The sequence below is a fragment of the Ramlibacter sp. genome, from assembly GCF_050250995.1.
Lineage (GTDB): Bacteria > Pseudomonadota > Gammaproteobacteria > Burkholderiales > Burkholderiaceae_C > Ramlibacter.
The window spans coordinates 1-57,285 of the sequence record NZ_JBFWNP010000029.1 but is presented as its reverse complement, the minus strand read 5'-3'; the positions used below and the strand labels follow the sequence as shown (position 1 = coordinate 57,285).

At 68.2% G+C, this 57,285-nt stretch carries 48 protein-coding genes (1 of these 48 only partly in view); 20 read left to right on the top strand and 28 right to left on the bottom strand.

The window, feature by feature from the left end; translation table 11 throughout:
* The 6 genes in view from AB7E83_RS17980 to AB7E83_RS17955 are tightly spaced (at most 16 nt apart) and all read right to left on the bottom strand, a layout consistent with a single transcriptional unit that may run on beyond the window.
* Positions 1–501, bottom strand: partial view of a class III extradiol dioxygenase subunit beta gene (locus AB7E83_RS17980; RefSeq protein ID WP_428571881.1) — the 5' portion only. Its footprint begins 354 nt before the window's first position; 501 of the gene's 855 nt are visible here — the first part of the coding sequence; the start codon lies at positions 499–501; the stop codon falls past the left edge of the window.
* Positions 501–875, bottom strand: coding sequence for a protocatechuate 4,5-dioxygenase subunit alpha (gene ligA / locus AB7E83_RS17975; protein ID WP_428571879.1), 375 nt, complete (start codon positions 873–875; stop codon positions 501–503). Before ligA ends, AB7E83_RS17980 begins: the two co-directional genes overlap by 1 nt.
* 5 nt (positions 876–880) lie before the next feature.
* Positions 881–1,804 carry an amidohydrolase family protein gene (locus tag AB7E83_RS17970; protein ID WP_428571877.1) on the bottom strand — a complete coding sequence of 308 codons (924 nt, stop codon included), beginning with the start codon at positions 1,802–1,804 and terminating at the stop codon, positions 881–883.
* Between the two features lie 2 nt (positions 1,805–1,806).
* Positions 1,807–2,490 carry a 4-carboxy-4-hydroxy-2-oxoadipate aldolase/oxaloacetate decarboxylase gene (ligK, locus tag AB7E83_RS17965; protein WP_428571875.1) on the bottom strand — a complete coding sequence of 228 codons (684 nt, stop codon included), beginning with the start codon at positions 2,488–2,490 and terminating at the stop codon, positions 1,807–1,809.
* Between the two features lie 4 nt (positions 2,491–2,494).
* The gene (locus AB7E83_RS17960) at positions 2,495–3,529 is read right to left on the bottom strand and encodes an amidohydrolase family protein (protein WP_428571873.1); all 1,035 of its coding nucleotides are present in this window, start codon (positions 3,527–3,529) and stop codon (positions 2,495–2,497) included.
* Between the two features lie 16 nt (positions 3,530–3,545).
* On the bottom strand, positions 3,546–4,235 hold the full coding sequence (locus tag AB7E83_RS17955; RefSeq protein WP_428571871.1) for an extracellular solute-binding protein: 690 nt from the start codon (positions 4,233–4,235) through the stop codon (positions 3,546–3,548).
* 99 nt (positions 4,236–4,334) lie between these two features.
* Between AB7E83_RS17955 and AB7E83_RS17950 the strand changes: the two genes are divergently transcribed.
* Positions 4,335–5,249: a LysR substrate-binding domain-containing protein gene (locus AB7E83_RS17950; RefSeq protein ID WP_428571869.1), complete on the top strand. Its 915-nt coding sequence runs from the start codon at positions 4,335–4,337 to the stop codon at positions 5,247–5,249.
* A 107-nt stretch (positions 5,250–5,356) separates the two neighbouring features.
* On the opposite strand, the gene AB7E83_RS17945 is transcribed toward AB7E83_RS17950, so the two are convergent.
* From AB7E83_RS17945 to AB7E83_RS17915, 7 genes are all read right to left on the bottom strand, one after another.
* Positions 5,357–5,551 carry a YgaP family membrane protein gene (locus tag AB7E83_RS17945; protein WP_428571867.1) on the bottom strand — a complete coding sequence of 65 codons (195 nt, stop codon included), beginning with the start codon at positions 5,549–5,551 and terminating at the stop codon, positions 5,357–5,359.
* 112 nt (positions 5,552–5,663) lie between these two features.
* Entirely contained in the window at positions 5,664–6,554 is an 891-nt protein-coding gene (locus AB7E83_RS17940; RefSeq protein ID WP_428571901.1) for a DUF1932 domain-containing protein, read from the bottom strand.
* 17 nt (positions 6,555–6,571) lie between these two features.
* Positions 6,572–7,276 carry an ABC transporter ATP-binding protein gene (locus tag AB7E83_RS17935; RefSeq protein ID WP_428571865.1) on the bottom strand — a complete coding sequence of 235 codons (705 nt, stop codon included), beginning with the start codon at positions 7,274–7,276 and terminating at the stop codon, positions 6,572–6,574.
* On the bottom strand, positions 7,269–8,039 hold the full coding sequence (locus AB7E83_RS17930; RefSeq protein ID WP_428571863.1) for an ABC transporter ATP-binding protein: 771 nt from the start codon (positions 8,037–8,039) through the stop codon (positions 7,269–7,271). Before AB7E83_RS17930 ends, AB7E83_RS17935 begins: the two co-directional genes overlap by 8 nt.
* Positions 8,036–9,004 (bottom strand): branched-chain amino acid ABC transporter permease, encoded by a 969-nt coding sequence (locus AB7E83_RS17925; protein ID WP_428571861.1) that lies wholly within the window; start codon positions 9,002–9,004, stop codon positions 8,036–8,038. Before AB7E83_RS17925 ends, AB7E83_RS17930 begins: the two co-directional genes overlap by 4 nt.
* Positions 9,001–9,876 carry a branched-chain amino acid ABC transporter permease gene (locus AB7E83_RS17920; protein WP_428571859.1) on the bottom strand — a complete coding sequence of 292 codons (876 nt, stop codon included), beginning with the start codon at positions 9,874–9,876 and terminating at the stop codon, positions 9,001–9,003. The genes AB7E83_RS17925 and AB7E83_RS17920 overlap by 4 nt, the downstream gene beginning before the upstream one ends.
* 47 nt (positions 9,877–9,923) lie before the next feature.
* Positions 9,924–11,093 (bottom strand): ABC transporter substrate-binding protein, encoded by a 1,170-nt coding sequence (locus AB7E83_RS17915; protein ID WP_428571857.1) that lies wholly within the window; start codon positions 11,091–11,093, stop codon positions 9,924–9,926.
* 172 nt (positions 11,094–11,265) lie between these two features.
* On the opposite strand from AB7E83_RS17915, the gene AB7E83_RS17910 reads away from it, so the two are divergent.
* On the top strand, positions 11,266–12,576 hold the full coding sequence (locus tag AB7E83_RS17910; RefSeq protein ID WP_428571855.1) for a hypothetical protein: 1,311 nt from the start codon (positions 11,266–11,268) through the stop codon (positions 12,574–12,576).
* Here AB7E83_RS17910 and AB7E83_RS17905 read toward each other — a convergent pair.
* Together AB7E83_RS17905 and AB7E83_RS17900 are read right to left on the bottom strand one after the other, a co-directional pair.
* Complete coding sequence (locus tag AB7E83_RS17905) at positions 12,515–15,187, bottom strand: glycosyltransferase (RefSeq protein WP_428571853.1); 2,673 nt, start codon at positions 15,185–15,187, stop codon at positions 12,515–12,517. The two genes, AB7E83_RS17910 and AB7E83_RS17905, sit on opposite strands and share 62 nt — an antisense overlap.
* The gene (locus tag AB7E83_RS17900) at positions 15,184–16,587 is read right to left on the bottom strand and encodes an HlyD family efflux transporter periplasmic adaptor subunit (protein WP_428571851.1); all 1,404 of its coding nucleotides are present in this window, start codon (positions 16,585–16,587) and stop codon (positions 15,184–15,186) included. Before AB7E83_RS17900 ends, AB7E83_RS17905 begins: the two co-directional genes overlap by 4 nt.
* Positions 16,588–16,777: 190 nt before the next feature.
* Here AB7E83_RS17900 and AB7E83_RS17895 point away from each other — a divergent pair, with 190 nt between their 5' ends.
* Both AB7E83_RS17895 and AB7E83_RS17890 read left to right on the top strand, forming a co-directional pair.
* The gene (locus AB7E83_RS17895; protein WP_428571849.1) at positions 16,778–18,322 is read left to right on the top strand and encodes a UDP-glucose dehydrogenase family protein; all 1,545 of its coding nucleotides are present in this window, start codon (positions 16,778–16,780) and stop codon (positions 18,320–18,322) included.
* An 84-nt stretch (positions 18,323–18,406) separates the two neighbouring features.
* Positions 18,407–21,070: a hypothetical protein gene (locus AB7E83_RS17890; protein ID WP_428571847.1), complete on the top strand. Its 2,664-nt coding sequence runs from the start codon at positions 18,407–18,409 to the stop codon at positions 21,068–21,070.
* Here the strand turns inward: AB7E83_RS17890 and AB7E83_RS17885 are convergent.
* Positions 21,021–22,415, bottom strand: a complete 1,395-nt coding sequence (locus AB7E83_RS17885) for a Fic family protein (RefSeq protein WP_428571845.1) — start codon at positions 22,413–22,415, stop codon at positions 21,021–21,023. The two genes, AB7E83_RS17890 and AB7E83_RS17885, sit on opposite strands and share 50 nt — an antisense overlap.
* 119 nt (positions 22,416–22,534) lie before the next feature.
* The gene (locus tag AB7E83_RS17880) at positions 22,535–22,699 is read right to left on the bottom strand and encodes a hypothetical protein (RefSeq protein ID WP_428571843.1); all 165 of its coding nucleotides are present in this window, start codon (positions 22,697–22,699) and stop codon (positions 22,535–22,537) included.
* A gap of 244 nt (positions 22,700–22,943) precedes the next feature.
* Here AB7E83_RS17880 and AB7E83_RS17875 point away from each other — a divergent pair, with 244 nt between their 5' ends.
* Positions 22,944–25,241 (top strand): hypothetical protein, encoded by a 2,298-nt coding sequence (locus AB7E83_RS17875; RefSeq protein ID WP_428571841.1) that lies wholly within the window; start codon positions 22,944–22,946, stop codon positions 25,239–25,241.
* 7 nt (positions 25,242–25,248) lie between these two features.
* Here the strand turns inward: AB7E83_RS17875 and AB7E83_RS17870 are convergent, their stop codons facing one another.
* The 4 genes from AB7E83_RS17870 to AB7E83_RS17855 all read right to left on the bottom strand — a co-directional run bounded on the left by AB7E83_RS17870 (position 25,249) and on the right by AB7E83_RS17855 (position 31,584).
* Positions 25,249–26,910, bottom strand: a complete 1,662-nt coding sequence (locus AB7E83_RS17870) for a SpoVR family protein (protein WP_428571839.1) — start codon at positions 26,908–26,910, stop codon at positions 25,249–25,251.
* Positions 26,807–28,084 (bottom strand): YeaH/YhbH family protein, encoded by a 1,278-nt coding sequence (locus tag AB7E83_RS17865; RefSeq protein ID WP_428571899.1) that lies wholly within the window; start codon positions 28,082–28,084, stop codon positions 26,807–26,809. Before AB7E83_RS17865 ends, AB7E83_RS17870 begins: the two co-directional genes overlap by 104 nt.
* Before the next feature lie 122 nt (positions 28,085–28,206).
* The gene (locus AB7E83_RS17860) at positions 28,207–30,129 is read right to left on the bottom strand and encodes a PrkA family serine protein kinase (RefSeq protein WP_428571837.1); all 1,923 of its coding nucleotides are present in this window, start codon (positions 30,127–30,129) and stop codon (positions 28,207–28,209) included.
* Between the two features lie 213 nt (positions 30,130–30,342).
* Entirely contained in the window at positions 30,343–31,584 is a 1,242-nt protein-coding gene (locus tag AB7E83_RS17855; RefSeq protein ID WP_428571836.1) for a sensor histidine kinase, read from the bottom strand.
* 136 nt (positions 31,585–31,720) lie between these two features.
* On the opposite strand from AB7E83_RS17855, the gene AB7E83_RS17850 reads away from it, so the two are divergent.
* A complete protein-coding gene (locus tag AB7E83_RS17850; RefSeq protein WP_428571834.1) occupies positions 31,721–32,914 on the top strand; it encodes an ATP-binding protein in 1,194 nt (397 codons plus the stop codon).
* Between the two features lie 3 nt (positions 32,915–32,917).
* Here the strand turns inward: AB7E83_RS17850 and AB7E83_RS17845 are convergent, their stop codons facing one another.
* The 6 genes from AB7E83_RS17845 to AB7E83_RS17820 form a co-directional block, all read right to left on the bottom strand.
* On the bottom strand, positions 32,918–33,928 hold the full coding sequence (locus tag AB7E83_RS17845) for an SIS domain-containing protein (protein ID WP_428571832.1): 1,011 nt from the start codon (positions 33,926–33,928) through the stop codon (positions 32,918–32,920).
* The gene (gene nagA / locus AB7E83_RS17840; RefSeq protein WP_428571830.1) at positions 33,925–35,043 is read right to left on the bottom strand and encodes an N-acetylglucosamine-6-phosphate deacetylase; all 1,119 of its coding nucleotides are present in this window, start codon (positions 35,041–35,043) and stop codon (positions 33,925–33,927) included. Before nagA ends, AB7E83_RS17845 begins: the two co-directional genes overlap by 4 nt.
* Positions 35,040–35,963, bottom strand: a complete 924-nt coding sequence (locus AB7E83_RS17835) for a BadF/BadG/BcrA/BcrD ATPase family protein (protein ID WP_428571828.1) — start codon at positions 35,961–35,963, stop codon at positions 35,040–35,042. Before AB7E83_RS17835 ends, nagA begins: the two co-directional genes overlap by 4 nt.
* Before the next feature lie 171 nt (positions 35,964–36,134).
* On the bottom strand, positions 36,135–36,590 hold the full coding sequence (locus AB7E83_RS17830; protein ID WP_428571826.1) for a hypothetical protein: 456 nt from the start codon (positions 36,588–36,590) through the stop codon (positions 36,135–36,137).
* Between the two features lie 318 nt (positions 36,591–36,908).
* The gene (locus AB7E83_RS17825) at positions 36,909–38,714 is read right to left on the bottom strand and encodes an AMP-binding protein (protein WP_428571824.1); all 1,806 of its coding nucleotides are present in this window, start codon (positions 38,712–38,714) and stop codon (positions 36,909–36,911) included.
* Positions 38,715–38,742: 28 nt separating this feature from the next.
* Entirely contained in the window at positions 38,743–39,606 is an 864-nt protein-coding gene (locus AB7E83_RS17820; protein WP_428571822.1) for an amidohydrolase family protein, read from the bottom strand.
* 105 nt (positions 39,607–39,711) lie between these two features.
* Here AB7E83_RS17820 and AB7E83_RS17815 point away from each other — a divergent pair, with 105 nt between their 5' ends.
* The 10 genes from AB7E83_RS17815 to AB7E83_RS17770 all read left to right on the top strand — a co-directional run bounded on the left by AB7E83_RS17815 (position 39,712) and on the right by AB7E83_RS17770 (position 50,250).
* The gene (locus AB7E83_RS17815) at positions 39,712–40,485 is read left to right on the top strand and encodes a crotonase/enoyl-CoA hydratase family protein (RefSeq protein ID WP_428571820.1); all 774 of its coding nucleotides are present in this window, start codon (positions 39,712–39,714) and stop codon (positions 40,483–40,485) included.
* Positions 40,482–42,305 (top strand): feruloyl-CoA synthase, encoded by a 1,824-nt coding sequence (locus AB7E83_RS17810; protein WP_428571818.1) that lies wholly within the window; start codon positions 40,482–40,484, stop codon positions 42,303–42,305. Before AB7E83_RS17815 ends, AB7E83_RS17810 begins: the two co-directional genes overlap by 4 nt.
* A gap of 41 nt (positions 42,306–42,346) precedes the next feature.
* Positions 42,347–43,483, top strand: a complete 1,137-nt coding sequence (locus AB7E83_RS17805; protein WP_428571816.1) for an ABC transporter substrate-binding protein — start codon at positions 42,347–42,349, stop codon at positions 43,481–43,483.
* Positions 43,484–43,593: 110 nt separating this feature from the next.
* A complete protein-coding gene (locus AB7E83_RS17800; protein WP_428571814.1) occupies positions 43,594–44,631 on the top strand; it encodes a branched-chain amino acid ABC transporter permease in 1,038 nt (345 codons plus the stop codon).
* 2 nt (positions 44,632–44,633) lie between these two features.
* A complete protein-coding gene (locus AB7E83_RS17795; protein WP_428571812.1) occupies positions 44,634–46,403 on the top strand; it encodes an ABC transporter permease subunit in 1,770 nt (589 codons plus the stop codon).
* Positions 46,404–46,405: 2 nt separating this feature from the next.
* On the top strand, positions 46,406–47,164 hold the full coding sequence (locus AB7E83_RS17790) for an ABC transporter ATP-binding protein (RefSeq protein WP_428571810.1): 759 nt from the start codon (positions 46,406–46,408) through the stop codon (positions 47,162–47,164).
* Positions 47,161–48,894 carry a tannase/feruloyl esterase family alpha/beta hydrolase gene (locus AB7E83_RS17785; RefSeq protein WP_428571808.1) on the top strand — a complete coding sequence of 578 codons (1,734 nt, stop codon included), beginning with the start codon at positions 47,161–47,163 and terminating at the stop codon, positions 48,892–48,894. Before AB7E83_RS17790 ends, AB7E83_RS17785 begins: the two co-directional genes overlap by 4 nt.
* Positions 48,891–49,403, top strand: coding sequence for a MarR family winged helix-turn-helix transcriptional regulator (locus tag AB7E83_RS17780; protein WP_428571806.1), 513 nt, complete (start codon positions 48,891–48,893; stop codon positions 49,401–49,403). The genes AB7E83_RS17785 and AB7E83_RS17780 overlap by 4 nt, the downstream gene beginning before the upstream one ends.
* A gap of 111 nt (positions 49,404–49,514) precedes the next feature.
* Positions 49,515–49,838 carry a winged helix-turn-helix transcriptional regulator gene (locus AB7E83_RS17775; protein ID WP_428571804.1) on the top strand — a complete coding sequence of 108 codons (324 nt, stop codon included), beginning with the start codon at positions 49,515–49,517 and terminating at the stop codon, positions 49,836–49,838.
* A 61-nt stretch (positions 49,839–49,899) separates the two neighbouring features.
* Positions 49,900–50,250 carry an FKBP-type peptidyl-prolyl cis-trans isomerase gene (locus AB7E83_RS17770; RefSeq protein ID WP_428571802.1) on the top strand — a complete coding sequence of 117 codons (351 nt, stop codon included), beginning with the start codon at positions 49,900–49,902 and terminating at the stop codon, positions 50,248–50,250.
* A gap of 13 nt (positions 50,251–50,263) precedes the next feature.
* Here AB7E83_RS17770 and AB7E83_RS17765 read toward each other — a convergent pair whose 3' ends face one another.
* Positions 50,264–50,668, bottom strand: coding sequence for a RidA family protein (locus AB7E83_RS17765; protein ID WP_428571801.1), 405 nt, complete (start codon positions 50,666–50,668; stop codon positions 50,264–50,266).
* A 101-nt stretch (positions 50,669–50,769) separates the two neighbouring features.
* Here AB7E83_RS17765 and grpE point away from each other — a divergent pair, with 101 nt between their 5' ends.
* The 4 genes from grpE to AB7E83_RS17745 all read left to right on the top strand — a co-directional run.
* Entirely contained in the window at positions 50,770–51,324 is a 555-nt protein-coding gene (gene grpE / locus AB7E83_RS17760; RefSeq protein ID WP_428571800.1) for a nucleotide exchange factor GrpE, read from the top strand.
* 95 nt (positions 51,325–51,419) lie between these two features.
* Positions 51,420–53,384 (top strand): molecular chaperone DnaK, encoded by a 1,965-nt coding sequence (gene dnaK / locus AB7E83_RS17755; RefSeq protein ID WP_428571798.1) that lies wholly within the window; start codon positions 51,420–51,422, stop codon positions 53,382–53,384.
* Between the two features lie 46 nt (positions 53,385–53,430).
* Complete coding sequence (dnaJ, locus tag AB7E83_RS17750) at positions 53,431–54,579, top strand: molecular chaperone DnaJ (protein ID WP_428571796.1); 1,149 nt, start codon at positions 53,431–53,433, stop codon at positions 54,577–54,579.
* A 171-nt stretch (positions 54,580–54,750) separates the two neighbouring features.
* The coding region (locus tag AB7E83_RS17745; RefSeq protein ID WP_428571795.1) for a filamentous hemagglutinin N-terminal domain-containing protein at positions 54,751–57,285 on the top strand (2,535 nt) is incomplete at its 3' end.

Below are 57,285 nucleotides of genomic sequence, written 5' to 3'. Positions count from 1 at the left end.
GCCCAGCTTGAAGCAGCGCATGCCGCTGGGCACCGGGTACTGCACCACGTTGACGGCGAAGGGGATCACCTTGAACGGCCAGACTTTCGTGTCGCCGCACATCAGCGACAGCGGCACCGTGAGGCCGTGGTCCACGTCCATGCGGTTGACGATCGTGAGGTCGAAATCCTGCTGGATGACCGAATGCGCGACGTGCGACGCGAGGTCGGGCGCGCCCTGCACGTCCGGGACCGGGCGCGGTCCCCAGCCCTCGTCGGCGACCTTGTACTCCGCCGCCGTGCCGATGGCGAAGGTCGGGATCATCTCCAGGCTGAACGCCGTCGCATGGTCGTTGAAGACGAGGATCACGACGTCGGGCGTGTTGTCCTTCATCCAGCGGCGCGAGAACTCGTAGCCCGAGAAGACCTTCTGCCAGTACGGCTCCTCGCTCTTCTTCAGGTCCATCGCCGCGCCGATGGCGGGTACGTGGGAGGTGAAGACGGATGCGGTGATTCTTGCCATTACTTTCTCCCCCACTTGGGATCCCTGCCGCCGCCGATCATCATGTCGCGATACGCCTCTTCGCTCATGCCCGTCATCGAGCCCGCCATCTGCTGGAAGCTCTTGCCGTCGGTCGCGCCGATCTTCGCGAGGAAGTAGATGTTGCCGCCGAGCGCGATGCAGCGGTTCAGGTCGCGCGCCAGCACCGCCTGCTTCTGGTCCTCGGTCATCGGCCATTCGTCGAGGTAGGCGCGTTCGTCCTTCTTGAAACGCTCGCGGTTGTCGGCCTTCATGAGCGACATGCAGAACTGGTTGAGCGCGTAGCCCCGGCGGCTTTGCTCCGCGTCGAAGATGGTCGTGCCGGGCACGTCCTTGTAGGGTTTGTCGAGCGGCATCTCGTTCAGCTCCAGTAGAGGCGCGTCGGGTTGTCGACCAGCAGCTTGCGCTGCAACTCGGGGGTCGTCGCGATGTGCGGGATGTAGTCGACCAGCAATCCGTCGTCGGGCATGTGGCCCTTCAGGTTCGGGTGCGGCCAGTCGGTGCCCCACAGCACGCGGTCGGGAAAGGTCTCGACGACCTTGCGCGCGAAGGGCACGACGTCGCGGTAGGCGTTGCGCTCGCCATCCAGCGCGGGCGGTCCCGACACCGACAGGCGCTCGGGGCAGCTCACCTTGCTCCACACGTTCGGATGCTCGCGCATGTATTTCAGGAACAGGCTGAACTCCGGCCCGTCGATCGGCTTCGTCACGTCCGGCCGCCCCATATGATCGACGACGACGGTGGTGGGCAGCGCGGTGAAGAAGTCCCACAGCTCGGGCAGGTCGACCGCCTCGAAATAGATCACGACGTGCCAGCCGAGCGGCGCGATGCGCGAAGCGATCTCCAGCAGTTCGTCCTTCGGCGTGAAGTCGACGAGCCGCTTGACGAAGTTGAATCGCACGCCGCGCACGCCGGCCGCGTTCATGTCCTGAAGCGCCTGGTCGGTGATGCTGCGCTTGACCGTCACGACGCCGCGCGCCTTGCCGTTCGACGACTTCAGCGCATCGAGCAGCGCGCGGTTGTCCGCGCCGTGGCAGGTGGCCTGCACGATCACGTTTTTGTCGAAGCCGAGATGGTCGCGCAGCGCGAAGAGCTGTTCCTTGCTCGCGTCGCAAGGGGTGTACTTGCGCTCGGGCGCGTACGGGAACTCCGCGCCGGGGCCGAACACGTGGCAGTGCGCGTCGACGCTTCCCGGCGGCAGCTTGAATTGCGGCTTGCTCGGGCCGGCATACCAGTCGAGCCAGCCCGCGGTCTTGTCGAACCCGCCTGAAGTCGGTTTGCTCATGATCAGTCGATGTAGCGCAGGCCGGCTTTTTCCAGCGGCTCGCGCATCTTGTACATGTCCAGGCCCAGCACGCCCGAGGCCAGCTTCGCGCGCTTCTCGCCCTCGTTCGCCTCGCGCGCCTTCGCGGCGGCCAGCGTTTTGGGCGCCAGCGCGGCGGGCACGCAGACCACGCCATCGTCGTCGGCCACGATCACGTCGCCAGGATGCACCAGCGCATCGGCGCAGACCACGGGAATGTTCACCGAGCCGAGCGTCGCCTTCACCGTGCCCTTGGAACTGATCGCCTTGCTCCACACCGGGAACGGCATCTCGGTCAGCGTCTTCACGTCGCGCACGCCCGCGTCGATCACGAGCGCGCGCGCGCCGCGCGCCTTGAACGAGCTCGCGAGCAGGTCGCCGAAGAAACCATCGGTGTTGGGCGACGTGACGGCCGCGACCACGATGTCGCCGGGCTGGATCTGTTCGGCCGCGACGTGCAGCATCCAGTTGTCGCCGGGGTGCAGCAGCACGGTCACCGCCGTGCCCGAGACCTGCTGGCCGGCGAAGATCGGCCGCATGTAGGTGTTCATGAGGCCGACGCGGCCCATGGCTTCATGCACCGTGGCCGAGCCGAGCGAGGCCAATGCGTCGGCCGTGTCGCGGTCGGCGCGCACGATGTTGCGATAGACGACTCCGAGTTCGTACATGGCTTCAGCGTCCCTGGTTCTTTAGTAACGTGTCGAGGCGGGGGAACACGCGGCGGGTGTTGTCCTCGAAGATCGCTTGCCGATCCTCCGCCGACAACTGCGCGCAGGCGTCGATGTAGCGCTTCGTGTCGTCGTAGAAATTGCCCGTGCGCGGATCGATGCCGCGCACCGCGCCGATCATCTCGCTCGCGAAGAGCACGTTCTTCACCGGGATCACTTCGTTGAGCAGGTTGATGCCCGGCTGGTGGTACACGCAGGTGTCGAAGTAGATGTTGTTCAGCAGATGGTCTTCGAGCAGCGGCTTCTTCATCTCCTGCGCCAGCCCGCGGAAGCGCCCCCAGTGGTAGGGCACCGCGCCGCCGCCGTGCGGGATCAGGAAACGAAGCGTGGGAAAGTCCTTGAACAGGTCGCCCTGCAGGCATTGCATGAACGCGGTGGTATCCGCATTCAGGTAGTGCGCGCCCGTCGTGTGGAAGCAGGCATTGCACGAGGTCGAGACGTGGATCATCGCGGGGATGTCGTACTCCACCATCTTCTCGTAGATCGGGTACCACCACTTGTCCGTGAGCGGAGGCTCCTTCCAGTGGCCGCCCGAGGGGTCCGGATTGAGGTTGATGCCGACGCAGCCGTATTCCTCGACGCACTTCACCAGCTCGGGAATGCAGGTCTTCGGGTCCACGCCCGGCGACTGCGGCAGCATCGCGACCGGCACGAACTGCGGGGGGAACAGTTTCGACACGCGGAAGCAGAGCTCGTTGCAGATCGCGGCCCAGGTGCTCGACACCTCGAAGTCGCCGATGTGGTGCGCCATGAAGCTCGCGCGCGGCGAAAAGAGCGTGAGGTCGTTGCCGCGCTCGTTCATCAGGCGCAGCTGGTTGTCGACGATCGACTGGCGGATCTCGTCGTCGGAGATCTTCAGCTCGCTCGCCTTCGGCTTCGCGGCCGGGTCCTTGATGCCGGCGATCTGGCGGTTGCGCCACTCCTCCAGCGGCTTCGGCGCCGTCGTGTAGTGGCCGTGGCAATCGATGACGAGGCTCATGTCTTCTTCACTTTCTTCAAGCGGGTTCCATCCCCTGCCGGCGCTTGGCGTCGTCGGCTTCGGGCGAGGCCATGAACGCCAGCAGGCGCCCGACGGCGTCGGCCTGGCCGGACGCGGCGCACACCGCGCCGCAGAAAATCGTGGTGATCTGGATGTCGGGCGGCAGCGGCCCGGCGATGTCGATGCCGTCCAGATGGATCAGCTCGCTCAGCTGCTGGAAGCCGAGCGCGACCTCGCCCCGGGCGACGAGCGAGCCGACCGGCACGCCGGGCGGGGCCTGCACGATCTTCGGCTTCAGTTGCTCTGCGATGCCCCAACGCTCGAACAGCTTCATGAGCGCGACGCCGCTCGGGCCGGTGGAGTAGCCGAGCGTGGGTGCGGCAAGCACGGCGCGCTTCACGGCTTCCGCGTTCGAGAGATCGACCTTCTCCGCGCCCGATTTCACCGCGGCGTACACGCCCGAGCGCACGAGGTCGACGCGGCTGCCCGCGACGACGGGGCCAGCCGCCGCCAGCTTCTCGATCGCATCGGTGGCGAGGAACACGACGTCGAACGCTTCGCCCGACTGCACGCGCCTCGCCGCATCGACGCCGCCGACGGCCTCGACCTCGACCTTCTGCCCCGTACGTGCCTCATACGCCGCGACAAGCTCGGCGAGCAAGGCGCGCGTCGCCATGGAAGAGATACCCCGGATCGTCGCGTTCATGGCGGGATTGTGGTGAGGGCGCGCGAAAAGCAAAAGCGCGCGATGTGACTAGCAGCTATATCGGTTCGGCATAATTCAACGCGCGCTATTCGCACAACCATGGACCTCAAGCAGCTCGAATACTTCGTGCGCGTCGCCGAGCTCGGCAGTTTCACCCGCGCGTCGATCGAGCTCGACGTGGCCCAGCCCGCGTTGTCTCGGCAGGTGCGCCTGCTCGAAGTCGAACTGCGCCAGAACCTGCTCGTGCGCAACGGGCGGGGGGCCGTGCCGACGGAGGCCGGCAAGATCCTGCTCGATCACGGGCGCGGCATCCTGCACCAGGTCCAGCGTGCGAGGGAAGACCTCGGGCGGCTGCGCGGCGGCGTCTCAGGTCGCGTGAACGTCGGCCTGCCGACGAGCGTCGCCCGCGTGCTCGCGGTGCCGCTCATCCGCGCGTTCCGCGAAGAGATGCCCGATGCGCGCCTGGCGATCAGCGAGGGGATGTCGGGCAGCCTGCAGGAGGCGCTGGCGAGCGGCCGCATGGACATCGTGGTGCTCTACAACGCGCAGCCGTCGCGCGAGCTCGACATCACGCCGCTCCTCGAGGAAGACCTGCTGCTGGTGCGCGCGCGTCCGCCGGGCCTCCACGAGGACCCGCCGCCGGGTCCGGTGAGCCTGGCCGACATCGCGAAGATGCCGCTCGTGATTCCGGCGCGGCCCAATGCGATCCGCATGTACTTCGAGTCGGCGCTGGCCGATGCGGGGCTGCGGCCCGACGTGGCGCTGGAGATCGAAGGCGTGACGGCGATCCTCGACCTCGTGCACGACGGCGCGGGCGCGGCGATCCTGTCGCGCAATGCGCTGCTGAATTCGCCGCGGCCCTCGGCCTATACCGCGCAGCAGATCGGCAAGCCGGCGCTGCGGATTCCGCTGTCGCTTGCCACCAGCCTGCAGCGCCCCGCCACCCCGGTGCAGAAGGCCACGCTCGATCTGATTCGCAAGATCGTGCCGACGGTGGTGGCTCGGCTTTCGTAGGCGCCACGCTCCACGGCGCAGCGCTCAGCCGGCCGCCGCCACAGCGACCGGACCCTGCAGCCCACCCGAGGCGCGGACCTCGTAGCGGTGCGGCAGCGGATGGGCGCTCACGGTTTCTTGGTCGAGCAGGTGTTGATGCCCAGCAGCGTGTAGGGCGGGCACCAGCCCATGGCCGCGGTGGCGAGCGGAATGACGCCGAGCCAGCCCCACCAGCCCACGGTGCCGGTGGCTGCCAGACCGACGAGCACGATGCCGACGGTGGCGCGGATGATGCGGTCGATGCCGCCGACGTTGGTTTTCATGGTAGAGCTCCTGTTGAAGAATCGACTCTATTGCAGCGCCGCGCGCGCCGCAATTGCGCTTCGTCAACTCCCGCCGTGATTCCGGCCCTCGATGCCGCCCAGGAGGTGCCCTTCAGCCGCGCTTGCCGCGCTCGTCGAGCAGGCGATCCGCATAAGCCTGCCACTTCGCGCCCTTCTCCAGACCCGCGAACACACCCGCCTTCGCGCGATCCGCCACCCACTGCTGCTTGTCCGCGATGGCGCTCGCCATGAACGGATCGAACCCGGCCTCCTTCACCGTGTTCGCGGCCTCGCGCATTTCCTCCGCGCGCCGCTGCCCATGCTGCACCACGCGGCTGAAGAAGTAGGCGCCCTGCTGCTGCCAGTCGATGCTGGGGAAGGTCTCCTGCAGCGTCGGAATCACGTGGTCCTCGACACCGTAGGCGCGCGCCGTCGTGTAGCTCTCGATCACCAGCGCCTCCAGCCCCTTGATCATCACGCTGCGGCACATCTTGATGGCGCTCGCCACGCCGAGCTTCTCGCTCACGGCCTTCGCATCCATCTCCCACGAATTCAGCAGCGCCGCGAGCGCTTCGGCGCGATCGCCGCCCAGCAGCATCGGAACCCGGATGCCGTAGGGCGGCACCGACGTCATCACGCCGGCTTCGACGTAGTGCGCTCCGCCCGCCTCCACGGCTTGCGCGGCCTGCTGCTTCGTGCCCGGCGAGGCCGAATTGAGGTCGAGGAATACCGTGCCTTTTCGCAGGAAGGGCGCCGCCTCTTGCGCCACAGCGAGCGTGTTCGAGGCGGTGACGGCCGAGATGACGAGATCGCTCGCTTCGCACAGCGACTTCATCGAATCGTGCGCCGTGACTCCGCTCGCGTGCGCATGCGAACGCTCGGCGTCGCCGCGCGCGAACTTGACGTCCCACGCGCCCATCGCGCCCACCCTCGGCTTCAGCCCCGCGGAAAAAATGCGTCCCACCTCGCCGTAGCCGACGAGCCCGATGGATTCGATCTTCAATGCCATGGAGTTCTCTTTCAACGCGCAACGCCGAGCAGGCGGTCCAGCAGTTCGGGCGCGGCCAGCAGTTCGTCCGCGCCGCTTGCATGCACGATGGTGCCGCGATCCAGCACCACCGCGCTGTCGGAAATCCGGAGAATGGCTTGCGGATGCTGCTCCACGATGATGGCGGCGAGCCCTTCCTCGCGCGTGATGCGCGCGATGGCCGCGAGCAGTTCGGCCACGATGATCGGCGCCAGTCCTTCCAGGGGCTCGTCGAGCAGCAGCAGGCGCGGATTCACGACGAGCGCACGGGCCACCGCGAGCATCTGCTGCTCGCCGCCGGACAGTTGCGTGCCCAGGTTCGTCTTGCGCTCCGCAAGCCGCGGGAACATCGCGTACACAGCCTCCGGCGTCCACTTGCCGGGCCGTTGCACCGCCGTGAGGTTCTCGTGGACGGTCAGCGACTTGAAGATGTTGCGCTCCTGCGGCACCCAGCCGATGCCGGCGGCGGCGCGCTCGTGCGACGGCAGCTTGTGCAACGCGCGGCCGGCGAGCGAGATGCGGCCCGCGTGCTGCCGCGTGGCCCCCGCGAGCGTGTCGATCAGCGTGGTCTTGCCCGTGCCGTTGCGGCCGAGCAGCGCCAGCGTCCGGCCTTCTTCCAGCGTGAACGAGACGTCGTGCAGCACGACCGCCTCGCCGTAGCCCGCGCTGAGGTCTTCCACGCGCAGCAGTTCAGCCATGGCTCGCCTCGTGTCCCAGGTACACCGCCCTCACCCGCTCGTCCGCCGCGATCTCGGCCGGCGTCCCTTCGGTGAGCACGCCGCCGTTCACCAGCACCGTCATGCGGTCGGCGAAGCTGAAGACGAGGTCCATGTCGTGCTCGATCAGCAGCACCGACACCTCGGCGGGCAGCGCCGCGACGGTCTGCAGCAACTCCTCGCGCTCGCCCGCGGGCACGCCGGCCACGGGCTCGTCGAGCAGCAGCACGCGCGGCTCGCACGCGAGGGCGATGGCGATCTCGAGCAGGCGGCGCTTGCCGTACGCAAGGTGCTCGGTACGCTGGTCGCGGACCTCGGCGAGATGGAACTGCTCGAGCAGCCGCGTGGCCCGCTCGACCACGCCGGGGTGCGCGCCCAGCGGCTTCCAGAAGCTCGCGCCCTGCCCGCGCTGCTGCGACACCACGAGCGCCAGCGTCTCCAGCGGCGTCATGGACGCGAACAACTGGCTGATCTGGAAGGTGCGCACCATGCCGCGCCGCACGCGTTCGTGCGGCGCGAGGCGGCCGATCTCGCGGCCCTCGAGTTCGATGCGCCCGGCGGTCGGCTCCAGCACGCCCGTGAGCAGGTTCACCAGCGTCGTCTTGCCCGCGCCGTTGGGGCCGATGAGCGCGTGCCGGGCGCCGCGGCGCAGGCTCATCGTGACGTTGTCCGTGGCCGTGATGCCGCCGAACTTCTTCACGAGGCCGTGCGTGGAGAGGACGACTTCGTCGCTCGATGCGCTCATGCGCTGCCTCCGCGCCCGAACCACGTCCACGGCCGCAGCAGCCGTTCGCGCCCGACGAGCACCAGCACGACGAGGAACAGCCCGATCCAGAACGTCCAGTACTGCGGCGTCACCTGCGAAATCAGATCCTGCAGCAGCTTGAAGACGATCGCGCCCGCGATTCCGCCATACAGCCAGCCCGCCCCGCCGATGACGAGCACCAGCATCACGTCGGCCGAGCGGTGGAACTCGAACACGTCGATGGAGGCGAAGCCCGAGGTCTGCGTGAACAGCGCCCCGGCCGCGCCCGCCATCGCCGCGGCCACGGTGTAGACGGCGACGAGCCGCGCATGGACCGGCACGCCGACGGCCATGGCGCGCAAGCGGTTGTCGCGGATCGCCATGAGCGTCGCGCCGAAGGGCGAATGCACGATCCGGCGCGCGACGAGGAAGAGGATCAGCAGGACGACGAGCGAGTAGCACGACGCCACGCGGCCGGTGAGCTCGAACGCCCACTGGCCCAGCACCGGCGAGAACACCAGCCCCTGGATGCCGTCGACGCCGCCCGTGAGCCAGTCGAGCTTGTTGGCGAGTTCCAGCAGCAGCAGGGCCAGCCCCAGCGTCACCATGAGCCGTGTGAGGTCGGAGCCGCGCAGCACGGTGAAGCTCGCGGCGAGGCCGAGCACGGCGGACGCGGCCATGGCAACGAGCAGGCCCAGATGCGGATCGGGCATGACGTGCTTGCAGAAGAGCGCGGCCGTGTACGCCCCCAGCCCGAAGAAGGCCGCATGCCCGAGCGACACGATGCCCGCGTAGCCGAGCACGAGGTCGAGCGAGAGCGCGAACAGCGCGACGATCGCGATCTCGTTGACGATCAGCGCATGCGTCGGGAAGAGAAACGGCGAGGCCAGCGCGAGCAGCCACGCGACCGGCTCCCACGGCCGCATGCGGCGCGAGCGCATCAGCGAAGATTCGAAGGCGCTCATGCCTTGCCGCCTTGCCGCACGAACAGCCCGTTCGGCTTCCACAGCAGGATCGCGATCATCAGCGCGTACACGATGAATGCGCCCATCTTCGGGATGTAGTATTTGCCCGCGACGTCGGCGATGCCGAGCAGGAGCGCGGCGAGCAGCGGCCCCGTGATGGATGACGTCCCGCCCACCGCGACGACGATCAGGAAATAGATCATGAACTTGAGCGGAAAGCTCGGGTCCAGTCCGAGCACCTCCGCGCCGAGCGCGCCGCCCAGCCCCGCGAGCCCCGAGCCGAACGCGAAGGTGGAGAGGAACACCACGTTCACGTCGATGCCCATGCCCGCGGCGACCCGCTGGTCGTCGACCGAGGCGCGCAGGCGGCTGCCGAAGCGCGTGCGCGAAAGGATGAACTGCAGGCCCACCGTCAGGGCCGCGCACACCGCGATGATGAAGAGCCGGTAGTGCCCCATGCCGAGCGTCCACGCGCCGGTGCCCCACTCCGTGCGGCCTTTCAGCCACGCCGGCAGCTGGATGATCTGCTGGGTGGAGCCGACGAAGTAGTCGAAGGCGGCGACCGCCATGAACACGAGGCCGATGGAAAACAGCACCTGGTCGAGGTGCGGCTTGCGGTAGAGGGGCCGGTACAGGGTGCGTTCCAGCACCGCGCCCAGCAGCGCCGCCCCGAGGAAGGCGAGCGGCAGGCACACGAGGAACGGCACGTCGGCCTTCTGCATCAACAGCACGGTGATGTAGCCGCCGACCATCGCGAACGCGCCGTGCGCGAGGTTGATGAAATTCATCAGGCCCATCGTCACCGCCAGGCCGACGGCGAGGATGAACAGCAGCATGCCGTAGGCGATGCCGTCGAAGAGAATAGTGAGCACGACCCTGAAATCAGAAGTACGCGGCCCTTGGGCCGCGTTATCGTCCGTTACTTCTTCCCCGGATCCTTCACGTCCTTGATCACGTCGAACTCGGTGTTCCACAACTGCCCGTCCTTGCGCTCGACCTTGCGCAGGTAGATGTTGTGGACGATGTCGCGCGTCTGCGCGTCGACGAAGGCCGGGCCGCGCGGGCTCTCGAAGATCTGGCCCTTCATGCCGGCCAGCAGCGCGTCGCCGCCGCCCTTGCCGCCGGTCTTCTTCAGCGCCTCGTAGATCACGCGCATGCCGTCGTAGCCGCCCACGGCCATGAAGTTCGGCCGCAGGTTCCTGTTGGCCTTCTGGAACTCGGCGACGAACTTCTTGTTGACCGCCGAGGGGTGCGCCGTCGAGTAGTGATGCGAGGTGACGACGCCCAGCGCGACGTCGCCCATGTCGTTCAGCTGGTCGTCGTCCGTCACGTCGCCGGTGCCGATAAGCCGGATGCCGGCCTTGTCCATGCCGCGCTCGCCGAACTGCTTCATCACCGCCGCGCCCGCGCCCGAGGGCACGAAGACGAACATGGCGTCGGGCTTCAGGTCGCGCACCTTCTGCAGGAAGGGCGCGAAGTCCGGGTTGCGCAGCGGCACGCGCAGCTTCTCGACGACCTTGCCGCCGTTGAAGAGGAAGCGGTCGCTGAAGAACTTTTCGGCATCGAGCCCGGGGCCGTAGTCGGACACGAGCGTCACCACCGACTTGATGCCGTTCTTCGGCGCCCAGTCGGCCATGGCCACCGAGGCCTGCGGCAGCGTGAAGCTGGTGCGGACCACGTAGGGCGACGCTTCGGTGATGCTCGACGTGGCCGCGGCCATCACCACGAGCGGCGTCTTCGATTGCGTCGCGATGGGCGCGACGGCCAGCGCCGAGGGCGTGATGCCGAAACCGGCCAGCACGTCGACCTTGTCGTTCACCACGAGTTCCTGCGCCACGCGCCGCGTGACGTCGGGCAGGCTCGTGTCGTCCTTCAAGATCAGCTGGACCTTGCGGCCGGCGACCGTGTCGCCGTTCTGCGCCATCCACAGCTTCGCGGCCGCTTCGATCTGGCGGCCGGTCGTGGCCTGCTGGCCGGTCATGGGGAGGATCAGGCCGATCTTGAAGGGCGTGCCCTGTGCGGCCGCCAAGCCGCCGACGGCGCACAGCGCGGCGGCCGCCACGGTGCGCAGAATAGTTCTTTTGTGCATGGTCGTCTCCTGGATTCGGTCGAGATTCTCCGCGTGCGCCACGGGCCGTGCAAATCGGCGGCGGCGTCTAGCAGTTATGCGCGATTGAAATAGCCGGCCCGGCGATATCTCATTCGCCTGCCCCCCGCGAACGGCCCCACGCGCACGGCCGCGCCCCTAGAATCCAGCGACGATGCGTTTCACTTCCTCGGCCTGCTCGACAGCAATCGCGCTTCTTTCGCTGGCCTGCGCCGGGCACGCGCAGACCCCGCCTCCTTCCTCCTTGCGTCTTGCCAAGAGCCTGTGTACGAGCATGACCGGCCAGGTGCTCGCGAGCCAGCTCGTGCCGCCGCTTGCGTCGAGCGCGCGGCCCGAGGCCTCGACGCAGGCGAACCTCGGCGAGCGGCTCGCGCGGCAGCAGGGCGACTTCAACGCGAAGCTCGATGCGCTCAAGCCCTTCGACGGCCTCTACGCCACCGGACAGCTCGACCAGAGCATCGACAACAGCCGCGGCGCGCGCTACGCGTTCGGCCTGGAGTGGGAGCTGTACGACCAGGGCCGCGCCGAGTCGCGCCGGCAGCTGGATCGGCTGCGCCTGGAGAACAAGGCGCAATACCTCCAGCTGCTGCGCGACGTGGAACAGCGGCAGTTGCAGGAGAACCTGCTCGCCGTCGAGAACATGCGCAACCGGCTGCTCGCGACGCTCTACCAACGCGAAGCGGCCGCGATCGTGCCCGTGCTCGCGCGGCGCAAGCAGGAACTCGCGAACGGCCGCATCACGCGCGTCGAACTCGCGGAAATCGAATTCAAAGCCGAACGCGCGTCGCTGCGCGCGCGCCATTACGCGGGCTCGGTCGACGTGCTGGTGTACCCGCAGGCGCAGGAGCTGATCAACCGCGTCGAGCACATCGCGCTCAAGCCCGAGCCCGAACTCGCCGAACTCGCCGCGACGCGCTCGCCGGACATCCAGCTGCAGGCGCTGCTGGCGGAGAGCCGCAGTCGCTTCCTGCCTTCGGTGAAGGACAACACGTCGGTCCGGCTCGTTCTGGAGCGCAACAAGGAGTTCGAGCGCTCGCCCAACAACTACGCGGGCGTGCGCGTGCGCATCCCGATCGGCGACGACAAGGGCCGGCCCGAGCTCGCGGACGCGACGCGCGCGCTCTACGCCGACCAGCAGGAGTCGCTGAAAGCGACGCTGCGGCAGAAGCTCGCGCTGCTCGCCGACCGGCTGCGCATGAAGCAAAACGAGATGCGCGTGCTGCAGGCCGAGAACAAGTTCATTCGGGCGAAGGCCGACCTCGCCTGCTACCGGCTCGACCTGCCCGTGTCGGCCATCGCGGCCGACCCCGACCGCGAGGTCGAGGAGTACACGCTGCGGCTGCACGAACTGCAGCGCGAAATCCTGCTGGCGCGCCTCGACGTGCTGGAGGTGCTGACGCAGGTCAGCGCGCTGGTGAAGCCGCGTGAACCGGCGGAGCTCTATTCGCTGACGGCGACGCCGTAACGCGATTGCCCGGCCCGTCCGGCGGCGCCCAGCGCGCGTTGGCGGGCGTCACGAACACGGGACCCCACTTGTGCTCGCGCGGAATCGCGAACCGCACGTCGTGGACTTCGTTGTGGTGCGAATAGCCCCCGTGGAAATTCACGTCGACCTCGCTGTCGACGTTCTCGATCCGATTGAATGCCGAACTCCACTGCACGGCGATGTGGCGGATGTTGCGCACCTTGCAGCCCTCCACCTTGCCGTGGAAGGCGCGTGCGATGCGCAGGTAACCGCTGCCCCCGTCGCCCTTGTTCCAGGCGCCGTCGAGCACGCAGTCCTGAACGAGGAAACCCGAGCTGTTCTCGATGGCGAGCGGGTGGCGTCCCGCGTTGAAGACACCGACGCGCTCGATGGCGACGTCGGCCGTCCATTCGAGCGAGATGCCGTCCACCGCGAGCTCGGGCGCGAGGTTCTCGTAGCGGAATCGCGCCTGCGCGATGTCCTGCGTGCCGTTGCGCTGCTCGATGCGGAAGTCGGCCAGACGCACCCGCTGCACCGGACGCAGTCGCATGAGCTGCGAGGCGCGCGCGGCGAAAGCGATGCCCGCCGCCGTGTCGAACTCGACCGCGTTGCCCTCACTCGAAGCGACCTTCAGCATGGACTGTCGCAGGAAGGGCTGCTCGCGCTTCCATTCGCGGCTTCCGAGCTGGCGGAAGAGCGCATCGTCGTTCGGCTGGCGCAGCCACACGTAGTCGCCGGCTTGCAGCGCGGCGGCACGGTCGAGCGTCGCGCGGCGTGCATCGCCCGCGAGCGGCTGCGCGAGTTCGGCGATCACGGGTCCGCGCGTGCCCTCGACCCGGATCACCGCGCCATCGGTCCCGCGGATGTGGGACACGATCCGCGTCTGCTCGCGACCCGCGCCGGCGAGGCTCACGTCGCTGTGCCGAATCACGACGGGCCGATGAAAGTCGAGCACGCCCCCCGGCAGCGCGATGGTCACCGGCCCGCGTCCGGCCACGCGCTCCAGCAAGGCCTGCAACGCGGCCGCATCGTCGCGCCCGTCGTCCGGCGTCACGCCGTGCTGTCGCGCGTCGATGGCCGTCGGCGCGGCCTCCGCCGCGAACAGGGGGATCGCCGGCCAGCGCAGCATGCTGTGCGCGAGCAGCACCGCCGCGCCGAACAGGAGGTACGACATCACCATCACCCCGCCGGGCACGAGCCGCCGCACGAAGCCGCGCGCGCCGCGCGCCTGCTGCGCCTTGCCCTTCGACCAGCTCTGGTCGCCGAGGTGGTGCCAGGCGTGGATCTTCACCAGCGCGCCCACCCACTGCGTGTACAGCATGAGCGGAATCGTGCGCATCGTCACCGCATGCCCGTGCCAGCCGATCACGAGCAGCTGCAGCGAGCGCACGATGACGGCCCACGCGAGATAAAGCGGAATGAACAGCACCGACTTCGCGACCGCCAGCGCGACCGCCCCCGCCAGACCGACGAGCGAGGTCCACATCGACAGGCGCTGGTCCAGCAGCGCGAGCCAGATGAAGCCGCCGACCCGCGCCGGCCCGAGCGCGAGCGCGCGCGGGTTGTTGCGCAGCGTGTTGCCGAACCAGCGGTAGGGCAGCGACACGCTCGCCTCGAAGAACGGCGTTTCGCGCGACTCCAGCGAGCAGCAGGTCACGTCGGGCAGGTAGAGCATGTTCCAGCCCTTGCGCAGCACGTGGAACCACGAGCTCTTGTCGTCGCCCATCAGGAACTTCAGCTCGCCGTGCAGCCAGTGGTCGACACTATCGCGCTCGATGGACGCGATGAATTCCTCTTCGACGACGATGGACGTGCGGAAGATCGAGAAGCGTCCCGTGAGCGTGAGCACCTTGTTCGACAGGCTGTGCGACTGGAAGAGCACATGGCGCTGGCCGAACTTCAGGCCGAACCAGTCGCGGTGCCACAGGCTGCGGTTCGGGATGAAGGCGACCTCGTTCGTCGTCGCCGCGCCGAGGTCGCGGTAGGCGAGGAAGAACGGCAGACAACGCGCGAGCCCGCCCGGTTCCAGCCACGAGTCGCCGTCCATCAGCACGGTGACGCTGTTCGGCTCGTCGCGATGCCGCCGCGCCACCGCCCGCAGCGCATGCCCGAGCGCCGCGCGCTTGCCCTGGCTCTGGCGCTGGAACACGAGTTCGACCTGACCCCGCGCCGGGTGCGCGCGGTACACCGACGCGATCAGGGCCTCGTCGCCGTCGCTCCCCACCGCCACGACGACCGTCGCCTTGCAGGGTACGTCCGCGATGTTCGACATGAGCGACTGCATCGACTCGACCGACACCCACGGCTCCTCCAGATACGACGCGACGACGATGAAAATGCGGTCGGGCCAGTGTGCCTTCGCGGCCACCTCCTCGGCCTGCGCCCGCAGGCGCGGGTAGTACCAGGTCGCATAGATGCCCGCGCGTACGTAGTTGAGCAACTGCCAGCCGTAGCGCCACAGGCCGAACGCGCCGAGCGCGACCACGATGCCGTGCTCCACGCCGTGCAGGTGCGTGCGGCCCCACCAGAGGAACAGTGCTGCGGGCAGGCCGAAGACGAGCAGCGGCCCCGCCACCGAGAGCAGGGCCTGGGACCTCGCGGTCCGTTTCATGACCAGAGGGCCAGCGCGGACGGATTGCGGATGTAGACGTTCACGCGCGCGTTGGCCGGCAGACGCACGCGCTTGTCCTGGAACTCCAGCTTCACCAGCGTCTCGTTCAGCCCGCCCTCCTGCGTGACAGCCGCTCCGGCGCTCGCGGCGGCGAGGCCGACGGCGGAGACCGTCGCGGAATACTTGCGATCTTCATAAGGCACGTAGATCGTGGCGGGCATGCCCAGCCGCAGCTTCAGCGCATCGTCGTTCGGCAACCGCAGCAGCACGCTCGGCGTGATGTCGGCCTCCACCAGCACCACCGGATCGTGCGGCGAGACGAACTCGCCCGCGGTCTTGTCGACCTGGAAGACCTTGCCCTTCACGCTGGCGCGCACGGTGCGCTCGGCATCCTGCCGCGCGAGCATCACCTTCTTGGCGGCGAGCTCGACGCGCAGGCGGTTCATCACGTCCGCGCCGTCGAGGCTCTGGCTGCGGGTCGCGCCGTCGGCCACCTGCCGCAGGTAGGCCTGCTGCATGTCGTTGACCTGGTTGGACACGAGCAGCACCTCGCGCTGCGTGATGACGCCCGAGTCGAACAGCTTGCGCGCGTTGTTCAGCTCGGCTTCGCGCTGCGCCCAGTCCTTCTTGAGCGTCGACAGCAGGCCGGCCTCGGCCTGGCGGCGCGCCCCCGCGAGTCGCGACTGCTCTTTCGAAAGCTGGGCCACATGCTGCTCGAGCGCCTCCACCTCGTTGCGCAGCGCCGGGTTCTCCACGGCGAAGAGCGGCATGTTCGGTTCGATCCGCGTGCCCGGCTGCACCATCAGGCGCGCGATGCGCCCGTCGTGGTTCGCCGTGATGCGCGCGATGCTGCCGCTCACGAAGCCCGTTCCCTCGATCGGGTAGGTGTAGTTGTACAGGCCCAACGCGCCCAGCACGCCCGCCATCACGAGGCCGAGCGCGATGCCGCGCCAGGCGCGGTTGCGGTATTGCTGGGCGGAGCCGGGCGCCAGTGTCGAGAGATTCAGAGGCGCATCGACCGGCGTCCGCGTCGCCGGCAGCGACGCGGCAGCGACGATGTCCTCGACGTCGCCGAGTTTGCCGTCGACCGACAGCTCGATGTAGTGCCGAAGCACCCGGCGGTTGCGTGCCGAGAGGTCGTGGAACTCGAAGCCGCATGTGCCGTCGCGCTCCCCGCGGAAGACGAGCTGCACGGGAATGACGAGGGTCGATTCGAGCATGGGGAAGCTGATCCGTGCGGGCACGATCTCGCCCGCCGCCGGGATGCGCGGCAGCCCGTCGATGCCCAGGCCCGTGGTGGACCAGTCGCGCACCTGGTAGCTGCTGCCGTCGAGCTCGACGAAAAGCGGAATCGCGACACGCAACGCCTTGCGCTGCAGGTTGTCTTCGCGGGTGATCATGAGCTTGCCTCTGCGTGAAATAACTGCAGATGCATCGTCACGAATTGCACGCCCGGTACATCCACGTAAACGGCGCAACCGGCCGTAGGCGGATGCCTACCCGCTGACGCGACTGCAAGACACGATCCGACGCGCGCCGCAAATCTACTCTCGCGTCGATCGCAACGAAAAACGCAGGGAGCGGTACCTCATGAACGTCACCATCATCGGCACGGGCTATGTCGGGCTCGTCACCGGCGCGTGCCTGGCCGAACTCGGCAACAACGTCTTCTGCCTCGACCTCGACCAGGCCAAGGTCGACCTGCTCAACGCGGGCGGCATGCCGATCTACGAGCCGGGTCTGAAGGAAATCATCGAGCGCAACGTCGAGGAAGGACGGCTGACGTTCTCCAGCGACGTCGCGGCGAGCGTCGCGTTCGCGAACATCCAGTTCATCGCCGTGGGCACGCCGCCGGACGAGGATGGAAGCGCGGACCTCAAGTACGTGCTGGCCGCCGCGCGCGGCGTGGCGCGCCACATGACCGAGTTCAAGGTGGTGGTCGACAAGTCGACCGTGCCCGTGGGCACGGCGGAGATGGTGGCCGATGCGATGCGCATCGAGCTCGCGAGCCGCGGCTTGCAGGAGCTTGCGTTCTCGGTGGTGAGCAACCCCGAGTTCCTGAAGGAAGGCGCGGCGGTGGACGACTTCATGCGGCCCGACCGCATCGTGCTCGGCATCGAGCCCGGCGAGGCCGGACAGCGCGCGCTCGCCGCGATGCGCGAGCTCTACCTGCCCTTCAACCGCAACCACGAGCGCACGCGCGTCATGGACCTGCGCAGCGCGGAGTTCACCAAGTACGCCGCCAACGCGATGCTCGCCACGCGCATCAGCTTCATGAACGAACTCGCGAACCTCGCCGACCGCATGGGCGCGGACATCGAGCTCGTGCGGCAAGGCGTGGGCGCCGACCCGCGCATCGGCTACAGCTTCCTCTACGCGGGCGCGGGCTACGGCGGCAGCTGCTTCCCCAAGGACCTCGATGCGCTGCGCCGCACGGCCGCCGAAGCGGGCCAGCGCCTGCATGTCCTCGATGCGGTGCAGGAGGTGAATCGTCGCCAGAAGAACGTGCTGGCCGAGAAGGTCTTCGACCGGCTCGGGCGCAATCTCGCGGGTCGGACCATCGCGCTGTGGGGCCTCGCGTTCAAGCCCAACACCGACGACATGCGCGAGGCGCCGAGCCGCGAAGTGATCGGTGCGCTGCTGCGGGCCGGCGCGCGAATCCGCGCGCACGACCCGGTCGCGTACGAGCAGGCCGAGCGCGCACTCGCGGACGATTTCGCGGATGCGCCCGCCCTGCTCGAGAATTTCTCTCTCGTCGACAAGCCGATGGAAGCCGTCGTCGATGCCGACGCGCTCGTCATCGTCACGGAGTGGAAGAACTATCGCAGCCCGAACCTCGCGGCCTTGCGCAAGTCGATGAAGCTGCCGCTCGTGATCGACGGGCGCAATCTGTACGACCCGCACCAGCTCACCGCCGCCGGCCTGATGTACGTCGGCATCGGCCGCAGCAACGTGGCGATGCTGCGCGCGGCGGAGGAAAATCAGGCGATCGCCGAGCAGATGCGGCTGAAGGCCGAGGTGGGGCTTGCCGCACCGGGGCCGGAGCGGGCGCAAGTGGCGGACGCCGCCACGGGAGCCGAGGCGATCAGCGTGGCGGAGACGGACGCGCAGGCGGAGAGCGCGCTTCCGGCCTGAAGCGCTGTCGGGGCGCCGAATTCGCGACTGCGGAGAGACTTTGGTCGGATTGAAGCGGCGGCGGGCCGTCGTGGATAGTGCGCCATGGCCCTGACCGCACTTCCACCGCCGGCCTCGACGACTGCTCTGCCGCCGCTTGGCACCGAAGCCGTAACGGCGTCGAGCACGAGCACGCGCGCAAGCGCCGGATTCTCCGAAGCCGTCCAGCGCGGCAGGCGAGCCGCACCGACCGGTGGCGCCGCATGGCGGAAGGCCACGGCATTTCTGTGCCTGCTGGTCTCCTCCGCCAACAACGCCGACGGCGCGGCGCTCGGCCCGCTCATGAAAGGCCTGCATGCCCATGCCCACATCGACAGGTTCACCGCCGGCACGATCAGCAAGTACCCGGGCAGTTGCGAAATCACGACCCGGGTCTTCGACGCCTTCGCAAGCTTCGATCGGACGCAGGGCGCCGGCAACCCCGAACTCGATCTCTACGCGCTGCCGATGTTGAACGGCCAGTTCGCCCTGGTACAGAACACGTTCGAGCACTTCCGCGACAGCCCCGACGCCGCGGAACACCTTTCGGTGCCGAGCTCCCAACTGCTGTGCCCGCTCGATGCCGGACCGGCGAGGGAACGCCTTGCCGCACACCTGGCGCGACACAAGGACATGCGCTTCACGGTGCATGAAAAAGCCGGTTCGCTCGCGGCGGTGCAAGGACCCATGGACAGTCCACGCAAGCTGGTCCTCGAAAGTTCCAATTTCGTGGCGGACTACATACGATCGCACGATATCGCCGCCTCCGATGCCTTGATCCTCGAGGCCTCGGCATGGGCCGGGTTCACGAGCAACGCCCGGGGACGTGCGCAGTTCCTGGAAGACCTCGGCAGTTTCGGTGTTCAGGTCGCCGCCATCGACGACGTCGTGCTGTTCCTGCAACGCAGTGCCGTATCCGATGAGCAATTCGCTCTGCACGGCGCCCAGGTGCTCAACGAGGCCAGGGCGGTCGCCCGAGGCGGTCCGCCGGACCGTCCTTCGGCGCTGCTGGCCGACCTGCTGCCCACCGGCATCCGCCACGTGATCCTCGTCGCGCTCCCGCGGACGCAGAACTGCGCGGCCGCCGCTCGCAGTATCGGCGCGGCAAGCGTCGCAGGCGAAGTGCGTGTGCTCATGTTCATCGTCTCGAACACATCCGACCCGGAAGCCGACAACGCGGCAATGGCCGATCCGTCGACGAGGAACCACCAGCGAATCAGAGTCACCGACACCTTCTGCACGGACGAGGGTCCGGGCGCGCGCACGATGCTCGGGCGCGCGGCCATCCACGGCAATGTGACAACCCTGCGCCTACTCTGCCGGTCGGCCGCCGGCGATCGCAGTCTCCAGGAATCGGTTCGGGATCCTCGAGGCATCACGGTGACCGTGGCGCCCGCCGAGGACGTGGCAAAGCTCGTCGACATGGGTCCGGCCTCCGAGACGGCCATCGTCCTGTCGGACCAGGAGGGCCACGAGTTCTACCGTGGCGATCGGGAGGCCATGGCACGCCTGTTCCGCCAGTTCGGCTGGCTCGCCGGGAGCCTGCCGCTCCAGGGCGAGGGCGCGGCGGAGGACGCCAGCATGACCGTGCTGCTGCACATGACGCCCGCACGCGCCGACGTGTTCCGCCATCACGACTTGCCCGTCGGAGAGGTGTCCGCCCAGGCGCCGGACGTGGTCGCAACGATGGCGCAGATCGCCATGCACGGCGCGGCGCGGGGCTTCAACCCGCAGGCCGCGCACGCCGACGATTCCCGGGCACCGGAGGGGCGGCTCGTCGCAGCGGTGTCCGTCGTGGCCGCGAGCCTTGGCCTCGGCGTGCTCGTGAAATACATCCAGAACCGTCACGAGGCTTCGGCCAGGACGCAGCGCGCGGCGGAAGAGAAGACGCAACACACGAAGGCAGCGAAAGCGCAAGGAGAAAAGGACCGCGACGCCGCTGCCCAAAGAGATCGCGAGCTCGAACGCATCCAGATCGAGCGACGCGCCAAGCTGGCGAACAGGCGCTCCGTCAAGGAGGCTGCCGAGATCGACTGCGAGTGGCAGGCGCAGCTTGCCGAGCAGAAGACTCGCCATGTCCGGAGCGCCGCACGTGCCGCCTCCGACGACCCCGCGTTCCCGGACGAAGAGGACGAAGAGGACGAAAAGCACAACGAGGCCAACGCAGGCATCGCTGCTTCTTCCGCCCGGATCGTCCCCACCGTCGGCGTCGACTCGGGCGCCGACCCAACGGACGCCCACGGCTCGGCAATGCGCGCCGAGCACCAACGCAATCAGCAGCGCAAGGCCGCGGAACGCCGCCGGGCGCTGACGGCGCCCTCGTCCGAGGCGCCTGAACAACCCGGCCAGATCATGCGCAACCGCCGGCCCTATCGCACGGACAAGCCGCCGAACTGGATCGAATGGACTGCGTCGAAGTGGATCGATTTCGACTCGCCGGAATCGCTTCTGACGATCATGTCCGGGCTCCAGGGCGTGCGGTACACGCCCGGAAAGGGAAGCCACTTCCACCTCCACCATCCCGGCGTCAAACGGCTGACCGTCGCGCTGAGCGTCTTCCGCCGGCGCCCCGAATGGGTGATCGAAGACGTGAACTGCTTCCTCGGCTGGCGGGCGTCGAGGATCGAGGAGGCCGCCGGACCCGTCCGCTCCGCGTCCTCACGCGAAAGCGCGGCGACGCTCAGCGCACGCGGCCCGAATCGATCCAGGCCTGCGTTTCCTTCATCGTGAGGCGGTAGCGTGCGCAGTTGTAATCGGCGAGCGCTCCGAGTTCCTGTTCCAGCAGCGCCGCGAAACCCGACGCATCCGCGGCGGGCAGCGCGAGCGAAGCGACCACGGCGGGCGCACGTTTGCCGTCTCGCACGATGGCGCAGACAGCTTCGTTCAGCGCCTCGCGATGGCGCACCCGAAACGGGTCGGGCGCGCCCATCGATTCGAGCAGCACGCGATAGCGGGCGTGCGAGCGGCGGTAGGTCCACTCGAACAGGTCCACCGCGAGCGACACGTCGCAGAACTCGTAGACGCCCATCATCGCCAGCGCGTAATCGTCCCGATCGACGTCGAGAAAGGACAGCGGCGACTGGTTATGCAACATGAGCGGCACGTTGGCGGCGAGGCGGCTCACCCGCTTGTTGCCGTCCTCGAAGGGCTGCAGGTAGGCGAGCTGGACCCAAAGGAAGAACGCGGCCTCGACAGGATTGCGCACCTGCTTCGACTTCTCGATGACGAGGCCGAACATCTCGTGCAACACGGCCGGCGCCTGCATCGGCACGTAGGTCGTGCCGCTGATGTTCACCACCTTCTCGCGGATGGCGCCGAGCGCGGACACGTCCATGAGGAGATCCTGCATCAGCACCGCATGCATGTTGCGCAGGATGCCGGCGTGAAGCCCCTGCGTCGGCACCGCGTCGACGAGAAACTCGATGGCCGCCTTGTGATTGAGCAGCATCACGGAATCGGTGTCCGTGGCGGTCCGGCCGCTCCTGAACAGCCGCTCGGTGTCGAGCAGGGTGTAGCGGTTGCCTTCCAGGCGCGACGACGACCACGAGAGGTCGATCAACAACTGTTCGAGCACCTTCCGCGCATACGTCCCCGCGGGCATCTGCTCCGGCAACCGGCCGAGCGCAGCGAACTCGGCGGCCAGCTTCGGCGGCAGCAGGAAGATCTCGTTGGGCCGGTACAGGTCGACGAAATCTCGCCGATAAGTGACCGGTCGTCGCGTCACGAGCGGCGCCTGCAGGCGCCGGCGCAGTTCGAGACTGGCGGAGGTCCAGTCGGGCCGGGGCGAGAGGGGTTCGATACCGGATGCCGCCGTCGCCTCGACAGCTTGCGTCCGGACACCGTACCTCGGGCCGCGATCCACGGCAACGAGCCGATAGCGCGTGGCTCTTGCGCGCCCCGTCACCTCGACCTGCCCCGTCGCGACCAGCTCGGACAATGCGCGCTTGACGCCCGCCGTACTCGCCCCCGTCAACGCGGCGAGCCGAGTCGAGGAGACGAACTCCATCCCCTGCGCGGAGGAAGAAGCCAGCGCGAGCAACAGCGCCTGGGACGTGGAGAGGTCTGGGGAGGCCACGGCAATCGGATCGGAATCGGCTCAGCTGCGGGTGAGCCAATTGTAGCCGATATGAGCCAATACGATCCGATTTGAGCCGATATGAACCGATTCGATGCAGGCGCCGGGCGTTGCTCGACTCACGCGGCCGCGTGCGCGTCCGCGGTGGAGAGAACATGGTCGGCCGCGTTGGCCGGCGCGTACAAGACGTCGACCACCACGTCGCGCCAGCCGACGTGGAAGGCGATCGGCAGAGACTTCCGTCGATTGAACCCACGGGCTCGGCCGGTCGATAGTGCGCACATGGCCTTCGGTTCCTTCCACGCCCTCCCCCAGGGCGCGCTTGCGCAAGCGTGTCACGCGCACCAGTCCGAGCATTCGCAGCCCCCGCAGGGGCTCGCCGCTGGCGGCTCATCCCCCCACATCGCAAGTGCGCGCGCTCATGCCGGATACGGCAGGCCGTCGTGGGCGAAGGTGTTCGCATGCCTGGTGGGCCTGGTGACGGGAAATGCGGCCGGGGCCTCGGGACGGGCGGGTGAAGACCGGCCCATGACCCGCGAAGCCGCACTGCGTCAGGCCGCGCTCCTGCAAGGGCTGGAAAGCGGGGCCGGCATCGACGTGCGCATGGCCGGCATCGCGACGCAGGACCGAATCGGCTGCGCCGACTCGCTGGCCTTCCTGTCCGCGGTGCGCAGGGACGCGCCCGGGCACGAGAGCACATCGCTGATCCTCCAGTCGCACCGCATCACACGGCAGGAGGTCGATGAAACCAACGCGGTCCTGGCGTACCTGCCCGCGGACATCTATGCGTCCAACCTGGCAGGGCATCTGTGCGGTCGGGATTCGAGCCGGACCAGCAAGGCGCTCGAGAAAGCGTACGTCACCCGGCAAGACCGGTTGACGGTCCGGCACGCCTTGGCCACCCCCTCCGGCCCGGTCGAATGGAACAGGTCCGACGCCGCAAGGCACCTTCGCGTCGTCACGCCCAAAGCGGCTCTTTGGGAAATCCTTCACGCACCGGTCGATGCATCGACAGTCGTCATGCTGCGGCGCGCCGAGTTGGAACACCAGTTTCCATCGGAAGGCGAGAGGGAAGGCTTCCTCGCCAGGACCGCATTCGGAGGCCGGCTCGCCGGGGCGCTCGACGAATTCGTCTACTTCGCGCCGGCACGCGCGGACGTTCAGGCCGAATTCGAGCGGCATGGCGTCCGGCCACTCGTTGGAATGCCGCTTCCCGCATTCTGCCGCCCCCTGGAAAGAGTCGCGGCATTGATCGGGGATCTCTTCGACGCGGGCGTCGTCAACACGTTCTACGTCAGCAGCCCGCAAACCCGGTATGGCGACCCCGTCGGCTGCGCGGTCGTCACACTCACCCTGGCGGGAGCTATCGGCGCGGACAGGCTGAAGTTCCACACCTTGCACGCGCTCGACGAGCGGGACCTTACGCCGCTTCGCGACATGAACGCACTTGCGGACGATCCGGCGCGCGCTCCCTATGCCGCTCGCGCCATGTCCCATCTGATCTGCGAATCCAACGCTTACGAGAGCATGCTGCTCGCCTCGCTCACGCAGCCGGGGGTCGAGATCGAGTTCTATGGGGAAGACCAGCGCGCACTTGCGGCGGGCCTGGCCGATCCCCGCCTGCGCACCGTCACGGCAATGGACGCCGAGGGCGCTCTGGAGAGTGTCCGGACGCTTCAATCGAACGCCGGAACGTTGTTGATCGGCGCCGACCTGAGCGCCCTGGGTCTCGGCGGCGATGGCTTCGACCTCGCCGCCGACGCGTACCGACGAGAGGGGTATCTCGTGGCTCGGACGCCGATCGACATCGAGACCACGAACGGCACGCTCGTTGCGAATATCACCCTCATCGTGCAGGCCACCGACAGGCAAAGGGAAGTCTTCGAGCGTCACGGCCTCTCCGTCGGCAGTTCGGTGGTCAAGGCGTCGCCGCTGCCGCTGCACATGATCGCCACGAATGCCGCGTTGCTTGGTGCCACGCCGCGTCGGGCCGAAGGCGACCTCTCGAAGGCGACGAGCTATGCCGCCGTGACGGTGGCCGCCCTCGGCGTGCTGGGGGTCGCCCTCCGGGAGGCCGTGAATCGGCACGAGGCGCGGAAGGTCGAGAAAGCCGCGAAGGCGCAACGCGATGCGGATGCCGAGAAGGCCGCGCAACGGGAGCAGCAGAGGATCAAGCGCAAGGAAGGCGCGAGGAACTACCAGGCGATGCTGCGGCTTTCCGAGAAAGAACTCGCGGCGCGCAACCACAATCTGCAGTTGCGACTGGCGCAGGCGAAGGCGGAGTTGGGCCTGCACGACGACGACGGCGAAATTGACGCACCGGCCAAGGACGAAGCGCGAGCCAGCGCTGTCGACGCTGCGGCCACACCTCTCCCGTCCGCCGCCGCGGAATCGAGCGGCGACGACGTCAAGGACGGAGTCGATGCCGGAATGCGCGCCATGCACGCGGCGCACGCGAACCGAAAGGCCGGGCTGCGTCGCCGGGACGCCGCGTCCGCGACATCCGCCGCGCACCCGGCGCAGCGTGTACGCCAGGACATGCGGAGCAAGCAGCCGTATCGAAAGCAGCCGGCCCCGAACCAGGCGGAGTGGGATGCCATCGACTTCAAGTCGACGAAGGCGATCGCGGAACATATGTCCGCGCGTCCGGACATCGAGGTCGGACTCACCGGCGGACACATGACCCTCAAGTCTCCGGGCGTCAAGATGCTGACCGTCGCCCTGAGCAGCTTCAGGCGGGACCGGGACATGGTGAACGAGGACGTCAATACCTTCCTTGCCTGGCGCGCCTACGTCGGGGCGGAGGACGGCGCCGCCGGCGGCTAAGACCTGCTCAATGCGCCGCCTGCGCCGGCGTCACTTCCCAGTGCTGCATCACGCGGTCCTGCGCGTCCACGCTCTCCAGCCGCACGCGGAAGCCCCACAGCCGCGCGACGTGCTTAACCACCTCCTCGGCGCTGTTGTCCAGCGGGCGGTCGCTGCTGCGCACGTGGCGCAGCGTGAGCGAGCGGTCGCCGCGCGCGTTGACGTTCCACACCTGGATGTTGGGCTCGCGCCAGCTCAGGTCGTGCTGGCGCGCGAGCGACTCGCGCAGGCGCCGGTAGCCGGCGTCATCGTGGATGGCCGCGACTTCCAGCTCCTTCTGCGTCGCGTCGTCGTGGATCGCGAACAGGCGCATCTCGCGCATCAGCTTCGGGCTCAGGTACTGGCCGATGAAGCTCTCGTCCTTGAAGTGGCGCATCGCATAGTCGAGCGTCTTCACCCAGTCGCTGCCCGCGATGTCGGGGAACCACTCCCGGTCTTCCTGCGTCGGGTTCTCGCAGATGCGGCGGATGTCCGTGAACATCGCGAAGCCGAGCGCGTACGGGTTGATGCCGCTGTAGCCGGGGTGTGTCACGGGCGGCTGGAACACCACGTTGGTGTGCGACGACAGGATCTCCATCATGTAGCCGTCGGTCAGCTGGCCCTCGTCGTACATGGTGTTGAGCAGGGTGTAGTGCCAGAACGTCGCCCAGCCCTCGTTCATGACCTGCGTCTGCCGCTGCGGATAGAAGTACTGCGCGACCTTGCGCACGATGCGCACCACCTCGCGCTGCCACGGCTCCAGCAGCGGCGCGTTCTTCTCGATGAAGTACAGGATGTTCTCCTGCGGCTCGTCGGGAAAGCGCTTCTGCTTCTTCTCGGCCTGCTTGCCGGCCTTGGTCGGCAGCGTGCGCCACAGGTCGTTGACCTGCTGCTGCAGGTAGGCCTCGCGCTCCTTGCGGCGCTGTTCCTCCTCCACCATGCTGATCTTCTGCGGCCGGCGGTAGCGGTCGACGCCGTAGTTCATGAGCGCATGGCAGGCGTCGAGCAGTTGCTCCACCGCATCGATGCCGTGACGCTCCTCGCACTCGGCGATGTAGCTGCGCGCGTACACGAGGTAGTCGACGATCGAGCTCGCATCCGTCCACATGCGGAACAGGTAGTTGCCCTTGAAGAACGAGTTGTGGCCGAAGCACGCATGCGCCATCACCAGCGCCTGCATCGGCATCGTGTTCTCTTCCATGAGATACGCGATGCAGGGGTCGGAGTTGATGACGATCTCGTAGGCCAGGCCCATGTGGCCGCGGCGGTAGTTCTTCTCGTTGGAGATGAAGTGCTTGCCGAAGGACCAGTGCCGGTAGTTCACCGGCATGCCGACCGACGCATAGGCATCGAGCATCTGCTCGGACGAGATCAGCTCCAGCTGCGAAGGATAGGTGTCGAGCCCATAGCGCTCGGCCGTGCGCCGGATCGCGTTGAAGTACAGCTCGATCAGCTCGAAGGTCCAGTCGGACGGCGCGGGCAGGCGCTTGCCCTCGGGCACGACTTCGCCGATCAGCTCGGGGAGTTCGATGATGCTCATTCGGGCCTCACCCCTGGACGGGAACGGGATTTTTCTTGAACAGCTCGCGGAACACCGGGAAGATCTGCGAGGGCGAGCTGATCTTCTGCATGGCGAATTGCGGGTTGGCATCGCGCACGCGCGTGTACTCCTCCCACAGGTTCTGGTCCTCGTCCGCCACCTGAACGTAGGCGTAGTAGCGCACGAGCGGCAGGATCTTGTCGTCGAGCAGCTCGCGGCACTTCGACGAGTCCTGCTGCCAGTTGTCGCCGTCGGACGCCTGCGCGCCGTAGATGTTCCACTGGCTGCCCATGTAGCGCGCGCGGATGATGTCGTTCATGAGCGTGAGCGCGGACGATACGACCGTGCCGCCGGATTCGGTGGCGTGGAAAAATTCCTCCTCGCTCACCTCCGAGGCCTGCGTGTGATGGCGGATGAACACGACCTCGGTCTTCTCGTAGTGCCGCGAGAGAAACAGGTAGAGCAGGATGAAGAAGCGCTTGGCGAGGTCCTTGCGCGACTCGTCCATCGAGCCCGAGACGTCCATCAGGCAGAACATGACCGCCTTGCTCGTGGGCATCGGCTCGCGCACGCGGTTGCGAAAGCGCAGGTCGAACGGATCGAGGAAGGGCACGCGCTTCATCCGCGCCTTGAGCTCCTCCACGTCGAGACGCGCCTTCTCGATCTCCTCCGCCGTGCCCGAAGCTTCCATCAGCGCGAGGTGCCGCTCGGCGTTGCGCAGCTCGCGGCGGGGGTCGCCTCCCATCGCGATGCGCCGGGCAAGCCCCGCGCGCATGGAGCGCACCACATGCAGGCTGGTGGGGTTGCCTTCGGAGATGAAGCCCGCGCGGCGCGACTTCCACTCCGGCACGTCGGCCAGCAGCTGCGTGCGGATCATGCGCGGCAGCGCGAGGTCGTCGAAGAAGTAGTTCATGAACTCTTCGCGCGAGATGCGGAAGGTGAAGTCGTCTTCGCTCTGCCCGTCCTGCGAGGCGCCGTTGCCGTTGCCGCCGCCTCCACCGCCGCCTTGCGGCCGCTGGATGCGGTCGCCACGCACGTACTCCTGGTTGCCCGGATGCACGATCTCGCGGCTGCCGCCGGGCGCGTGGCCAAACGTGGGTTCGGTCACGTCGCGCCGGGGCAGGTTGATGTCGGCGCCGCCCTCGATGTCGCGAATGCCGCGGTCGCCCACGGCCTTGCGCACGGCCTCCTTGATCTGCTCGCGGTAGCGGCGCAGGAAGCGCTCGCGATTGCCGATGGACTTGTTCTTGCCGGACAGGCGGCGGTCGATCACCTGGTGGAGCATCGAGCGCTCAGACATGATGGCAATCGCCTTTCATCGGGGACACCGCGGAACCGGCTTTGCCGGGCCGCTGGTGGCGCCCCTCGAGGGGGAGCGCCGCAGGCGCTTCGGGGTGGTCCAATTCTTCAGCTGCTCTTGCGAACGCGCAGATACCACTCGCACAGCAGGCGGACCTGCCGCCGCGTGTAGCCCTTCTCGACCATGCGGTTGACGAAGTCCTCGTGCTTCTTGGCCTCGTCGGCGCTCGCCTTGGCGTTGAAGCTGATGACGGGCAGCAGCTCCTCGGTGTTGGAGAACATCTTCTTCTCGATCACCGTGCGCAGCTTCTCGTAGCTGGTCCACACCGGGTTCTTGCCCGCGTTGTTGGCGCGCGCGCGCAGCACGAAATTGACGATCTCGTTGCGGAAGTCCTTCGGATTGGACAGGCCGGCCGGTTTCTCGATCTTCTCGAGCTCGGCGTTGAGCGCCGCGCGGTCGAAGATCTCGCCGGTGTCGGTGTCGCGGAACTCCTGGTCCTGGATCCAGAAGTCGGCGTAGGTGACGTAGCGGTCGAAGATGTTCTGGCCGTACTCCGAGTACGACTCGAGGTAGGCCGTCTGGATTTCCTTGCCGATGAACTCCGCGTAGCGGGCGGCGAGGTGTTCCTTGATGTAGGTGAGGTACTTCTGCTCGACCTCGGCGGCGAACTGCTCGCGCTCGATCTGCTGCTCGAGCACGTACATCAGGTGGACCGGGTTCGCGGCGACTTCCTCGGAGCCGAAGTTGAAGACCTTCGACAGGATCTTGAACGCGAAGCGCGTCGAGATGCCGGTCATGCCTTCGTCGACGCCCGCGTAGTCGCGGTACTCCTGGTAGCTCTTGGCCTTGGGGTCGGTGTCCTTCAGGTTCTCGCCGTCGTAGATCTGCATCTTGCTGAAGATGCTCGAGTTCTCGGGCTCCTTCAGGCGCGTGAGCACCGAAAACTGCGCCATCATCTTCAGCGTGCCGGGCGCGCAGACGGCGTCCTTCAGCGAGGAGTTCTGGATCAGCTTGTCGTAGATCTTGACTTCCTCGGTCACGCGCAGGCAGTAGGGCACCTTGACCACGTAGATGCGGTCGAGGAAGGCCTCGTTGTTCTTGTTGTTCTTGAACGCTTTCCACTCGCTTTCGTTCGAGTGCGCCATCACGATGCCGTCGAACGGGATCGCGCCGAAGCCCTCGGTGCCCTTGAAGTTGCCTTCCTGGGTGGCCGTAAGCAGCGGGTGCAGCACCTTGATGGGCGCCTTGAACATCTCGACGAACTCGAGCAGGCCCTGGTTCGCGAGGCACAGGCCGCCGGAGTAGCTGTAGGCGTCGGGGTCGTCCTGCGCGAAGCTCTCGAGCTTGCGGATGTCGACCTTGCCGACCAGCGACGAGATGTCCTGGTTGTTCTCGTCCCCCGGCTCGGTCTTGGCGATGCCGACCTGCTTCAGGATCGACGGGTAGCGCTTGACGATCTTGAACTTGCGCACGTCGCCGCCGAATTCCTCGAGCCGCTTCACGGCCCAGGGCGACATGATCTTCTGCGTGTAGCGGCGCGGAATGCCGAACTGCTGCTCGAGCAGCGGCCCGTCCTCGTCGTTGCTGAAGAGGCCGAGCGGCGACTCGTTGACGGGCGAGCCCTTGATCGCGTAGAACGGGATCTGCTCCATGAGCTGCTTCAGGCGCTCCGCGATGGACGACTTGCCGCCGCCCACGGGACCCAGCAGATAGAGGATCTGCTTCTTTTCCTCCAGCCCCTGCGCGGCATGGCGGAAGTGCGAAACGACCTGCTCGATCGGCTCCTCGAGGCCGTAGAAATCCTTGAACGCCGGATAGACGCGGATGACCTTGTTGCCGAAGATGCGCGACAGTCGCGAGTCGTGCCGGGTGTCCACCATCTCGGGTTCGCCGATGGCGGCGAGCATTCGCTCGGGCGCCGAGGCGTAGGCGAGCGGGTCGCGCTTGCACAGGTCGAGATACTCTTCGAGCGACAACTCCTCTTCGCGCGTCTTCTCGTATCGCGTCAGGAAATTGCGGACTACGTCCATGAAAGCTCCTTCGGTTTTCAACTGGGGCCGGAGTACGGCGACCGGCACTTCGCCCGATCAATGTAACGTGGCGCGGCTGTTGGACCCCGTACGCACCTGTAGGCGGAATACCGACTTCACTGTAGGTGAACGGTAGATAAAAACAAGAGGGCGAGGTTCCGCGTCGTGGGGGAAACCACGAGACGTTTGCAGCCGCGCGCAGGCGCGGTATGCTCAGAGAGGTGCGTCGCCGAGCGTGAACCAGAGGGTCGCGCCCGCGCCCGGCGCGCCTTCGGCCCACACGTGCCCGCCATGCCGGGCCACGATGCGCTGCACCGCCGCGAGGCCGATGCCGGTGCCCTTGCCTGGGGCGGCGTCGTGGCGCGCGGGTCCGACCTTCGTCTCGTCGCCCGAATGAACGCCATGAAACGCATCGAACAGGTGCGCGGCCTGCGCCATGTCGAAGCCCACCCCGTTGTCGCGCACGAAATGCACCAGCGTGCCGTCCGCCTGGCGCTGCGAGCCCGCTTCGATGCACGCGTGGTCGCGTCCTTCGGTGAAACGCCACGCGTTGCGCACGAGGTTGTCGATCATCTGCGACAGCAGCCGCACGTCGCCGCGCGCATGCCACGGCTCGGCCACGATCTCGCGCACTTCGCGCGACGGCGCTTCCAGGCGGCAGCGCGAGAGCGAGCGCCGCACGAGCGCGGCGAGGTCGACGGTCTCCCACTGCAAATCGACGCGCGCGTAGCTCGCGAGCGAGAGCAGGCCATCCGTCAGCACGCCCATCTGCCGCACGCCGGCGCGGATGCGCTCGATGTAGTGGCCGGCACGCTGCGGCAATGCGTCGCCGGCGGCCTGCGCGAGCAGGCGGCTGAAGCCGTCGATGGAGCCGAGCGGCGCACGCAGGTCGTGGGCCACCGAGTGCGAGATCGACTCGAGCTCGCGGTTGGCGGCGGCGAGCTGCGCCGTGCGCGCCTCGACCCGCGCTTCCAGCCGCGCCTCGAGCTCCGCGCTCGCCCGCAGCCCCTCGCGCGCCAGGGACGCGCCGAGGTCGTCGACGTGATGGATGAAATGCAGGGGCCGCTGCGACGCGTCGCGCACGAGCGTGCAGCGCGTCCGGGCCCAGACCACGCCGCCGTCCTTGTGCAGATAGCGGCGCGTGTGCTCGCACACCGCGAGCTTGCCGGCGAGCATGGCCGCGACCTCGCACGCCATGTCGCGCGCGTCGTCGGGGTGCGTCAGCTCGGGGCCGCTCTTGTCCAGCAGCGCGGCCTCGTCGTGGCCGACCATCGCGGCGAAGGCCGGGTTCGCGCGCAGGACCCGCAGGTCGAGTCCGAGGAGGACCACGCCGTGCGGGGACTGGTCGAACAGCGCGAAGAAGTGCTGCACGCCGGCGCCAAGCATGGTGGGCGCGTTGGCCGCGGGGGCGGATTCGGCGTCGCTCATCGGCGGGGTGCGGGAAAGCGTGGGCATCCGGCGGCGGTCCTTTGCTGCGGAGAGCGAAGTATCCCGTCGGCATGGAGGGACCCATTAGGGAAATTGCCTAAATGGGCCTTCGGGCGATGCCAAGTCGCCGCACTCGGTGCGCGGCGGGGCCACAATGCCTATCGTGCCTTTGCAACAGGATATCCAGGGAGCGCAAGGCCGTGCGCCGGACGAGCGCCAGGCCCTTGCCTACGCCGCCGCCTTCGAGGCGGCGGGCGTCGGCATGGCCGTGCTCGCCCCCGACGGCCGCGTGCTGCAGGCCAACGCGGCCCTGTGCGCGATGCTCGGCTACACCCGCGCCGAGCTGTGCCGCTTCGGCCTTCAGGCCATCGTGCATTCGGAGGACGTGGAGTCCGACCGGGCGAGCCGCAGCGCGCTGTCGCAGGCCGGCGGCGGCGACCGCGCTGACGGCGGCGACGTCGAAGTCGTCGACCGCCGGCATCTGCGTTTTCGCGACCGGCGGGGCCGCACGGTCGATACGCAGCTCACGCGCGCGGTCGTGCGCGGCGACGACGGCGAGCCGCTCTACTTCGTCGACCAGGTCGAGGACCTCACCGAGAGCCAGCGCTCCGACAAGGAGATCGTGCTGCTCAACAACCTGCTGGAGCAGCGCATCCGCCGCCGCACGGCGGAGCTGGAGAAAAGCAACGAAGACCTGCGCGAATTCGCCTACTCCATCGCGCACGACCTGCGCGGGCCGCTCGCCTCCATCGACGGCTTCAGCTCGCGCCTGCAGGAAACGCTGGGCGCGGCGCTGGGGGAGCGTCATGCGCACTACCTGCGCCGCATCCGCGCGGGCGTGCGAACGATGTCCGAGCTGACCGATGGCCTGCTCGCGCTGGCCGACATCTCGCGCAGCGACCTGGTGAGGGTCCCCGTGGACCTGTCGGCCATCGCGGCCGACGTGGTCGAGCGCCTGCGGGAGCTGGACCCCCAGCGCCGGGTCGCGATCGTCATCGACGGCACGCCGCCCGCGATGGGCGATCCGCGCTTGCTGACCAACGTGATGGACAACCTGCTGTCGAACGCCTGGAAGTTCAGCGGGCGTCGCGACGACGGGCGCATCGTGTTCGGCGCGCTCGTGACCGACGGCAGGGCCGAATACTTCGTGAGCGACAACGGCGCGGGGTTCGATCCGGCGCACGTCGACAAGCTGTTCGTGCCGTTCCAGCGGCTGCACACCGCGGCCGAATTCGAGGGCACCGGCATCGGCCTCGCGCTCGTGCGCAAGATCCTCTCGCGGCACGGCGGCGGCATCTCGGCGCAGTCGAAGCCGGGCGAAGGCGCGACCTTCCGGTTCACGGTCGGGGACTCGTAGTCCCTACTGCGTCTTCGTCACCTTGTTCAGATGCGGCGGCTTGTCCGGGTCGAGGCCGCGCGCGCGCGCGAGCGCCTCCACCATCGGATAGAAACTCTGGATCGCGATCAGCGGATCGAGCTCTTCGGCGCCGCATTCCGCGAGCGGCAATTCGCCGCCCGGCCCTGCGAGCAGCACGCACGCGCCGCGCTTGCGCATCGTCTCGGCCAGGGCGAGCAGTCCCGCCTGCGCCGGGCCGCGCGGCGCGAAGACGAGCAAGGGAAACCGTTCGCCGATCAGCGCCATCGGACCATGCTGGACCTCCGCGCCGGAGAAGGCCTCGGCCTGGATCGCGCACGTCTCCTTGAACTTCAGCGCGGCCTCCAGCGCGACGGGCAGGCCCAGCCCGCGGCCGATCACGAACAAGCGGTCGTGCGAGCGCAAGGCCTCGACGGCCGCGGACCAGTCGGCCTGCGCGGCTTTCGCCAGGCAGTCGGGCAAGGCTTCGAGCGCGCGCAGCAAGGCCGCGTCGTCCTGCCACGCGGCAACGAGCCGCGCGCCCGCCGAGAGGGTGGCGATGAAGCTCTTGGTGGCCGCGACGCTGCGCTCCTCGCCCGCGTGCAGGGGGAACACCCATTCGGCGGCGCTTGCGAGCGGCGAGCCGGAAGCATTGACGAAGGCCGAGGTGAGCGCCCCGCCCTCGCGGAAGTAGCGCGTGGGCTCGACGAGGTCGGGGCTTTGTCCCGACTGCGAGAAGGCGAAGGACGCGAGGCCGTCGCAGGCAATGCGTGACTGGTACAGCGTCACCAGCGACATCGGCAGCGAGGTCACGAGCCGGCCAAGGCGCGCCATGATGAGGTAGGCCGCGTAGTGCGCGGCGTGGTCCGAACTGCCGCGCGCGACGGTCAGCAGCGACGTCGGCGAGCGTTCTCTCAGCGTCGCGCCGAAGGCGCGGTACGCGTCGGCGTCGTGGCTCAGCTGGCGCGCGACGACCTCGGCGGCCTCACGCGCTTCCAGCAGCATTCGCGTGCTCAAGCGTCGTTCCTTCGTCCTTCGATGATGACGTCGGTGAGTGTGAGCGCGGCATCGAGCACGACGATGTCGGCGTGCGCCCCGACTTCGAGCCGGCCGCGGTCGGCGAGGCCGAGGTGATCGGCTGCGTACGTCGACAATCTGCGCGACGCATCCTCGATGCTCGTGCCGATGCGCTCGACCAGGTTGCGCAAGGCCTTGTCCATCGTCAATGCCGAGCCCGCGAGCGTGCCGTCCGCGAGCCGCACGCCGCCCAGGCACTTGGTCACCGGCTGACGGCCGAGCTTGTACTCGCCGTCGGGCATGCCGGTCGCGGACGTGGAGTCGGTCACGCAGTAAAGGCAGGGAATCGCCCGCATGGCCGCGCGGATCGCGCCGGGGTGGACGTGCAGCAGGTCGGGAATGATTTCGGCGAATTGCGCATGCGCGAGCGCCGCGCCGACCATGCCGGGCTCGCGATGCTGCAAACCCGTCATGGCATTGAAGAGATGCGTGAAGCCCGTCGCGCCGCGTTGCAGCGCCCGCACCCCGTCGTCGTAGCTGCCGGTGGTGTGGCCGATCTGCACCCGGTAGCCGGCGGCCACCAGCTGCGGGATCTGCTCGAGGTGGCCGTGCATCTCCGGCGCGATCGTGAGGAGGCGCACGGGCACCATCGCATTCAGCTCGGCGAGTTCCTCCTGCGAAACGCGCCGCGCGAAGTCGGGCTGAGCGCCGAGCTTGCCGGGGTTGATGTAAGGGCCCTCGAGGTGGACGCCGAGGATGTGCGCCGCGTGCGAATCGGGCGCCGAGCGTACGGTGTTCAGTCCTTCGAAGGCCACGCGAAGGTCGGCCATGGGCGCGGTCATGGTCGTGGCGAGCAGCGCCGTCGAGCCATGGCGCGCGTGGCAGCGCGCCACGGTGCGCGCCGCGTCGCCGCCTTCCATGATGTCGCGGCCGTCGCCGCCGTGGACGTGCAGGTCGATGAAGCCCGGCAGCAGCAGCGCGCCGCCATTCGATCGCGCGGTGGCCTCGTCGATGGCATCGCCGCGGATCGCAGCGATGCGCGCACCGTCGATGTCGAGCGCGCCGCGCAGCCAGCCTTGCGATGTGAGGATGTTGCCTTCGAGTGTGCGCGTCACGACGTGGTTTCCGGCTCCTTGCTGTCGATGGCCTGTTCGGGATCTTCACGCGATCCCCGCACGATTCGCCGCGCGAGCCTCAAGGCGCCCATCGTCGGCGGCTCCGCGGCCTCCACGAGCCGCTCGCGCAGCTCGGGCGTGAGGCGAGGCGCAAGCCGCAGGCCGATGCTGCCGGCTAGCGCCAGCGGCAAGTCACCCGGCGGGTCCAGCGCCCACGCGATGCCTTCGATACACGCTGCCGCACGGTCGAGCAGCTGCGCAGCAAAGGGATCGCTCGCCTCGTATTCGAACACAGCGCGCGCGAGTTGGGCGAATTCGAACTGGCCCGCGTGGCTGCACCACGACTGAAGTGCGGTGCGGTGGCGACCGCAGTGGCTGAATACGTGGCGCGCGAGCGGACCGGGCCGCAAGCGCCCGTCCATCGCGGCTTGCGCCTGGCGCACCGCATGCAGGCCGAGCCACGCACCGCTGCCTTCGTCGCCGACCGGAAAGCCCCAGCCGCCGACGGTGCAGCGCGAGCCGTCGGCGCGCAGAACCTCGCCGATGCTGCCGGTGCCGGCCGCGACGATGGCGCCGGGTCGACCCCGGTGCGCGCCGAGGAGCATGGTGAAGGAATCGGTTTCGGCGACGAGTGCGGCAAAGCCGGGGTTGGCGGCGATGAATTCGTCGCGCCAGGGGGGATGGCTGACGCCGGAGAGGCCAGCAGCGAGCTTGCAGTTTCGCCAATCGGGGACGGGGAGTCCCGCTTCGTCGAACGCGCGGCGGATCGCGAGCTCGATATGCCGCCAGGCTTGGGGAATGCCCTGGCCGAGGGCGGACGGACCGGATTCACCGCCGCCCAGGACCCGGCCATCGTTCCGCGCGACGACCGCCCGGGTTCCGGTGCCCCCACCGTCGATGCCGATGATGTACTCGACCATGGGAGTTGGACCACGTCCGTGCGGAGGAGTTGCGGGGGAAGCGTTTCGAAGTGCTTCCTGGATCGCTTGTGTTGCACTGGCTCTCACGGAGGCACTAAAATGCGATCAGTCCCTTCCAGCTGCGTCCCACACCAGGCAATTGGAGCCGAAATGTCGTGCAGCAGAGAGGGACTATTTCTTTGGTTTTTCCCATAGCAGCAGGCCTTTGCTGCGCAAGCCCGCCTCGACTTCGGCTCGCTTGTCGTAGACGCTCGCGATGACATTGAACCGGGCAGGATGGCGCCCCACCTGGCGATCGCGATGCACGGGAACGACGATGTTGTTTCCACCTTTCACCTCGAGGGTGACGACGACCGCAGCGAGCTCCTGGCTCGCGCTCGCATAAATCGCCCTCGGGTTTTCCACAAGCAGGGGCAGGCGCTCCAACACCCCTTTCGTCACGCCATGGTCGAAGTGCGCTTTGTCGACGACCTTTCCCGTGACGACAAGGGGAAGCTGCGAAAAGCCGCACTCGATCAAACACTCCGGTGTCCGGCTTACGACAAGCACTCGCTCATGCGACGGCCTGCCGGCCTGGCATTCTTTGAGCAGCAATTGAATGGCGACGACATAAGCGTCGTAGCTCATGGCAAGCGGTGTTGAAGCACTGGATTGGCCGGCAATAGCCGCCAGCATCGCAAGTCGCGGGTCCCACGCCAACTAGACGAAAGTCGGAAACCAGACGGTTTGGCGTACCCGCGTGACCATGAGGCAAACCGACCCGGTTGCTCGGCAAATCATGATCGAATCGAGTCGCCTCGAGCCAGCCGAACCGCCCTCGGCATCACAGAGCAAATGGAGTTCAGCTCGACCCCTGACACGCAGCTCCAATGCCAACGCACGTCTGAGGCGTGGATGACGGAAGATCGCTAGCGTGTGGCGAGCATTCGACCTTACCGTGATCCTTCACGAGAAGCTGAATGCCACGGGCACGGCGATCGCGCCGAGCGCCGCCTGCAAGCGCGCGGCGAGCGCCGGGTCTTCGGCGCCGGCGATCCGCACGTCGGCGACCGCAGCACTTCCACGCTCCTTCGCAGTGACCACGATCTCGCGGCCATCGGCCTGCGATGCGAACAACTCCTGCAACTTGATCTCGATGGCCCGCAGCCGCAGCGCCGGCTTGTAGACCTTGCCGATGGCCGTGACCGGCAGCGTGTCGATCACGACGACGCGGCGCGGAATCGCGGGGCGCTCGTAGACGCGGGGCGCGACCTCGGCCAGCAGCGCGTCGCCGGCGATCGACGCGCCCGGCTTCAACGTGACGAAGGCCATCGCCACTTCACCCGAATGCGCATCGGGCTCGGCGACCACCGCGCACATCGCGACGCCGGGATGCGCGAGGAACGCATCTTCGACGAGTTGCGGGTCGATGTTGTGCGAGCCGCGAATGATCACGTCCTTCGCGCGGCCGGTAACGTGCAGGTAGCCTTGCGCGTCGATGCGGCCGAGGTCGCCCGACACGAGCCAGCCGTCTTCGAACATGCCCGCGTTGCGCGCCGCGTCGGTGTAGCCGGGGCTCACGTGCGGGCCGCGCAGCGCGACCACGCCGTCCTCGCGGATCTTCACTTCGCTGTAGGGCATGCGCAAGCCCGCCGAGCCGGGCACGCGCGGCGCATGCAGGGGCTCGATGGAGACGAGGCCCGAGCATTCGGTCATGCCGAGGATGTTGCGCACGGGGATGCCCGTCGCCTTCTCGAATCGGTCGGCCAGTTCGGTCGGCAGTGGCGAGCCGCCGGTGTAGGCAACTTTCACGCTCGCGATGTCCGCATCGACCGGCTGGTTGCAAAGGCCCGCGAGGATGGTGGGAACGCACGCGAGCGCGCCCACCTTCTCGCGTTCGCAAAACTTCCAGTAGTTGCGCAGGAACGCCGCATCGCGCATGCCGAGCACGGTGGGCAGCACCTGCGTCGCGCCGATGGCGAGCATGGCGAGTCCGTAGACGAACGCGCCGGCCACGTGGAACAGCGGGAAGCCATTGATCTCGACCGTGTTCTCGTCGAAGCCGTAGAACATGTGCGCGAACCACGAGGTGTGCGCCTCGTTGCCGTGCGTGTGCTGCACGAGCTTGGGCGCGCCGGTGGTGCCGCCGGTGTGAAAGAGCGATGCGATGCGCTCGGGCGAGAGCCGCGGGTCGAACTGGAGTGAGTCCGGCTGCGCGGCGAGCGCCTGCTCGAACACGGCCTCGTTTGCCCGTTGGGACAGCGCCGGGGTAGGCGCACCGGGCGCCGACACCCATAGGACCTGCCGCTGCTCGATCCCCGGAATCCGCCGCACGGCACCCGCCACATCGAGCTGCGCATGCTCGCCGAACGCCACGACCACCTTGGCGTTCGCCGCATCCAGCAAGCCCGCCACGTGCTCCGGTTGCAGCATGAAGTTGATCGGGCACGCACGCCCCGCCACCTGCGCGCCCCACAGCGCGTACTGCGTCGAAGGGATGTTCGGCGCGAGGATCGCCACGCTGTCGTCCGGCCCTACGCCAAGGCTGCGGAAGAGATTCGCCGCGCGGTTCACATTCGCGAGCAACTCCGCGTACGTGATGCGCTGCGGCGCCGTGTCGAGCTCGCCGTCGGGCAGGTAGACGAAGGCGTCGCGCGCGCCGTGCAGGCGCGCCGCGCGCTCGATCAGGCCGTAGGTCGTGCGCGCGGCAATCGCCTGCTCGCAGGGCGTGCGTTCCAGCGCCTCGATGTCGGCGAGCGAGCGGAAGATCACGGCGGGTCCTTTCAGCGTCGCGGCCCGCTCACGCCAGCCCCAGCAGCCGCATCGCGTTGCCCTTGAGGATGCCGGGCATCACCTCCTCGCGGAAACCGGCCTCCTGGAAATCCTTCATCCAGCGCTCGGGGGTGATGAGCGGGTAGTCGCTGCCGAACAGCACGCGGTCTTTCAGCAGCGTGTTGGCGTACTGCACGAGCTGCTTCGGAAAATATTTCGGGCTCCAGCCCGAGAGGTCGATCCACACATTGGGCTTGTGCGTGGCCACCGACAGCGCCTCGTCCTGCCACGGGAAGCTCGGATGCGCCATCACGATCTGCATGTCGGGAAACGAGATCGCCACGTCGTCGAGGTGGATCGGGTTGCTGTACTCCAGCCGCAGCCCGCCGCCGCAGCGCATGCCCGAGCCGATGCCGCTGTGCCCGGTGTGGAAGATCGCGGGCAGCTTGTGGTGGTCGATCACCTCGTAGATCGGCCACGCCATCTTGTCGTAGGGGTGGTAGCCCTGCACCGTGGGATGGAACTTGAAACCCTTCACGCCTTCCTGCGTGATGAGCCGCTCGGCCTCGCGCGCGCCCATCTTCCCTTTGTGCGGGTCGATGCTCGCGAAGCACATCATCATGTCGCTGTTCTCGCGCGCGGCCGCGGCGATCTCCTCGTTCGGGATGCGGCGGCGCCCCAGGTTCGACTCGCTGTCGACCGTGAACATCACCAGGCCCACCTTGATCTTGCGGTAGTACTCGATGGTCTCCGCGATCGTCGGCCGCCGGTTGTTGCGGAAGTACTTGTCGGCGGCGCGGTCGTATTCCTCGCCGTAGTTGTCGAAGGGGTTCCAGCAGCTCACCTCGGCATGCGTGTGCACGTCGATGGCGATCAGGTTGGCGTGGTCCATGTCGTCTCCGCGGATCAGGGTTAGCCCGGGGCCGGGACGGCACTTCGGGGCTTGTTTTTGGTTATTCGTTATAACAATAATCACCCTGTTCCGCAAACCCGATCCATGACCTCCTCCGACCTTCAGACCGAGATTCGCGGCGCCGTCGCCATCGTGCGGCTCACCCGCGGCGCCAAGCGCAATGCGCTCTCGGACGGCCTCGTGGCCGCCATTCGCGACGCGTTCCAGAACCTGCCCGCCGACGTCCGCGCGGCCGTGATCGACGGCGAGGGCGAGCACTTCTGCGCGGGCCTCGACCTGTCCGAGCTGAAGGAGCGCGACGCGGGCGCGGGCCTGCACCATTCGCGCATGTGGCATGCCGCACTGGAACAGGTGCAGCACGGGCCGGTGCCGGTGGTCGCCGCGCTGCATGGCGCGGTGGTGGGCGGCGGGCTGGAGCTCGCGGCCTCCTGCCACATCCGCGTGGCGGACGAGACCACGTTCTACGCGCTGCCCGAAGGCTCCCGCGGCATCTTCGTCGGCGGCGGCGGCTCGGTGCGCATCCCGCGCCTCATCGGCGTCGCGCGCATGACGGACATGATGCTCACGGGCCGCGTCTACAACGCGCAGGACGGCGAGCGCGCGGGCTTCGCCCAGTACCTCGTGCCCAAGGGCGAGGCGCTCGCCAAGGCCATCGCGCTCGCCGAGCGCATCGCGCAGAACGCGCCGCTCACCAACTACGCGCTGATGCATGCGCTGCCGCGCATCGCCGACCAGCCGGCCGACCACGGCTTCCTCACCGAGTCGCTCATGGCCGCCATCGCGCAGAGCGCGCCGGAGGCGAAACAGCGCGTGCAGAATTTCCTCGAAGGACGGGCGGCGAAGGTGAGCAAGGGATGAACACGGTGCGGTATCGGCCCATGGAGTTCGGCGTTACGCGCGCCGTGCTGCGCGACGGCGCCGATGGCGTGCGCTATCTGAGCGCCGAGCAGCCGCTCGCGCCGTATGCCCGCCGCATGACGGACCGGCTGGTTCATTGGGCGGAGGCGGCGCCGGACCGCACGTTCATGGCGCAGCGCGTGAAGGGCGGCGACTGGCGTCACATGACCTATCGCGAAGCCCTCCGGCACGCCCGCGCCATCGGCCAGGCATTGATCGACTGCGGGCTGAACGCGGACCGCCCCGTCGCCATCCTCTCGGGCAACGACCTCGAGCACGCGATGCTCGCGCTGGGCTGCCTGTATGCCGGCGTGCCCTACTGCCCCGTCTCGCCGCCCTATTCGCTCATCAGCCAGGACTACGACAAGCTGCGCCACGTGCTGGCCACGCTGACGCCGGGACTCGTCTTCGCAACCGACGAAACGCTGTACGGCAAGGCCGTCGCGGCCACGGTCGGCAAGGACGTCGAGGTTCTCTACGGCAAGGACTTCGCCAAGCTCACCGGAACGTCGCCCACGCCCGCCGTCGACGCGGCGATGCAGGCCACCGGCCCCGACACGATCACCAAGTTCCTCTTCACCTCGGGCTCGACCAAGCTGCCGAAAGCGGTGATCAACACGCATGGCATGTGGTGCGCCAACCAGCAGCAGATGCGGCAGTCGATGCCGCTGCTGGCCGACGAGCCGCCGGTGCTCGTCGACTGGCTGCCGTGGAACCACACCTTCGGCGGCAACCACAACGTCGGCCTCACGATCTACAACGGCGGCACGCTCTACATCGACGACGGCAAGCCCACGCCCGCGCTGGTCGGCGAGACGCTGCGCAACCTGCGCGAGATCGCGCCCACCGTCTACTTCAACGTGCCGACCGGCTTCGAGGCCATCGCCAACGCCATGAAGACGGACGAGGCGCTGCGCCGGAACCTGCTGGCGCGCGTGCGCATGTTCTTCTACGCCGGCGCGGCGCTCGCGCAACCCGTGTGGGACGCGCTCGCGCAGGTGCAGGAGCAGGAGATCGGCGAGCGCATCGTCATGGGTACGGGCCTCGGCATGACCGAGTCCTCGCCTTTCGCGATCTACATCACCAACCCGAACGTGAAGTCGGGCTACCTGGGCCTGCCCACGCCGGGCATGGAGCTCAAGCTCGTGCCCGTCGACGGCAAGACCGAGGTCCGCTACAAGGGCCCGAACATCACGCCGGGCTACTGGCGCGGGCCGGAGGAAACGGCCGCGTGCTTCGACGAAGAGGGCTTCTTCAAGACCGGCGACGCGGTGCTCTGGATCGACGAAGCCGACATCCACCAGGGCCTGAAGTTCGACGGCCGCATCGCGGAGGATTTCAAGCTCGCGACCGGCACCTTCGTGAGCGTCGGGCCGCTGCGCTCGAAGATCATCGCCGAAGGCGCGCCCTTCGTGCAGGACGTCGTCGTCACCGGGCTGAACCTCAACGAGATCGGCGCGCTGGTCTTCGCGACGCCCGCCGTGCGCAAGCTCTCGGGGCTGCCGTCCGACGCGCCGCTGAAGGACGTGCTCGAGAGCGCGCCGGTGCAGGCGCAGTTCCAGGACCTGCTGAACCGGCTCGCGAAGACGGCCACCGGCAGTGCGAGCCGGGTCGCGCGGCTGCACCTGCTGCACGAAGCGCCCTCCATCGACCGGGGCGAGGTCACCGACAAGGGCTCCATCAACCAGCGCGCCGTGCTGAAGCACCGCGCCGCGCTCATCGACGATTTCCACGCGGGACGCCTGCCGTTCACGCTCCTACCGCAAGCCGGCAAGCCCTGAAGCGCCGCAAGCCACAACTTCCACCCAAGGAGACACAGCCCATGAAACTCGCCCGCACCCTCGTCGCAGCCGCCGCCATGCTGGCGGCCGCCACCTCGGCCCTCGCCGACATCAAGGTGGGCGTGAGCCTCTCGCTCACCGGCCCCGGCTCGGGCCTCGGCATCCCGATGCAGAACCAGCTGAAGCTGTTCCCGCAGACCATCGCGGGCGAGAAGGTCACGCTCATCATCCTCGACGACGCGTCGGACCCCGGCAAGGGCGTGAGCAACGTCCGCCGCTTCGTCACCGAGGACAAGGTCGACGTGATCCTCGGCTCCTGCCTCACGCCGGTCGCCGCCGCCATGGCGCCCGTCGCCGCGGAGAACAAGACGCTGCAGATCGCCGCCTCGCCGGTCGGCGTTCCGCCCGGCCAGGATCATTGGCTGTTCCGCCTGCCGCAGGGCAACGACGTCATGGCGTTCGCGATGGTCGAGCACATGAAGAAGCAGAACATCAAGACGATCGGCTTCCTCGGCTACACCGACGCTTACGGCGAGCTGTGGCTGAAGGCGCTGACGCCGCTGGCCGAGAAAGCCGGCATGAAGATCGTGGCAACCGAGCGCTTCGCGCGCACCGACACGAGCGTCACGCCGCAGGCGCTGAAGCTCACGTCCGCCAATCCCGACGCGATGCTCGTCGTCGCTTCGGGCTCGGGCGCCGCCATGCCGCACAAGGCCATCGTCGAGCGCGGCTACAAGGGCAAGATCTACCAGACGCACGCCGCGGCGACGCCCGACCTCGTTCGCATCGGCGGCAAGGACGTCGAAGGCTCGTTCGTCGTCTCCGGCCCGGCCGTGGTCGCCGAGCAGCTGCCCGACTCGCATCCCTCCAAGAAAGTCGCCATCGACTTCGTGACCAAGTACGAGAAGCTCGTGGGCGCAGGCCAGCGCAACCAGTTCGCCGGCCACAGCTACGACTTCGAGATCACCATGAACAGGATCGTGCCGGTCGCGATGAAGCGCGCGAAGCCGGGCACGCCGGAGTTCCGCGCGGCGCTGCGCGATGCGATGGAGACGATGGGCCGCACGGTGTTCGCGCATGGCGTGATGAACTGGACGAAGGACGACCACTGGGGCTACACCAACGAGACGGGTGTGATGCTGAAGGTGGTGGGCGGCAAGTTCGTCGCCGAGAAATAGGCCCACCCCCGAAGCGCCTGCGGCGCTTCCCCCTCGAGGGGGCGCACCCTGCGGCCCGGCGAAGCCGGTTCCGCGGTGCCCACGACAAGACACGACATACTGGAAGCTGAGTGGACTTCTCCATCGCGAGCATCCTCGCGCTCGACGGCCTCACCAACGGCGCGGTCTACGCCCTCCTGGCGCTGGCGACCGTGCTGGTGTTCGCCGTCACGCGCGTGATCTTCATCCCGCAGGGCGAGTTCGTCGCGTTCGGCGCGCTCACGCTCGCCCTGCTGCAGGCGGGCAAGGTGCCGGGCACCGTCGTGTTCCTGCTGGCGCTCGCGGCGCTTGCGGCCTTCGGCGACATCGTCGACGGCGTGCGGCACCGCAAGCCGGCCAGGCGCGTCGCGATGAACGTCGCGCGCACCCTCGCCTGGCCGGTGATCGCTTCGGCCATCGCGTTCGCCGTCGCGGGCAAGGGCTTTCCCCTCATCGTCCACGCGCTGCTCACGCTGGCGCTCGTCACGCCCTTCGGCAGCTTGATCTACCGCCTCGCCTACGAATCGCTCGCCGATGCGACCGTGCTCGTGCTGCTGATCGTCTCCGTCGGCGTGCATTTCGCGCTGGTCGGGCTGGGCCTGTTCTTCTTCGGCGCCGAGGGCTTCCGCAATCCCAGCTTCTGGGAGCAGCGGTTCTCCGCCGGGCCGCTCACGCTGAGCGGGCAGACGCTGATCATCTTCATCGCCTCCGTCGCGCTGATCGTCGCGCTGTGGCTGTACTTCGAGCGGACGCTGCAGGGCAAGGCGCTGCGCGCGACGGCCGTCAACCGCGCGGGCGCGCGCCTGATGGGCATCTCGTCGTCCGGCGCCGGACGTCTCGCCTTCACCATGGCGGCCTTCATCGGCGCGCTGTCCGGCCTGCTGATCGGGCCCACCACGACGATCTTCTACGACAGCGGCTTCCTGATCGGGCTGAAGGGCTTCGTGGCCGCCGTGTTCGCGGGGCTCTCCGGTTATCCGCTGGCGCTCGTGGGCGCGCTGGCCGTCGGGCTGCTGGAGAGCTTCGGCTCCTACTGGGCCAGCGCCTTCAAGGAGGTGATCGTGTTCTCCTCGATCCTGCCCGTGCTGCTGTGGCGGTCGCTGCGCGATCCGCACACCGAAGAACACTGACCATGCGATCGATCCGCCGCTTCGGCTTTCCGCTCTTCGCGTTGCTCATGCTCGTCCTGCCGGCGCTGCCCGTGCCGGATTTCTGGATCGCGCAGAGCAACTACATCGGCCTCTATGCACTCGTCGCGCTGGGGCTCGTGCTGCTCACGGGCGTGGCGGGCCTGACCTCCTTCGGCCAGGCCGCCTTCGTCGGCGTCGGCGCCTATACCGCCGCCTTCCTCACCGTGAAGATGGCGTCGTCGCCCTGGCTCGCGCTCGCCATCGGCATCGCGCTTGCGGTCGTTGCCGCGCTGGCACTCGGCGCGATCACGCTGCGCATGTCCGGCCACTACCTGCCGCTCGCCACCATCGCCTGGGGGCTCGCGCTCAACTACACCATGGCCAACATGGAATGGCTGGGCAAGTACGACGGCATCCTCGGCATTCCCACCCTGAAAATCTTCGGCATCGATCTCGGCACCGGTCGCGGACTGCACGTGCTGATCTGGATGTTCGCGCTGCTCGCGGCGTGGGCGTCGCTCAACCTCCTCGATTCGCGGCCGGGCCGCGCGATCCGCGCGATCAAGAACGGCGCGACGATGGCCGAGGCGATGGGCGTCTCGACCTTCCGCTACAAGCTCGTCGTCTTCGTGAGCGCCGCGGTGCTCGCATCCATCGCCGGCTGGCTGTTCGCGTTCTTCCAGCGCACGGTGAGCCCCTCGCCGTTTTCCATCGGGAAGGGAATCGAGTACCTTTTCATGGCCGTGCTCGGCGGCGTGTCGCACGTGTGGGGCGCGTTTCTCGGCGCGGCGGTGGTCAAGATCACCGAGGACCAGTTGCAGGTGCTGCTGCCGAAGCTGATCGGCACCAGCGGCAATTTCGAGACCATCGTGTTCGGCATCGTGCTCGTCGTCGTGCTGAAGTACGCGCCCGACGGCCTGTGGACCTTCATCGGCCGCAAGCTGCCGCGCACGAACCGCGTGCGCGACTGGACGGACGCCCCACCGCTGCCCGCGCGCGAGAAGCCGCGCCATGGCGAGCCGCTGCTGCAGGTCGACGCGGTGCGCAAGACGTTCGGCGGGCTGGTGGCCGTCAACGACGTGAGCTTCGAGGTCCGCGCGGGCGACATCGTGGGCCTCATCGGACCCAATGGCGCGGGCAAGTCGACCACCTTCAACCTCGTCACGGGGGTGCTGTCGCTCACCGCGGGCCGCGTGCGCTGGCAGGGCGAGCAGATCGCGGGCAAGCCCTCGCGCGCCATCGCGCGGCTCGGCATCTCGCGGACCTTCCAGCACGTGAAGATGATCCCCGAGATGACGGTGCTCGAGAACGTCGCGCTCGGCGGCTACCTGCGCGGACGCTCGGGCATCGCGCGCGCGATGCTGCGCCTGGACCGCGAGGAGGAAAAGCGCCTGTTCGCCGAGGCCGAGCGCCAGCTCGCGCGCATCGGCATGGCCGATCGCATGGACGAACTCGCGGGCAACCTCGCGCTCGGACCGCAGCGCCTGATGGAAATCGCGCGCGCGCTGTGTACGGACCCCGCGCTGCTGCTGCTCGACGAGCCCGCGGCGGGCCTGCGCCACAAGGAGAAGCAGGCGCTCGCCGACGTGCTGCGGCAGCTCAAGCGGGAGGGCATGAGCCTGTTGCTCGTCGAGCACGACATGGAGTTCGTGATGGGCCTCGTCGACCGCATCGTGGTCATGGAGTTCGGCACGAAGCTGATGGAGGGCACGCCCGCCGACGTGCAGGCGAGCCCCGCGGTGCGCGCCGCCTATCTCGGAACGGAGCACTGAACATGCTGCTGTCCGTCCACGACCTCCATGCGGGCTATGGCCGCGCCGAGGTGCTCTCCGGCCTGAATCTCGAGCTGCCCGCGGGCCAGGTCGTCACCGTGATCGGCCCCAACGGCGCGGGCAAGTCCACGACGCTCAATGCGCTCATGGGCCTGTTGCCGTTTCGCGGGCGCGTGATGTTCGACGGCGTCGACCTCGCCGACAGCACGCTCGAAGAGCGCGTGATGCTCGGCCTGGCCCTCGTGCCCGAGAAGCGCGAGCTGTTCGGCACGATGCCGGTCGAGGACAACCTGATTCTGGGAGGCTGGCGCGCACGCAAGCTGCGCATGGCCGACTGGCGCGCGCAGATCGACCACGTGTACGAACTCTTTCCCCGCCTGAAGGAGCGCCGCGCGCAACTGGCCGGCACCTTGTCCGGCGGCGAGCGGCAGATGCTCGCGGTCGGCCGTGCATTGATGTCGCGGCCCAAGCTGCTGATGCTCGACGAGCCGAGCCTGGGGCTCGCGCCCCTCGTGGTGAAGGAAGTCTTCCAGATCATCGACCGGCTGCGCGCGCAGGGCGTCTCGATCCTGCTCGTCGAGCAGAACGCCCGCGCCGCCCTCGAAGTCGCCGACTACGCCTACGTGCTCGAGACCGGCGAGATCGGCCTGCACGGCCCCGCGCGCGAACTCGCGGGCGATCCGCGCGTGATCGAGACCTACCTTGGCGCATCGCGCGTCGCGTCGTCCAGCGCCGCCACGCGGCAGGAGTCCCCCCTTTGAACCGTTCGCTTCGCTCGCGCCGTTTCCCCGCAGCGGCCGCGGCCGCTGCACTGGCCGCCACGCTCCTCGCGTCCTGCGCCAGCATCCCCGGCGCAGCGCCGCGGCCCCTTGCCGCCGCCACGCCCGCGACGCTGCGCTCTTGCGAGGCGCTCGCAGGCACGTTCGCATTCGGCGAGACGGCCATCGAGTCGGCCACGCCCGTCGCCGCCGGCGCAACGATGCAGGGCAACGCGCCCATCGCCGCGCACTGCCTCGTCAAGGGCGCGATGCACAAGCGCAAGGGCAGCGATGGGCGCGACTACGCCATCGCGTTCGAGATGCGCCTGCCGCAGGCCTGGAACGGCCGCTTCTTCTACCAGGGCAACGGCGGTCTCGACGGCGCGGTGCAGCCCGCGCGCGGCGCGCTGGGCGGCGGCCCGCTCACGGGCGCACTCGCGCAGGGATTCGCGGTCATCAGTTCCGACGCCGGCCACACGGGCGCCCAGACGCCGTACTTCGGCATGGAGCCGCAGTCGCGACTCGATTACGGCTGGCAGGCCGTGGCGAAGCTCACCCCGATGGCCAAGGCGCTGATCGCGAGTGCGTACGGCAAGGGCCCCGACCGCTCGTACATCGGCGGCTGCTCCAATGGCGGACGCCATGCGATGGTCGCCGCCGCGCGCGTCGGCGCCGAATACGACGGCTACCTGGTCGGCGCGCCCGGCTATCGCCTGCCCTACGCGGCGCTGGCGCAGATCTGGAACGGCGCGCAGTTGCGCCGCCTCGCGACGCCGGGCGCGACGGTCGCGCATCCGCAGAATCCGAACGCGACGATTCCCGACCTCGCGAGCGGCTTCACCGCGCAGGAGCGGCGGACCGTGGCGCGCGCCGTGCTCGACAAGTGCGACGCGCTCGACGGCGCGCGCGACGGCCTCGTGCAGGCCACGCAGGCGTGCCAGGCGGCATTCGACCTGAAGCGCGACGTGCCCACCTGCACCGGCGCGCGCAACGGCAGCTGCCTCACGCCGCTGCAGAAGGACGCGATCGCCTCCGTCTACGAAGGCGCGCGCCGGTCGCAGGGACAGCCGATCTACGCGCCGTTCCCGTGGGATCCGGGCATCGTCGGCGCCAACTGGGCAACGTGGCGGTTCACGAACCCGATCACGCTCGATCCGCTCTCCGTCGGCATCGTCTTCAGCGTGCCGCCCTCGCCCGTCACGCCGTTCACCGAGGACATCGACGCGCGCTGGCAACGCCTGCATGCCACCGACGCCACGTACCGCGAATCGGGCGCTTCGCTCATGATGCCGCCCAGCCAGGACGATCCGCGCAACATGGCCCCGCTCGCCGCGCGCGGCGCGAAGATGGTGATCTATCACGGCGTGAGCGATGCGGTGTTTTCCGCCGAGGACACCCGGCAGTGGATGCTGCGCCTCGACCGTGCGCTCGACGGCCGCGCCGACGGCTTCGCCCGCTATTTCCCCGTGCCCGGCATGAACCATTGCAGCGGGGGGCCGGCCACCGACGCCTTCGACCTGCTGGCGCCGCTCGTTCGCTGGGTCGAAGGCGGCGTCGCGCCGCAGGCGGTCACGGCGTCCGCACGCGGCCCGGCGCACGGCGGCGGCGCGAATGCCGAACTCCCCGCCGACTGGTCCCCAACGCGCACGCGACCGCTTTGCGCCCATCCGACCGTCGCACGCTACAACGGAAGCGGCAACGTCGAAGACGCCGCGAACTTCAGTTGCCGGTGAACGCTTCCCCGACACCGACGCGATCGACGCGATCCACGCGATCGGCCCCATCGGCCTCGTCGGCGCAGGCGCAGCCGGCCGTCGAGCAGGTCGACACCACCTTCCTCGAAAGCCTGCTCGGCTACAACGCGCGGCGCGCGTCGCTCGCGGTGATCTCGGTGTTCCTGGAGCGCATGGCGCCGTATGGCCTGCGGCCGGTCGATTTTTCCGTGCTCTCGCTCGTCGCGCACAACCCCGGCATCACCTCGCGGCAGTTGTGCGGCAGCCTCGCGTTGCTGCCGCCCAATGTGGTCGGCCTCCTCAATACGCTGGAGAAGCGCGACCTCATCGCACGCCAGCCGCATCCGCGCGACCGCCGCGCGATGGGCCTGCACCTCACGACGGCCGGGCAGAAGCTGATGCGCGATGCCGAACGCACGGCCGCGCAGCTCGAGGCCGAAGTCGCCGCCAAGCTCACCCCCGCCGAACTGCGCACGCTGCTCAAGCTGCTGAAAAAGGTCTACGCGTAGTCGTTTCGCACGCCTGCGTCCGGCGAATCGAGGGCGTGCCGCCAACCTTCGATGCTATTGTTTGTGTAGCACGGCTCGCGTACACTCGCTTCCCCGCCCGCCCCCTCACGCATGAGCACCCGCGACACCGCCGCCATCAGCCAGTTGCTGGAACTGCTGGAGGCGCGCTACGCGATGCGCGTGCTGTGGGCCCTGAAGGACGGCCATGCGCAGACCTTCCGGCTGCTGCAGGACAGCGTGGGCGGCATCACGCCCAACACGCTGAACACTCGTATCAAGGACCTGCGCGAAGCGGGCCTCGTGCAGCACAACGGCGAAGGCTACGCGGTCACGTCGAGCGGGCAGGACCTGCTGCGGCGCATGAACGAGATGAACGCATTCGCCGTGCGCTGGGCCGCGGGCCGGTCGCGCCGCAGGCCGCCCGCGGGCCCTTGAACGCCGCCGCGTCGCTACACTGGGCGGCTCGAAAAGAAGTTCGCAGAAAGAAGACCGACCCATGACCACCACCCCCTCCGGCCTGCAGTACGAAGACGAAGCCGTCGGCAGCGGCCCCGAAGCGAAGTCCGGCCAGTCCGTTCGCGTGCATTACACCGGCTGGCTCTACGACAAGGGCGTGCAGGGCAAGAAGTTCGATTCCAGCCGCGACCGCAACGACCCCTTCGAGTTCTCGCTCGGCGCCGGCATGGTGATCCGCGGCTGGGACGAAGGCGTGGCCGGCATGAAGGTCGGCGGCAAGCGCACGCTGATCATTCCGCCGGAACTCGGCTATGGCGCGCGCGGCGCGGGCGGCGTGATTCCGCCGAACGCGACGCTGAAGTTCGACGTCGAGCTGCTGGGCGCGCGCTGATTTCCGCTCCCCTCTACCGCTCGCGGGAGAGGGAGCCGGATCCCCGGCGCGCGGTGACCTCGATCTCGATGCGCATCCGCGGATCGGCCAGGCCCGCCGAGATCATCATCGCGGCCGGCCGCACCTCGCCGAAGTACTTCCTCAGCACCGGCCAGGTGGCCGGGAATTCCTCGGCCTTCGGCACCACGTAGGTCACGCGCACCACGTCGCGCAGGGACGAATCAGCCTGCGCGAGCGCGGCCTCGATGTTCTTCAGGCATTGCTCGGCCTGCTCGACGATGCCCTCGGGGATCGTCATGGCCGCGTAGTCGAAGCCGGTCGTGCCCGACACGAAGATCCAGTCGCCATCGACCACCGCCCGGGAATAGCCGATGTCCGCCTCGAAGGTCGATCCGCTGCCGATGAGTCGCCGTACCATCCCCAGACTTTAATCTGTGCGGGATTTCCGTTTGCCCGTGGCTTGAAAAGGGCTTTTGAGCCCCAAGCTGTCCGCCGTCGTCAGTGCAACCACCCGAAAAAATGGCCGAGAACAACCTCCCGACCGATCAGGACCCCTCCCCCCCCGAATCCGGCGCGGAGAACGCGCCGCCCCAGTCCGCCGGCCCCGAGCCGCTGGCCGCCGCCCTGGCCGAGCTCGCGGAGCTCAAGGCGAAGAACCAGGAGCTCGCCGACCAGCACCTGCGCTCGCAGGCCGACATGCAGAACACCCGCCGCCGTGCCGACGAGGAAGTCGCCAAGGCGCGCAAGTTCGCGGTCGAGGCCTTCGCCGAGAGCCTGCTGCCCGTGTGCGACAGCCTCGAGGCCGGCCTTGCGATTCCCGACGCCACGCCCGAGGTGATCCGCGAGGGCGCCGAGGCCACGCTGCGCCAGCTCAAGAGCGCGCTCGAACGCAACAAGGTCGTCGAGATCAACCCCGCCGCCGCCGCGAAGTTCGATCCGCACCAGCACCAGGCGATTTCCGTGGTGCCCGCCGATCAGGAGCCGAACACGGTCGTCAGCGTGCTGCAGAAGGGCTACCTGATCGCCGAGCGCGTTCTGCGCCCTGCCCTGGTGACCGTCGCCGCCGCGAAGTGACGCGCCGCGCCGCTTGAAATCCCGACCAGTTATCCACAAGTAACCAACAACATTCGCACGGCCTGCCGCACAGGCCATCCACAGGAGAAAGAGACATGGCAAAGATCATCGGCATCGACCTCGGCACGACCAATTCGTGCGTGGCGATCATGGAAGGCAACAACGTCAAGGTGATCGAGAACAGCGAGGGCGGACGCACCACGCCTTCGATCGTCGCCTACCAGGAAGACGGCGAAATCCTCACCGGCGCCTCCGCGAAGCGCCAGGCCGTCACCAACCCGCGCCACACCTTCTACGCCATCAAGCGCCTGATCGGCCGCAAGTTCACCGAGAAGGAAGTGCAGAAGGACATCGAGCTGATGCCCTACAAGATCGTCGCCGCCGACAACGGCGACGCGTGGGTGGACGAGCGCGGCAAGAAGCTCGCGCCGCCGCAGGTGAGCGCCGAGGTGCTGCGCAAGATGAAGAAGACCGCCGAGGACTACCTCGGCGAGCCGGTGACCGAAGCGGTCATCACGGTGCCCGCGTACTTCAACGACAGCCAGCGCCAGGCGACCAAGGATGCCGGCCGCATCGCCGGCCTGGAAGTCAAGCGGATCATCAACGAGCCGACGGCGGCCGCGCTCGCCTTCGGCCTCGACAAGCACGCCAAGGGCGACCGCAAGATCGCGGTGTACGACCTCGGCGGCGGCACGTTCGACATCTCGATCATCGAGATCGCCGACGTCGACGGCGAGAAGCAGTTCGAGGTGCTCTCCACCAACGGCGACACCTTCCTGGGCGGCGAGGACTTCGACCAGCGCATCATCGACCACATCGTCACCGAGTTCAAGAAGGAGCAGGGCGTCGACCTCACGAAGGACGTGCTCGCGCTGCAGCGCCTGAAGGAAGCGGCCGAGAAGGCCAAGATCGAGCTGTCCAACAGCACGCAGACCGACATCAACCTGCCCTACGTCACCGCGGACGCGAGCGGGCCGAAGCACCTGAACATCAAGCTCACGCGCGCCAAGCTCGAGTCGCTGGTCGACGACCTCGTCGCTCGCACCATCGAGCCGTGCAAGACCGCGATCAAGGACGCGGGCGTGTCGGTCTCCGACATCCAGGACGTGATCCTGGTGGGCGGCATGACGCGCATGCCGAAGGTGCAGGACAAGGTCAAGGAATTCTTCGGCAAGGAGCCGCGCAAGGACGTCAACCCCGACGAGGCGGTGGCCGTCGGCGCCGCGATCCAGGGGCAGGTGCTCGCGGGCGACCGCAAGGACGTGCTGCTGCTCGACGTCACCCCGCTGTCGCTCGGCATCGAGACGCTCGGCGGCGTGATGACGAAGATGATCAAGAAGAACACGACCATCCCGACGAAGTTCGCGCAGACCTTCTCGACGGCCGACGACAACCAGCCGGCCGTGACGATCAAGGTCTACCAGGGCGAGCGCGAGATGGCGACGGGCAACAAGATGCTCGGCGAGTTCAACCTCGAAGGCATTCCGCCCGCGCCGCGCGGCCTGCCGCAGATCGAGGTGAGCTTCGACATCGACGCGAACGGCATCCTGCACGTGGGCGCCAAGGACAAGGCGACGGGCAAGGAGAACAAGATCACCATCAAGGCGAACTCGGGCATCTCCGAGGCCGAGATCGAGAAGATGGTGAAGGACGCCGAGATGAACGCGGCCGACGACAAGAAGAAGCTCGAACTCGTGCAGGCGCGCAACCAGGGCGAGGCGACGGTGCATACCGTGCGCAAGAGCCTGACCGAGTACGGCGACAAGCTCGACGCCGGCGAGAAAGAGAAGATCGAGGCCGCGCTGAAGGATGCCGAAGAGTCGCTCAAGTCCGAGGACAAGGATGCGATCGAGGCCAAGACCACGGCGCTCATGACCGCGAGCCAGAAGCTCGGCGAGAAGATGTACGCCGACATGCAGGCGCAGCAGGGCGCGGCGGGCGCCGATGGCGGCGCCGCCGGCGGCATGGGCGGCGCGCCGGGCGGCGACGCGGGTGGCGCTTCCCGACCGGCCGACGACAATGTCGTCGACGCCGAAGTCAAGGAAGTGAAGAAGGGCTGATTCAACAAGCGAACGAGTGGGCGGGTCATCCGCCCACTTCCACCTCATGGCCACCAAAAGAGACTTTTACGAAATCCTCGGCGTTCCCAAGAACGCCAACGAGGACGAGATCAAGAAGGCTTATCGCAAGCTCGCGATGAAGTACCACCCTGACCGCAATCAGGGGGAGTCGGCCAAGGACGCCGAGGCGCACTTCAAGGAAGCGAAGGAAGCGTACGAAATGCTTTCGGACGCCGAGAAGCGCGCGGCCTACGACCAGCACGGCCATGCGGGGGTCGACCCCAACATGCGCGGCGGCCCGGGCGCGGAAGGCTTCGGCGGCTTCGCCGAGGCCTTCGGCGACATCTTCGGCGACATCTTCGGCCAGGCGCGCGGCGGCGCGGGCGGCCGCGCCGGCGGCCGGCAGGTCTATCGCGGCAGCGATCTCAGCTACGCCATGGAGGTGAGCCTCGAAGAGGCCGCCAAGGGCAAGGACGCGCAGATCCGCATCCCGTCCTGGGACCCGTGCGACACGTGCAGCGGCAGCGGCGCGAAGCCGGGCACGCAGGCGCAGACCTGCAAGACCTGCAACGGCCAGGGCGTCGTGCAGATGCGCCAGGGCTTCTTCAGCGTGCAGCAGACCTGCCCGCACTGCCGCGGCAGCGGCAAGATCATTCCCGAGCCCTGCCCCACCTGCCATGGGCAGGGCAAGGTGAAGAAGCAGAAGACGCTGGAAGTGAAGATCCCCGCGGGCATCGACGACGGCATGCGCATCCGCAGCGCCGGCAACGGCGAGCCGGGCACGAACGGCGGGCCGCCGGGCGACCTCTACATCGAGATCCGGCTGAAGAAGCACGGAATCTTCGAGCGCGACGGCGACGACCTGCATTGCGTGGTGCCCGTGAGCATCGCCCGCGCATCGCTCGGCGGCGAGATCGAGGTGCCCACGCTCGACGGCAAGGCCGCCATCGACATCCCCGAGGGCACGCAGGCCGGCAAGCAGTTCCGCCTGCGCGGCAAGGGCATCAAGGGCGTGCGCTCGAGCTACCCCGGCGACCTGTACTGCCACATCGCGGTGGAGACGCCGGTGAAGCTGACCGAGCACCAGCGCAAGCTGCTGCGCGAGTTCGAGGAGTCGCTGCGCAAGGGCGGCTCCAAGCATTCGCCGCAAGAGGAGACCTGGGCCGACAAGCTGAAGGGCTTCTTCAGCGCGTAGCGTTCGCAGCGCTCGTAGCGCCCCGCAACCTTTCGTACGAACCCGGCCGCGCGCCGGGTTTTTTTTCACGTCAGCCGCTCTCCTACAGCACGCACCGGGCACGGCCTACGCGTGCTTTTCGTTGCGATTTTTACGCTCGTTCCATTCCGCAAGTTCAGCGGGGAGGATGAGATGAGTCAGCAGTTCCAGCCCAGAAAAGTCGCGCTGGCCGTGAGTGCCGCGCTGGCCTTGGGCTGGCAGGTGCCGGGCCACGCGCAGCCCGCCGGCGCCACCGTGGTTCACGGCTCGGCCGTCCTGACCCGCCAGGGCAACAACCTCACGGTCACCACGCAAAACGGTCCCGGGTCCGCGCATTCGGCCATCGACTGGCGCAGCTTCTCGGTGCCATCCGGAAGCACCACGCGATTCGAACAGCCCAACGCGCTCAGTACCTCCATCAATCGCGTCACCGGCGGCGATCCGTCGCGCATCTTCGGCACGCTCTCGTCCAACGGCCGGCTCGTGCTGGTCAATCCCGCCGGCATCGCCGTCGGCGCCGGGGCGGTGGTCGACACCGCGGGCTTCACAGCCTCCGCGCTGCGCATGAGCGATGCGGACCTGCGCTTGGGCCGGCTGCGCTTCGGCGACGCCGACGCGGCGGCCGGCGGCATTCGCGTGGACGGCAGCATCGTGTCGCGGCACGGCGACGTCGTGCTGATCGCCGCCGAAGTCGAGACCGGCGCGGCGTCGGTCGTGCGTTCGGAACGAGGCGACGTCTCCATCGTCGCGGGCCGCAAGGTCGAACTCACGGGCCGCGGCATCGAGGGAATCCGCCTGGAAATCCAGGCGCCGGACGATCGCGCGCTGCACATGGGCTCGCTGCAAGGCGACGCGGTGAGCGTGTTCGCGGGGCAGTTGCGCCACAGCGGGGCGATCCGCGCGCAGGGCATCGCAACCGAAAGCGGGCGCATCGTCCTGCGCGCGAGCGCCGCCGCTCGCATCGAGGGCGACACGCAGGCAGCGGGCGGTTCGATCCACGTCGCGGCGCCCTCGGTCCAGGTCGGCACGGGCGCGCGCATCGACGTATCGTCGGAAACCGGCGGTGGAGAAATTCTCGTGGGCGGCGGCTGGCAAGGCCGCGACGGCCGCATCGCGAATGCCGCGACGAGCGAGGTGGAAAGCGGCGCGCGGCTCATCGCGAACGCCACGCGCGAAGGCGACGGCGGCACCGTCGTCGTTTGGGCCGACGGCACGACGCGCTTCACCGGCGCGATCGAGGCGCGCGGCGCGGGCCAGGGCCGCGGCGGCAACGCCGAAGTGTCCGGCAAACAGGATCTCGTCTTCCGCGGCCAGGCCGACCTCGGCTCGGCCATCGGGCGACTCGGCCAGCTGCTGCTCGACCCGGCGGTGATCGTCATCCAGGGCGGCATCGGCGACGGCAGCGACGGCAACAGTTCGGCGACCAACTTGAACGTGTCCGGCAACTCGCCGGGCGTGGTGAAGGCGAACGACTCGCCCTCCACATTCACCGTGCGTGAGAGCGAACTCGAAGGCGTCAACGCCAACATCACGCTGAGCGCAACGAACGCCATCCAGGTGAGCGGGACCTTCATCGACGGCGACATCCTCGTGCGCGACAACCGAAACATCAAGCTGGAAGTCACGGGCTCCGGCGCCGGCGGCATCGACCTGCGAGGCGTCCACCTTCGCACGCAGGGGTCGGGGTCGGTCGATCTCCAGACCTCGGCGGCCCGCCAGCCCATCGACGTGGGACAGATCACGACCGGCGGCGGCAAGATTTCGCTCGACGCGCACGACTCCGCGGTGACGATCCACGGCGGCCTCGACTCGGCCGGCGGCGACCTGAAGCTGCACGGCGACACGATGCGCAACGCGGGCGTCGTTTCGCTCGCGGGCTCCAAGGTCGACGCGAAACACGGCGGCCTGGAAAACCTGGCGTCGGGCGTGATCCAGGGCACGGGCGAAATCGACGTGGGCAGCCGGCTGCTGCTGAATCGCGGCACGCTGAGGCCCGCGGGGACCGGTGCCACCGGCGAACTCAAGGTCAAGGGCGACGTCACGCTGGCGTCGACTTCGGTCCTCGATGTGGAAGTGCGGCGCTCCGGTCAGACGGACCTGCTGAAGATCGACGGCGGCCACCTCACCGTGGGCGGCACGTTGCGCGCGGCGCCCATCGGCACCGCGCCCACGCCCACCCAGGAATTCGTGATCGCCGACGCGGGCAGCCGCAACGGAACCTTCTCCGCGATCGATGCGCCAGATCTTCCGGGCTTCGGCGCGACGTATTCACCCCAGAAGGTGAACCTGGAGCGGACGTCGTCGGCTCCGGCGCCCACGAGCGCACCGACGCCGGCTCCCACGCCTGCACCGACGCCTGCACCGACGCCTGCTCCGACGCCCGCTCCAACTCCTGCGCCGACACCAGCTCCGACTCCAGCGCCGACGCCAGCACCTACGCCTGCGCCCACACCCGCGCCGACGCCCGCTCCGACGCCTGCGCCGACGCCCGCGCCGACGCCTGCTCCGACACCTGCGCCGACACCTGCGCCGACGCCTGCTCCGACGCCTGCTCCGACGCCTGCTCCGACGCCTGCTCCGACGCCTGCTCCGACTCCTGCTCCGACTCCTGCGCCAACGCCCGCGCCGACGCCTGCTCCGACTCCTGCGCCTACGCCCGCTCCGACGCCTGCGCCGACGCCCGCGCCG

Excerpts from the sequence above, each read along its gene's own strand:
- ligA (WP_428571879.1), bottom strand. The coding sequence starts at position 875 with ATGCCGCTCGACAAACCCTACAAGGACGTGCCCGGCACGACCATCTTC.
- AB7E83_RS17970 (WP_428571877.1), bottom strand. The coding sequence starts at position 1,804 with ATGAGCAAACCGACTTCAGGCGGGTTCGACAAGACCGCGGGCTGGCTC.
- ligK (WP_428571875.1), bottom strand. The coding sequence starts at position 2,490 with ATGTACGAACTCGGAGTCGTCTATCGCAACATCGTGCGCGCCGACCGC.
- AB7E83_RS17960 (WP_428571873.1), bottom strand. The coding sequence starts at position 3,529 with ATGAGCCTCGTCATCGATTGCCACGGCCACTACACGACGGCGCCGAAG.
- AB7E83_RS17955 (WP_428571871.1), bottom strand. The coding sequence starts at position 4,235 with ATGAACGCGACGATCCGGGGTATCTCTTCCATGGCGACGCGCGCCTTG.
- AB7E83_RS17950 (WP_428571869.1), top strand. The coding sequence starts at position 4,335 with ATGGACCTCAAGCAGCTCGAATACTTCGTGCGCGTCGCCGAGCTCGGC.
- AB7E83_RS17945 (WP_428571867.1), bottom strand. The coding sequence starts at position 5,551 with ATGAAAACCAACGTCGGCGGCATCGACCGCATCATCCGCGCCACCGTC.
- AB7E83_RS17935 (WP_428571865.1), bottom strand. The coding sequence starts at position 7,276 with ATGGCTGAACTGCTGCGCGTGGAAGACCTCAGCGCGGGCTACGGCGAG.
- AB7E83_RS17930 (WP_428571863.1), bottom strand. The coding sequence starts at position 8,039 with ATGAGCGCATCGAGCGACGAAGTCGTCCTCTCCACGCACGGCCTCGTG.
- AB7E83_RS17925 (WP_428571861.1), bottom strand. The coding sequence starts at position 9,004 with ATGAGCGCCTTCGAATCTTCGCTGATGCGCTCGCGCCGCATGCGGCCG.
- AB7E83_RS17915 (WP_428571857.1), bottom strand. The coding sequence starts at position 11,093 with ATGCACAAAAGAACTATTCTGCGCACCGTGGCGGCCGCCGCGCTGTGC.
- AB7E83_RS17910 (WP_428571855.1), top strand. The coding sequence starts at position 11,266 with ATGCGTTTCACTTCCTCGGCCTGCTCGACAGCAATCGCGCTTCTTTCG.
- AB7E83_RS17905 (WP_428571853.1), bottom strand. The coding sequence starts at position 15,187 with ATGAAACGGACCGCGAGGTCCCAGGCCCTGCTCTCGGTGGCGGGGCCG.
- AB7E83_RS17900 (WP_428571851.1), bottom strand. The coding sequence starts at position 16,587 with ATGATCACCCGCGAAGACAACCTGCAGCGCAAGGCGTTGCGTGTCGCG.
- AB7E83_RS17895 (WP_428571849.1), top strand. The coding sequence starts at position 16,778 with ATGAACGTCACCATCATCGGCACGGGCTATGTCGGGCTCGTCACCGGC.
- AB7E83_RS17890 (WP_428571847.1), top strand. The coding sequence starts at position 18,407 with ATGGCCCTGACCGCACTTCCACCGCCGGCCTCGACGACTGCTCTGCCG.
- AB7E83_RS17880 (WP_428571843.1), bottom strand. The coding sequence starts at position 22,699 with ATGTGCGCACTATCGACCGGCCGAGCCCGTGGGTTCAATCGACGGAAG.
- AB7E83_RS17875 (WP_428571841.1), top strand. The coding sequence starts at position 22,944 with ATGACCCGCGAAGCCGCACTGCGTCAGGCCGCGCTCCTGCAAGGGCTG.
- AB7E83_RS17870 (WP_428571839.1), bottom strand. The coding sequence starts at position 26,910 with ATGCCAACCCGCAATTCGCCATGCAGAAGATCAGCTCGCCCTCGCAGA.
- AB7E83_RS17865 (WP_428571899.1), bottom strand. The coding sequence starts at position 28,084 with ATGCTCCACCAGGTGATCGACCGCCGCCTGTCCGGCAAGAACAAGTCC.
- AB7E83_RS17860 (WP_428571837.1), bottom strand. The coding sequence starts at position 30,129 with ATGGACGTAGTCCGCAATTTCCTGACGCGATACGAGAAGACGCGCGAA.
- AB7E83_RS17855 (WP_428571836.1), bottom strand. The coding sequence starts at position 31,584 with ATGCCCACGCTTTCCCGCACCCCGCCGATGAGCGACGCCGAATCCGCC.
- AB7E83_RS17835 (WP_428571828.1), bottom strand. The coding sequence starts at position 35,963 with ATGGTCGAGTACATCATCGGCATCGACGGTGGGGGCACCGGAACCCGG.
- AB7E83_RS17830 (WP_428571826.1), bottom strand. The coding sequence starts at position 36,590 with ATGAGCTACGACGCTTATGTCGTCGCCATTCAATTGCTGCTCAAAGAA.
- AB7E83_RS17820 (WP_428571822.1), bottom strand. The coding sequence starts at position 39,606 with ATGGACCACGCCAACCTGATCGCCATCGACGTGCACACGCATGCCGAG.
- AB7E83_RS17815 (WP_428571820.1), top strand. The coding sequence starts at position 39,712 with ATGACCTCCTCCGACCTTCAGACCGAGATTCGCGGCGCCGTCGCCATC.
- AB7E83_RS17810 (WP_428571818.1), top strand. The coding sequence starts at position 40,482 with ATGAACACGGTGCGGTATCGGCCCATGGAGTTCGGCGTTACGCGCGCC.
- AB7E83_RS17805 (WP_428571816.1), top strand. The coding sequence starts at position 42,347 with ATGAAACTCGCCCGCACCCTCGTCGCAGCCGCCGCCATGCTGGCGGCC.
- AB7E83_RS17795 (WP_428571812.1), top strand. The coding sequence starts at position 44,634 with ATGCGATCGATCCGCCGCTTCGGCTTTCCGCTCTTCGCGTTGCTCATG.
- AB7E83_RS17790 (WP_428571810.1), top strand. The coding sequence starts at position 46,406 with ATGCTGCTGTCCGTCCACGACCTCCATGCGGGCTATGGCCGCGCCGAG.
- AB7E83_RS17775 (WP_428571804.1), top strand. The coding sequence starts at position 49,515 with ATGAGCACCCGCGACACCGCCGCCATCAGCCAGTTGCTGGAACTGCTG.
- AB7E83_RS17770 (WP_428571802.1), top strand. The coding sequence starts at position 49,900 with ATGACCACCACCCCCTCCGGCCTGCAGTACGAAGACGAAGCCGTCGGC.
- AB7E83_RS17765 (WP_428571801.1), bottom strand. The coding sequence starts at position 50,668 with ATGGTACGGCGACTCATCGGCAGCGGATCGACCTTCGAGGCGGACATC.
- grpE (WP_428571800.1), top strand. The coding sequence starts at position 50,770 with ATGGCCGAGAACAACCTCCCGACCGATCAGGACCCCTCCCCCCCCGAA.
- dnaK (WP_428571798.1), top strand. The coding sequence starts at position 51,420 with ATGGCAAAGATCATCGGCATCGACCTCGGCACGACCAATTCGTGCGTG.
- dnaJ (WP_428571796.1), top strand. The coding sequence starts at position 53,431 with ATGGCCACCAAAAGAGACTTTTACGAAATCCTCGGCGTTCCCAAGAAC.